We start from the raw sequence: 49684 nt of genomic DNA on the forward strand, positions 1-49684 counted from the left end.
AGATGGGCCATCCGGCAGATGGATGTGCATCGGGTGGCGATTATTTCAGGGGAAAACTTGGCAGCTAGTTAACCATAAGCTAAAGTGACTATAATAGTGACAATTAATTGAATTTTACCTATAACAGATGGCCTATGACACGATATGAACAGCTAGCACAGCAAATCCGGGCGCAAATACAATCGAAGGTCTGGCAGGCGGGCGATAAGCTCCCTTCGCTGCGAGAAAGTTGTAAGCAGTCAGGGCTAAGCCTGATGACGGTGGTGCAATCGTATCAGTTGTTGGAAAGCCAAGGGTGGATCGTCGCCCGTCCGCAATCGGGCTACTACGTGGCCTCACGGCCTACACAGTTACCGCAATCACAACGGGGTAATAAGCTCCATCTGGATGAACAGGTTGATATCAATACCTTTATTTTTAATGTGTTACAGGCAGGGAAAGATCCGGCAATTATGCCGTTCGGTTCAGCATTTCCTGATCCGAGCTTATTGTTACAACCGCGTTTGTCACGGGCGTTGGCCAGCGTCGCTCGTAAGATCTCGCCACAAAGTTCTGTAACGAATTTGCCTCCGGGTAATGAAAGTTTACGGCGTAATATTGCACAACGTTATGCTGCCTGCGGGATGAATGTATCACCTGAGGAAATTGTGATTACCGCGGGGGCGATGGAATCACTGAGCCTTAGCTTGCAAGCAGTGACACAGCCCGGTGATTGGGTTGTCATTGAATCGCCAGCATTTTATGGTGCATTACAAGCGATTGAGCGCCTACGGCTTAAGGCTATTGCCATTACGACGGATCCTCAGCAAGGTATGGATTTGGATGCCCTTGAGCAGGTTATCAGCGAGTATCCGATAAAAGCGTGCTGGTTAATGCCCCATTTTCAAAACCCATTGGGGGCTACCATGTCGTGGTCACAGAAACAGCGACTAGTCACCCTGCTACAGCAGAATGCTATTTCACTGATTGAAGATGATGTGTATGGCGAACTGTATTTTGGTGCTGAACGCTTACTACCGGCAAAAGCGCTTGACCAGCATCGGCAGATTTTACATTGCTCCTCTTTCTCTAAATGCCTGGCACCGGGGTTCCGTGTGGGGTGGGTAGCCGCAGGTGAACATGCTCAGCGTATCCAACATTTACAGCTGATGAGCACCGTTTCGGCCAGTGTCCCGACCCAACTGGCGATTGCGGATTATCTTAGCCAAGGGGGATACGATACTCATCTACGCCGCTTGCGCCGGGTAATGGAACAGCGGATGAATACGTTGCATCAGGCAGTTGCCGAACACTTCCCCAAAAACGTAAAAATCAGCCACCCCGCGGGCGGTTATTTCTTATGGTTAGAATTGGAGCCACCCTTTAATGCCAGTGAACTGTATCGGCGAGCACTGGAGCAGGGGGTCAGCATTGCTCCTGGGAGAATGTTCACCACAGGGAATCAGTTTGATCATTGCTTTCGCCTTAATGCCTCCTTTACCTGGTCAGAACAAAGCGCAAAAGCGATTCGTATTTTGGCGCAGTTAATCTGCCAATTGACGAACGAACGTCGATAGCCGTAAAGGCCATCAATAAGTATCAGCACCAGCATCTTTGAACTGTTGACCCGGATGGCCCTTGATAATCGAGGCCACATCTTTATACCCTCTGCCAACCCGCCGTTTTTTCGCCCCCTCCGGTGCTATTACATGAATGTTATTAGATAAACGTTATTGCATAAATAGCTGACATCCATTCTCTATTTTCATTTTTTAAGCAGAAGAAATGCACTTGATTGAGGCATTCTCTGTACATTTATAGTGCAACAAAAAAGGATCTCGTTATTTTTATGTTGCAAAAATGTGACCTGTAAGAGCAAAAGACAAAATTATTATTAGTTGCATATAATTTCGCTATAAATACGTTAGCTCGCTAATTTCATCCCCTAAAAGGCAGTGTTAATGCGAGTATTATGCATATCTATTCAATTTAAATGCCTGTTTTAATGGGAAAAATACAATTTATTCACATTGTGGGCGGTGTGGTACGAAAGCTGCTATACACTTTATATCAGGTGAATATATTTCACTCATTATGGTTAACAGAATAAGCGCTTTTTGTTGGGGAGCTGAGATTCACCCTGATAATGAGTCCCTAAACCTAATATTTACGCTGATTAAAGGGGGCAATATGGAGCAGCCAATTCCTGTCACTCGTCAGTCCTTTGATGAATGGATCGTACCCACCTATGCGCCAGCAGATTTTATCGTGGTACGGGGTGAAGGGGCGATGTTGTGGGATCAACAAGGTAAATCGTATATCGATTTTGCGGGCGGTATCGCGGTAAATGCCTTGGGGCATGGGCACCCGGCAGTAAAGGCCGCATTGATTGAGCAGGCTGATAAAGTCTGGCATTTGGGCAATGGCTACACTAATGAGCCAGTATTACGTCTGGCGAAGCAGTTGATCGATGCCACCTTCGCAGAAAAAGTGTTTTTCTGTAATTCCGGTGCTGAGGCCAATGAGGCTGCTCTGAAACTGGCGCGCAAATATGCGCTGGATAATTTTGCCAATAAACCAGGCCAACAAGGTGAGAAGAACCAAATCGTGGCGTTTAGAAATGCGTTTCATGGCCGCACGTTGTTTACGGTTTCTGCGGGTGGGCAGCCTAAATACTCGCAAGATTTTGCTCCTCTGCCAGGTGGTATCCGCCACGGTATTTTTAATGACCTCTCTTCAGCGGAACAACTAATTTCCGATCAAACCTGCGCGGTTATTGTGGAACCCATTCAGGGTGAGGGCGGCGTGCTACCCGCAGATAAAGAGTTCTTGCACGGTTTGCGGGCGCTGTGCGATCGCCATAATGCACTGCTGATTTTTGATGAAGTACAAACCGGGGTGGGGCGTACCGGAGAACTCTACGCCTATATGCACTATGGGGTGTCCCCAGATGTGCTGACCAGTGCCAAAGCGTTGGGAGGCGGTTTTCCCATTGGCGCAATGCTGACTACCACAAAATATGCCAGTGCGCTCAGTGTCGGTAGCCATGGCACGACCTTCGGGGGGAACCCGCTGGCCTGTGCCGTCGCGGGCACCGTTCTGTCATTGATTAATCAACCTACGCTATTAGCCGGTGTTAAAGCACGCCACCAGTGGTTTATCGATGAACTGGCTGAAATCAATGCCCGGCATAACGTTTTCGCTGAAATCCGCGGGCGTGGTCTGCTGATCGGGTGTGTGCTCAATGCCCAATATGCGGGCAAATCTAAAGAGATTGTTCAGGCCGCCGCTCAATACGGGCTTATTGCCCTGATTGCTGGCCCTGACGTTGTACGCTTTGCTCCATCACTGATTATTTCGCTGCAGGAGATTAAAGAAGGCTTAGCTCGACTCGCCATGGGGATTGAACAGGTTTGTCAAAAAGTTACGTCGTAACGTTTATGCAGTAAACAAGGGACCTGAATATGATGAAAGTGCGCCCGGTAGAGCGCCACGATCTGGCTGATATCTTTGAACTGGCCGGAAAAACAGGCGTAGGCATGACCTCCCTACCACAAAATGAGCAACATCTCGCCGCCCGGATAGAACGGGCATTAAATACCTGGCAAGGCTCTTTGGATCCAGGCGAACAGGGCTATCTGTTTGTATTGGAAGATAGCGAACAGCAGAAAGTTGTTGGTGTCAGTGCCATTGAAGTCGCTGTTGGTCTGAACGACCCTTGGTATAACTTCCGCGTAGGGACCCTGGTGCACGCCTCCAAAGCACTCAATGTGTATAAATCGGTGCCGACACTGTTTTTGAGCAATGATCACACGGGGTATAGCGAACTGTGTACGCTGTTTCTCGATCCTGATTATCGTAAGGACAAAAATGGCCCTTTTTTATCAAAAGTGCGTTTTTTGTTTATTGCTGCGTTTCGCCAACATTTCTCCCGCAAAGTGATTGCAGAGATGCGCGGTTATACCGATGAGCAAGGCCGTTCACCCTTTTGGGAGAGTGTCGGCCGTCATTTTTTTTCTATTGAGTTTGCGAAAGCAGATTATCTCAGTGGTACGGGGCAGAAAGCCTTCATTGCTGAGTTGATGCCCAAACACCCGTTGTATGTGGATTTTCTGGCGGAAGAAGCCCGCGCTGTCATCGGTCAGGTTCATCCTCACACCGCGCCTGCCCGTGCAGTGTTAGAAACCGAGGGGCTGCAATATCAGGGGTACGTGGATATCTTTGATGGTGGGCCAACATTGGAAGCCAACACGGATGATGTGCGTGCGGTACGCGATAGCAGCAAGCGTACTGTCGTTATCGAGGATTACGATATCAAGGATTACGATATCGATCCCAACGGTCGGCTTTATCTCGTGGCTAACGACCATTATCACCATTTCCGCGCCATATTAATTAATACTCATCTCTCCGACGAACGGCTGCGTTTAACCCCCGAGAGTGCCGAGGCACTGGGGGTTGCTGCCGGTGATTCAGTTCGAATAGTGAGCCTCTTTGCCCCGGAGACAAAAAGATGAGCCAGCACGTCATGTTTAACGCGGTATTGTCTAGCCATCCGGCCCTGTTTATACAAGGTGAATGGCGCATCGGTAACGGTGTGTCTTTCGAAAAACAGGATCCTATGAGTCAGCAGCGGCTATGGCAGGCGCGTGCAGCAGACCATGCGGATGTGACTCTGGCCTGCCATGCCGCAAGAGCGGCTTTTCCGGCATGGGCACGAATTTCTCTTGAACAGCGGGCCACGGTGATACAGCAGTTTGCGGCCTTACTCGAACAGCATAAACAATCATTAGCGCGAACTATCAGTCTGGAAACCAGCAAGCCATATTGGGAGACGCTAACCGAGGTGCAGGCGATGATCGGCAAGGTGGCTATCTCTTTGCAAGCCTATCAAATCCGCACCGGCCATAGCCAAACCCCAATGGGGGACAGTATGTCAGTGCTACGTCATCGGCCTCATGGCGTATTAGCTGTCTTTGGCCCCTATAATTTTCCAGGCCATTTGCCCAATGGTCATATTGTCCCGGCCTTGCTTGCGGGGAATACCGTGGTGTTCAAACCCAGCGAGTTGACCCCATGGACCGCAGAAGAAACCGTCAAATTGTGGCAACAGGCCGGTATTCCTGACGGCGTGCTTAATTTGGTGCAGGGCGGGCGTGAAACGGGCGAGGCATTGGCTACCCAGCATGATATTGATGGCCTGCTGTTTACCGGCAGCGCCCATACCGGTTACCACTTACATCGTCAACTGGCGGGTCAACCGGAAAAAATGCTGGCGCTGGAAATGGGCGGTAACAATGCTCTGATCGTTGAACAGGTGAAAGACCGGGATGCAGTTGTCAATCTTGCCATTCAATCCGCCTTTATTTCCGCCGGCCAGCGCTGTACCTGTTCCCGTCGTTTGCTGGTTAAAACTGGGGCCGAGGGCGATGCTTTTTTACTGCGCTTTATCGCCATTGCGCAAGCACTGAGAATCGGCCGTTGGGACGAGCAACCGGCCCCCTTTATGGGCGCAGTTATTTCATCTCAGGCGGCAGAACGTATGTTAGCGGCTCAACAACATTTGCTGGCGTTAGGGGGGGAATCATTATTAAGCATGACTCGGCCAGATAGCCAAAATGCACTACTGACACCAGGTATTATTGATATTACCAATGTCAGCGAAGTACCAGACGAGGAGTATTTTGGCCCACTGGTCAGTGTGATCCGCTACACAGACTTTGCCGAGGCGCTGAAAATAGCCAATCAGACCCGATTTGGTCTGGCCGTCGGCTTGGTCTCTGAAGATCGCCAGCAATTTGAACAATTATTATTGGAAGCCCGGGCGGGGATTGTTAACTGGAACAAACCATTGACGGGAGCTTCCAGTGCTGCCCCCTTTGGCGGTGTCGGGGCATCGGGTAACCATCGGCCCAGCGCGTTTTATGCCGCAGATTACTGTGCGTGGCCTATGGCATCGCTGGAATGTGAGCACCTGACGTTACCCGCAACATTATCCCCCGGTATCTCTTTTGATTTGCCCAAAGCGTACTGAACCGTGTGTGGAGAAAATAATGGCAGGATATGAAGTTAACTTTGATGGATTGGTTGGGCTAACGCATCATTATGCGGGGTTATCCTTTGGTAATAAGGCATCAACCATGCATCAAAACCGTATTTCCAACCCTCGTTTGGCGGCGAAACAAGGGTTATTGAAGATGAAAGCCTTGGCGGACTTAGGCTACAAACAAGGGGTTCTTCCCCCTCATGAGCGGCCGGCTATAGGTGTATTACGCAGGCTAGGGTTCAGTGGTTCAGATGAACAGGTCTTAAGCAATGTTGCACGTAACGCACCACGTTTACTCTCGGCGGTGAGTTCCGCATCTTCCATGTGGACGGCCAATGCTGCAACGGTTTCACCGTCAGCTGATAGTGCTGATGGGCGGGTCCATTTTACCGTCGCTAATTTGCATAATAAGTTTCATCGGGCAATTGAGGCAGAGACAACCGCAATATTGTTACCCGCGGTGTTCAATAACCACCGTCACTTTGTTCATCACGATGCTTTACCCTCCGTTACGTTATTCGGAGATGAAGGGGCGGCGAACCATAATCGGCTGGGGGGGGAGTACGATAGCCCAGCAATCCAGATGTTTGTTTATGGTTGCCAAGGCATGGTGAGCGGGGCGGCTCCTGGCCGTTATCCCGCAAGGCAAACACGTGAAGCCAGCCAGGCGGTGGCACGGTTGCATCAGTTGGACCCCAAACGCACCTTGTTTGTGCAACAAAATCCAGCCGTGATCGGTCAAGGCGTCTTCCACAACGATGTGATCGCAGTCAGTAACCGCAACGTATTATTCCATCATGAGTTGGCTTTTTTATCGAATACACAGGTCATGGACGATATTCGCCGCAAAATGGCATGCTTGGAACAACAATTAGTCAATATTGAAGTGCCTGAAACCGAAGTTTCTGTTGCTGATGCCGTGTCAACCTATCTGTTTAATAGCCAATTATTGCATAAGGCTAATGGCAAAATGTTGCTGGTTATTCCGCAGGAGTCACAAGATAACCCCAGCGTATGGCGGTATTTGTCTGAGTTGGTCAGCGGTGATGGGCCGATTGATGAACTCCGTGTTTTTTCTCTGAGAGAGAGTATGCGTAATGGCGGTGGCCCGGCCTGTTTACGGTTGCGGGTGGTCTTGAATGATGCTGAGTTACAGGCAGTTAACAGCCGGGCGATGCTGTCACCAGCACTGTTTGTCACGTTGAATAATTGGGTCGATCAACATTATCGGGATCACCTAGAGTTTAAAGATTTGGCAGATCCGCACTTGTTACAAGAAGGGCGACAAGCATTGGATGAACTGACGCGAATCCTCAATCTGGGATCGGTGTATCCGTTCCAGCGCGATTAGCCTTTGTTGCGATTACCCTTTGCAGCTATTAGCCTTTGTTGCTATTAGCGAATGACAGAACGGGTCAGTGACTGAGCTTATCAGCTATAAAGTTCATCAGTTATAAAGCTTGTCAGTTATCGAACAAATAGATAGGAACGATAATGCTGGATTTTTTGGCGGTAACACTATCGGGTAACCCCCCACAAGTCATGCAGGGTGAAACAGTTAATCTGAGATGGCAATGGCTGGGTGAGGGGGTCTTGACACTGGTTCCGCGCCGCAGTTACACACAATCGGTGGTGATCTCTGCCGGTATCCACGGCAATGAAACGGCACCCATTGAAATTTTGCATCAATTAGTTACCGATTTGTTAGCGGGTCAATTGCCGCTGGGCGTTCGTCTGTTAGTGTTATTGGGAAACCCACCGGCTATCCGCAAAGGGAAGCGGTACCTCAGCGATGACATTAACCGTATGTTTGGTGGACGTTATCAGCACTATACACCCAGTGATGAGACGCGACGGGCTAGTACTCTGGAGCAACTGGTGGTGGCATTTTTCCAGGCAAGTAGCACATCGGAGCGCTTGCATTATGATTTACACACCGCAATTCGGGGGGCCTATCATACTCGCTTTGGTTTGTTACCCTATCAGCACACCCCTTATTCCGCAGCTATGTTTCGTTGGTTGCGGGACATCGAACTGGAGGCTCTGGTTATGCACACCTCTGCAGGAGGGACATTCACCCACTTCAGCAGTGAGCGCTGTCAGGCAGCCAGTTGTACGTTGGAGTTAGGCAAAGCATTACCTTTTGGTGAGAATCAATTATCACAATTCAGTGCGATCACCCAAGGATTACGTTCCTTAGCCAGTGATGGTGCCTTGCCTGCACGTACGACAGAGAACATGAAGTTCTATCGGGTTATTAAATCACTGCTTAGGCAACACCCTGATTTTAAACTACGGGTGGATGAGGATACGGTAAATTTCACCCGCTTCGCACAAGGCACTCTACTTACAGAACAACCCAATGATAACTATCGGGTTGAACATCCCTATGAGTGGATCTTGTTTCCAAATCCACAGGTTTCATTGGGATTGCGGGCTGGGATGATGTTGGTAGAAATGTGTGAAAGTGAATTACCGATTGCATGAGCTTGTTGGGGCGGCCAATACATATGTGGACGGTTCCCTGAAACTATACCCATACAAATAGTAATAATTAATCTAATTTCAAATGAATTTCTTTTATAGTTCGAAAATAACGAATTGTTAGAAAAGGCTACTTGTTTTTTTATTCATTTGGCTAATGAGTTTCATTGTTGTTTTCATCTGAATTTATGTGACGCATGTGAATTATCTACTGTTGGATAAAATATCATCGGCAGTGGTAATTAATGTATAAAAAAAACTGATGTTTTGTTTTTATATTGACGTGAAACATGAGTAAATATTAATTGTCAGTCTTTATGAAAATACTAAAAATAAAAACTTTACTTAGGAAAAACAAATGAGTAAGCATTTTTTGTTGCTTGTTATTTTAATTTAATCATCTAATGTGACAAACTAAGTTAATGGCTTTAAATTATTACGTTATATTCATCGTTATAACGTAAAAAACCAGGAAAAATCAGTTAATCAATTAAATAACAATGTGTTATGTTGTTTGTAATTTTTTATTACAATTACTTTGTTGCGTGAGATAACACTTATTTCTATTCGGTTTTTAATTGCACACACCTTAATGGTAATGTTTTTTTGCTTTGCAGATAGTTCTATACACAACAAAACTAAAATTTCATCATGAGATTAAACATTAACGAACTCTGAGGTTAGTGTTATAAAAATTAAAAGGAAAATAATAATGAAAAACATCGCGATGGCTTTGGCAGTCATGCTGGGTATAATCCCAGGCCTTTCAAGTGCGGCAGAAATTTATAATAAAGATGGCAATAAGCTGGATTTTTATGGTCGGGTTGCCGCGAAGTACCTATTTAAAAAACAAAGTAATGAAGATGCAACTTATGTACGTATTGGTTTCAAGGGCGAGACAAAAATAAATAGCGAGTTAACCGGTTTCGGTCAGTGGGAATATAATATTGCAGCAAACAACACAGAATCTCAGGGTGACAAGGGCAATAAAACCCGCTTGGGCTTTGCGGGCCTGAGGTTAGCTGATTACGGCTCTTTCGATTATGGCCGTAACTATGGCGTTGTCTATGACGTGCTGTCTTATACCGATATGTTGCCTGAATTCGGTGGTGATTCCATGGCGGCTACGGATAACTATATGACGGCCCGCTCGACTGGTCTGGCAACATACCGTAACAATAACTTCTTCGGACTTGTGGAAGGCTTGAAAGTTGCAGCTCAGTATCAGGGCCGTAACGAAGACGGTGATGCTACTAAAAATGAGCGTTCTATCCAAAAGGCCAATGGTGATGGTTTCGGTTTGTCTTTTAATTATCAAAACATTCAGAGCAGCGGCGTCAGTTTTGCGGGCGCATACTCGTCGTCTAATCGTACCGAGGGCCAGAAAGAATTAGCGAACAGTGCCACTGGTGACAAAGCTCAAGCTTGGGCTACTGGGCTAAAATACGATGCCAATCAGGCATATATTGCAGCAATATATGGCGAAACACTGAATATGACGCCGTACAAAAAACTGATCGCGAACAAAACCCAAAACGTAGAGTTGGTCGCTCAATATCAGTTTGAGAATGGTATTCGCCCGTCTCTTGCCTATATACAATCTAAAGGCAAGGATCTAGCGGGGGTCGGGGATACTGATCTGGTGAAATATGCAGAAATCGGTGTGACTTACTATTTCAACAAGAACATGTTCACCTATGTTGATTATAAGATTAACTTATTGGATAACGATAAGAACCCATTAGGCTTGAATACAGATGATGTCGTCGCAGTAAACCTGACTTACCGGTTCTAAGCAGTAGAACTAAGTCGTTATGAATATTGGTGTTATTACCCTTTTCTGTGTCGGAAACAGGTGAAATAGAAAGATAGAAAGGCGGGGGAAACCCCGCCTTTGAGGTTATTGACAAAGTGCCCGCGACGGAGAGAACAGGCAGATCGTAAAGACGCCGTAAATACATCCATGTAGGCTCGAGCCGCGCCATCCTTGGCGCGGACGCTTTACTCCTCTGCCTATCCTCACCGTTCAAGATTGAGTCATCGGGGTTTGTCAGCAGTCTGAAAAGCGGGGGAAACCCCACCTTTTTACTGTGAACTTTAAACCACTTCATCGGGTGCTCATTGTTGGAGTGGTGTTGATCAGCATGAGAATCAGCCGTTCACACTTTGCCAAGTCAAGGCTGTAACATCTCTAACGTCAAGTAATCAAATAATAGGCGTGCTATCAACGGTAAGTTTGCTCACCCCACGTCAGCATGGTTGTGATGAACTGCTGGAGCAATTGCTGTAAATGAATGGCTCGATCAGGCCGATAAGCGTAAGGCTCACTCTCCGACATATAGTTTAACTGCGCTAATTCTAGTTGTACCGCATGGTGGTGGTTTTGTGGCAATCCATATGTGCGAGTGATATACCCGCCTTTAAAGCGGCCATTGAGTACGTGACTGAATGCCGTTTGACGCTGACAGCACGCAGTGAGCTGTTCAGTTAACGAAAGTGAGCAACTGGCATTGTCGTTAGTGCCTATGTTCAAATCAGGAAGTTGTCCATCAAACAACCGGGGAATAACGGAAGCAATAGAGTGTGCGTCTAGAAGCAGTGCATAGCCAAATTGCGCATTTAGTCTGGCAAGTTCCTGCTGAAGCCGCTGATGATAAGGCAGCCAGATATGCGTTAAGTAGGATTGCCGCTCATTCGGTGAAGGTATTTTACCTACTTCAAAACAAGCGCGCCCATCAAACAGTGTTTCGGGGAATAGCCCGGTGGTTGCAGTCGCATATAGTGGTTGATCATCTTGCGGGCGGTTAAGATCGACCACCAAGCGGGAATACTGGCCGATTAAGACACTGGCTCCCATCTCACGGGCAAAGTCATAGAGACGAGGAATATGCCAATCTGTATCGGATAAAGGGCGTGCTGCTGCCGTCAGGCCAGCTTCAACTGCGGGAGTAAGACGTGTACCTGCATGTGGAATGCTGATGAGTAAAGGCAGTTTTCCACCCTGAAAGTAGTAAGAGTTGGTTAAATTCATGGGCGTACTTCTCCTCGGAATACTACAGTGGCGGGTAATTGCCCCCCTAACCAATAAGCTAACTCGGCTGGGTGTGATAATGGCCAATGCACCCAGTTAGCCAGTTTCCCTGTCTCCAACGTGCCTTGAGTCTGTTGTACACCAAGAGCTTGAGCTGCGTGGCAAGTCACACCAGCCAATGCTTCTTCTGGTGTCATACGGAATAACGTGCAAGCCATATTGAGCATCAAGCGTAAAGAAAGTACCGGAGATGTTCCTGGGTTGGCATCACTGGCCAGTGCCATAGGGACCTTATACTGGCGGAACAGATCAACTGGGGGACATTGTGTTTCCCGCAATAGGTAATAGGCACCTGGTAGCAAGACTGCGACAGTGCTAGCATCTGCCATGGCTTGGACATCAGATTCGGTCGCGTACTCCAGATGGTCTGCCGATATCGCATGGAATTTAGCGGCCAGCGTCGCGCCACGGAGAGCAGAGAGCTGCTCTGCGTGTAGTTTGACAGGTAGTCCGGCTTTTTGTGCGGCTAAAAATACTCGCTCAACTTGAGCTGGTGAAAAAGCTAAATGTTCGCAAAATGCATCCACGGCATCGGCTAAGTTTTCATCTGCCACATGAGGGATAATGCTATTACATACGACATCAATATAATCATCAGGCTGCCCTATAAACTCTGGCGGTATTGCATGAGCGGCCAAACAAGTTGTTTTGACGTCAATAGGCAGTAACTCCCCCAATCGGCGGGCCACCCGCAACATTTTTATTTCACTTTCAAGATTAAGGCCATAGCCAGACTTAATCTCAACCGTGGTCACCCCTTCAGCAAGCAAGGGCTTCAGACGAAATAGGGCTTGTTCCAGTAGTTGCTGTTCGCTAGCTTGGCGTGTGGCTCTGACGGTTGAAATAATACCACCGCCATTAGCCGCGATTTCGGCATAGCTGACCCCGTTAAGGCGTTGCTCAAATTCATTACTACGATCACCGCCAAACACGAGGTGGGTGTGACAGTCAATCAATCCAGGGGTAATAATACCACCTTCAAATACGACCTGACGCGCAGCATGAATAGGCGGTAATTCGGCGTGTGGCCCAATCCAGACTATCTTATCGCCAGTGACAGCAATTGCCCCTTGTGGTATCAACTGATAGTTTCCCCCGCGCATCGTGACGATATCGGCCCCGTACCATAAGCTGTCACAGTGAGTTACTGATGCCATTTCGTTCCCCTTTCCCTTCTTAACTTGACGTTGCCGCGGTGTTAGCTGCACTCGTTACTCGGCCCATCCATGGGACTCACCTCTGCGAGGCCGCTGCAAGCAGCGTTCAAATCTGCTCCCGGTAGATTTGTCACCCGAATCATTTACTGGGTGAACGAAACCAACTTGTATATACAATCATGGACAACCTAGCCTATAAATTTACTATCAGCAAGATAGCGAATTCACAATTGCGTAACACTTCGCAGTTCTCGCAGAGAAATAAAATTGATCAGGACGTCACCGTACCTTGTGGGGTAAAACGACCATAGAGTTGATAACGAGGGCCTGGATAGAGCAATTGAGCGGCGGTGACGATGGCTTTTCCATACCAGGTTCTACGGCGGATCAACAAACAAGGTTCATGTTCACCCAGCGCCAGTAGTTGTCGCTCAATTGGGCTTGGCATTACGGCTTCGACGATGTGTTCACCTTCGGTGAGCGGGGCGGCTTGTGTCAGGTAGCTGTACGGAGTGATTTGGTTGAAATCCTGTTTCATATATTCGGGGGCGGTACTTGGGTTTACGCAACGGTTTTCAACCTGAACGGGGAAATCATTTTCATAGTGCACTATTTGTGAGTAGAACAGTTGTTGGCTAGGTTGGATGCCTAATGCGATGGCTTCTTCGGGGCTTGCAGGGCGAGCCTCCAGATGCAGAACTTTACTGCTATGACAGTGACCACGGGCGGCGATTTCATCGGCAATATTATGAACTTCAAGTAAGGCGCTGTGGGCTTTCGCTTCAGCAACGAAAGTACCGACACCTTGCATGCGGATAAGGAAACCTTCGTTGGTGAGTTCACGTAGAGCACGGTTGATCGTCATACGGCTGACCCCTAACGCGGTCACCAGTTCACTTTCTGATGGCACGCGCTGATGGGATTGCCAGGTCCCTGTTCTGATCTGGCGAATAATGGCCAATTTAACCCGCTGGTAAATTGGCGCAGGAATGTCGTCCATTGCTGCGCTCAATTGTAAAACCGTTGATTGTTCTGCCACGGCGTTAACCTCGTCAAATAAAATATTTATATGCTAAGTCTACGGTTGAATTTAGCGTATGTATATGTATATACAAGTAAGCGATTTAATTAATTGACGCAGCTGCTGAGTGCGTTTGACTCTGAACAAAAATATTGGGGTATCGCGATGCCAGTTTATTTTACCAAGCGTGCTTTTTTACCTGATGGATGGGCTACAGACGTGCAAATTGCGGTAGATGGGCAGGGGGATATACAGCGTATCAGCATTGGCAGTAGCAGCAGCGGTTGTCAGATTTTATCTGGGCCAATATTACCTGGTATGCCTAATCTGCACTCTCATGCTTTTCAGCGCATGATGTCGGGTCTGGCAGAAGTGGCCGGTGATCCACAAGATAGCTTTTGGACTTGGCGGGATCTCATGTATCGGCTGGTGCAACAACTGACACCGGAACAGGTTGGTATTATTGCCCGACAACTTTATATCGAAATGTTGAAAGGCGGGTATACCCAAGTCGCTGAATTTCACTATTTACATCATAGCCCTGATGGTTCCCCTTACAATGACCCTGGGGAAATGACGGCACAATTGAGTCAGGCGGCGCAAGACGCTGGGATCGGAATGACTTTATTGCCAGTGCTGTATAGCTACGCGGGATTTGGTGCTCAACCCGCACAGCAAGGTCAGAGCCGTTTTATTCAGGACACCGAGAGTTATCTTAGACAGCAGCAGGTTATCCGTCGGCAGTTGGCTAATCAGCCCTTACAAAATCAGGGTTTATGTTTCCACTCATTGCGTGCTGTTGAGTTAAGTCAAATGCAGCAGATTTTACACGCATCTGATAAACAGTTGCCGGTACATATTCATATAGCTGAACAGCAGAAAGAAGTTAACGATTGCTTGGCGTGGTGTGGCCAGCGTCCGGTTGCCTGGCTGTATGATCATTTACCGGTCGATAGCCGCTGGTGCCTTGTTCATGCGACACATTTAGATACGTCAGAATTGGTTATGTTAGCGGATAGTCAGGCTGTTGCCGGGTTGTGTCCAACGACAGAAGCTAATTTGGGCGATGGTATTTTTCCTGGTGTTGACTATATACATCATCAGGGCCGCTGGGGGATCGGTTCTGATAGCCACGTTTCGCTGGATGTTGTGGAAGAGCTACGTTGGTTGGAATATGGGCAACGCTTGCGTGATCAACGGCGTAACCGTTTGGCCTGCGAACAGCAACCCGCGGTGGCGGATCTATTGTACAGCCAAGCTTTAGCTGGAGGGCGTCAGGCTTGCGGGCGTCAAATTAGCCAGTTAGCCGTAGGTTACCGTGCTGATTGGTTAGTGCTCGATGGTGATGATCCTTATATTGCTGGGACAAGATCGGTATCTTTGTTGAATAGATGGTTATTTGCGGGGGGGAAATCGCAAATTCGAGATGTTTATGTGGCAGGCAGGGCGGTAATCGTGGATAGATATCATTCATTGCAACAGCAAAGTGCGCAAGCTTTTCTGAATGTACTAAAAGCCTGCCAATAGGAGGTCTGATGAGCTTTACCGTTTTTGATTTTGCCGGGCTGCCCATCAGCCGTTGGCGAAATGGTGGCGGCGAAACCCGTGAAATTGCGTGTTGGCCTGTCGGCGGTGATGACTTTGCATGGCGTGCCAGTATCGCAACGATTGAGCAGGATGGTCCGTTCTCACTTTACCCTGATATTGACCGTTCCATCACCTTACTTAACGGCGATGGCATCGTATTATCCAGCCCAGGATTAGGGGTACATAAACTCTCAAATCCTTTACAGACGTTTGCTTTCCCTGGAGACGTTCCCGTTAATGGCCGGTTATTGGGGGGGAGCAGTCAGGATTTCAATATTATGACGCGTCGTGGCTGCTGGCAGGCCATGGTCAGTTCTGTAAGCTCAGGTCAGCAATTACCCGCCTCCTACGGAGGATTGGTTTATGTCGTCAAAGGCGAGTGGCTTATCTGCCACACAGAAACACATCAGTTGAAGGCTCAACAAGGTTGCTGGTGGTTACCGACGATAAAAGCAGGGCAATTACAACCGCTTGCTGCCGATAGCTATTTGCTGTGGGTAACGTTAGTGCCAGGCCGCTAGAGCAGTAATTATCACAGTCGTTATAGCAACCTGGTATTTATTGTCAGTCATATTTTTATGATAAATCATGCTGTTATAGTTAACGCTGTGCTCACAAAGTGACATTGTGAGCATCAACCGAGTATGGGCTTCCTGTTTTATGATGGTTTGTAGTAATGGGCGGCTGCGGTGTTAATCGGTCACTACTGTTTGCAGCACCAGATAACGGGCAATAGCTATCAACTTCTCATGAGTCTCTTCTAGCTCGCGCAGTGGTTCAGCTTGGTGGGTGATTTCGGTTCCGGCTTGTAACCCAAATATTTTATTCTTACGGTACAGGCTCCCTAAAACCAGCATTGCATCCAATGCGCCATTGCTGTCAACCATTAGCACGTTGCTACTATAGGACCCCGATGATTCCGATTCATGCCCAAGAGTTGCTTGCATCAGATGATCTTTAGGAATACCGGCAGCTAGAGAATGCAGGGATTGAATAGCTTGCCAGTGGCTGACACCTTTTTGTAGCTGGCCTTGCAGACTGGAGGTGAGATATTGCACCTTACCGCGAGTAAGCACCTTCATATACGGAGCAATGGCAACCGAACCCGGTACACAGATTGATGTTAGCGTTGCAACAACAGCGTGGATTGAGCTGGTATGTTCAGCGATATCTTTAGTATTGACCCGTAATTCATGATGAAGCGGCACTGATTGAGTTTGGTCTGGCGACGGTGCATGTGTATCGGTTAAAAGTTGGGTGTTCAGACAGCCATTGGCTGAGACAGTCACGGCAGGCGCTGAGCTAAAGCCCATTAATTCAAATCCTTGCATCCGGAAAGCATAGGAGCGTGCCGATGTGTTATTTATGCGCCCACGTTGGTAGCTCGCGAGTAAATTAATGTTATCTGGCAGCGGTATCTGGCGCGATAAAAGGGCTTTCTGATATTTACCTTGTCTGATTTCATTAACGGTTTTTGTTACCCGATCACAGAAAATAGCAGGGTCAGTTTGCCGTATCTGCATTTCGATGGCGCTTCTTTCTATTTGCGGTTGCATCTGCCTATTTTGATGATGGTCACATTGAAGATTTTCATCATATTCACCGTTAGGTTGTCCATAACTATATGGTTTACAAATAGATGGTTCACAAACAGATGGTTCACAGGTCGATGGCTTATAGATAGAGGGGGCATTGTCATATTGGCCACTGTCACATTGATGCAGCATCGTAAGAAGTTGGGGTAAGTGGGAAGGAAGCAAACTGCGTATTATCACGCTGCCGTGATTGAGCCGATATTCATGCAGTGGAAGGAAAATTTGCAGTAGCTCAGTGCCGGGGGCAGTGTGGTACGTCGGGTTATGGAAGAGATGAGCCAGTTCCAATTGGCTGAGACCATAAGCTCGCCACTCTTTAATCGGGATACTCGCCAGTGCGGATGAGATATTACCGACGATGTCGGGGGATAACCAAACACGCTCTTGAAATTGTTCACCACTAAAACTATCGTCATGATCATTTTGCTGCTGGTAACGTATGTGAACATAATTAGGATAGACAGTTATCAGTGCCGCTAACCCAATACCGACCGAGAACTCGCCGTCTTTTTCATAGATAGCGTAGTGTTGGCATTCCTCATTATCAGTTAGTGATGAATATCCTTCTGAGCAGCTTCTACTGCGAGAGATATCGAGGGCACCCTCTTGATAACGCTGTACTAATTTTGTCGCCATTGTCAGGGGAGGAGTACTGAGCGTTTGTTGACACTGCGCATAGTAAAGTGGTTCTCCAGAGCAGGGCATGGGCGATGTTAATATCTCTGGAAGAGGAGCTCGGGCCCGAGCAGATAAATTTTGTCTATCTATTACATGTAACAACGGCCAACTGGATAGATGATTTTTATCCCACGACTGAGGCCCCATCATTTCGGTAGTTTCTATAGTTTGGGTAAATGAGAATGAGGAAGGTATAACCTGAGAGGTGTAGGTGTAGGTGTAGGTGTAGGTGAATGGGGAAGGGGGTCTGTTTTTTCTGTGGGTCAATTTTCGTGGTGTGGACTTAATTAAGACCATAACATCATCCTTGTGTAATAGTTATTTTGATTAATCAATTCTTTATAGATATTGTTTTTGCTATTCATCTGAATGATGTTCTCTATCATCAGTATTATTATGTTAATCCAATTATTTGTCATTAGCACACCCTTTAACAACCTTATTGCAATAGACCTGTTGGTGTAAATGCATTATATAACAATGATATGTGAATTATTAATAATTAAGTGGGTTGATTTTGTGGCTCCCCTCTATGATAGGGTTCCATGCTGGATTCCATTTTGATTTAATGATTGCCTTGATTTAATGAATTGCCCGCTTCATTACTTATATTTAACCGTTTTTCTTGCGTTGTATAATTTCACACTCTTTATTTCTGTGTTGTATCTATGCTTATTGATGCCATTGATGCCATTGATGCGTCAGGATAGGATAGTGACGGTAGGAGGGAGTTGGTGTTTGCCGAGAAAAGCTAGGTATATTCAGGTAGTCCCCATTCTAATAATAGGGGAATTATCTGAAATAGTGTTTTCCATCTGCACCTTTAAGCGCCAAACAGGTATTCTAGTCGCTCACTAGCAGGTTTGACCATTTCCGTTCCCCAATAAATTTAGGGGCAGTCAAAGGGAGATTTCTCCCCGGCCACTTACTGGCAATTCACTTCTCAAGCGTTAAAAAGGTATCTATCTTTCCATGTCGACATCATTAACTTCAGCACCTCATCTGGCGTTCAAAATTATCGCCACAGGGGTATCGTTACCCCCTGATAGGGTGGAATCCTCGACGTTGGATCGTAAACTCAATAAGCCTGTCGGTTATGTAGAACAACGTTCTGGCGTCCGACATCGCTATCATGCGACGTCAGATGCTAACCAGGCTGAGTTAGCAGCAGCAGCACTGCATGATGCCCTTGAGCGGCATGAGATCAATCCCTCCTCAATCGATTTATTAATATCAGCCTCGGCTATTGCCTACCAGGCCCTACCGTGCACAGCGGTACATATTCTCAAAATAGCGGGTTTGGCACCCGGCATTGCTGGGTTTGATATCAATAGCAGTTGCGTGAGTTTTATTTCCGCATTACAGGTGGCTGCGGGGCTACTGAATGCCGGAACTTATCAACGTATCGCTATTGTTTCAGCCGATCTAGCATCACGAGGTATTGATTGGAATGATGAGGAGTCTTCGCTGATCTTCGGTGATGGTGCTGCATGTGCCATTGTGGAACGAGGAGATGGCGGCAGTGGCATATTGGCTAGTTTGGTTGAAATGTATCCTACGGGCAGTGAGTTATGTGAGATTCGGGCGGGTGGCACACGATGCAACCCTCGCTCAGGTATGGATAACAACGATTTTTTATTTCATATGCAGGGGAAGAAGTTGTTTCGACAAGCCTCGGGCGTCATCGAAGATTATTTTCAGCGTCTATTGAAAAAAAGTGGGCTGACGTTGGCGGATATTGCCACTGTGGTTCCACATCAGGCGAGCCATTTATCGCTGGCACATATGCGCAAACGTTTACATGTGCCAACAGATGTGCTGGTGGATATCTATCGAGAGCATGGTAACCAGGTGGCGGCATCAATACCGACCGCATTACATGCCGCAGTGATGAGCGGGCGCTTTTTGCCGGGTAAACCGGTGATGCTTATTGGTACCGCAGCAGGATTGACGCTGGCGGGTATGGTTTTGCTGCCATGAGAGTCTTACGACCATGAAAGTTTTAGTGACGGGGGCAACCAGTGGGTTGGGGCGCAACGCAGCACAATGGCTGCTGGAGGCGGGGCATGAGGTTTATGCTATCGGGCGGGATGAACTGGCGGGGGAAGAACTGCGCAGGTTAGGGGCCACCTTTATCCCGCTGGATCTAACCATGACCACAATGGAGGTCTGCCAGCAATGGGTCAAAACGTGCGATGTGGTTTGGCACTGCGCCGCTAAATCGGCACCGTGGGGTAACCCGCAGGATTTTCACCAGACCAATGTGGTGGTGACGCATAAACTTGCTCAGGCCTCCGGGCGTGAGGGGGTTAAGCGGTTCATTCATATATCATCACCTGCCGTGTATTTCGATTTTTGTCATCATCATGATCTGCCTGAAACATACCGAGCCACCCGCTTTTCCAGCCACTATGCCAGCAGTAAATATGCGGCGGAGCAGGTGTTGCATGAATGTATCGCTCATTATCCGGACACCACTTATGTGATCCTGCGCCCACGTGGGTTATTTGGTCCCCATGATCGAGTGATTGTGCCGCGTTTGCTGCAACAACTGAGCAGAGATCGCAATGTGCTGCGTTTACCGGGAGGAGGGCAAGCTCAGCTTGATCTCACGTTTGTGCTGAATGTGGTGCATGCCATGATGTTAGCCACTGATAACGAAGAGCTACGCTCCGGTGCGATTTATAATATTACCAATCAGGAGCCGCAACGGCTGGTGACGATGCTGGATTCTCTGTTGAATCAGCAGCTTCACATTAACTATACCTTGCAGTCAGTGCCTTACTCGTTACTTTCTGTCGTGGCGGCAGGGATGGAGCTGGTCGCTAGTGTGACCCGGAAAGAACCGCTGTTAACCCGTTACAGTGTTGGCGCCGTCTATTTTGATATGACCCTTAATTCAGAACGTGCCATTAATGAACTTGGCTACCGGCCTCGCTACTCAATGGCGGAGGGGATTGTGTTGACCGGCGAGTGGCTTAGTGCGCAGAGGAGTGGCCTGCATGGCTAAGATCACCACGTTTGAAGTTGGCTATTGCACACACCTTGCCTGCATGGCGCTTAAAGGCGCTCCTTTTCGCGTTTGCAAGTTCCCGGCACGCGCCTGTTTGATTGAGGTAGACGACCGCCGTTGGCTGTGGGATACCGGCTACGCAACATGGTTTGAGCAGTACACCCGGTCAGGGGTTTTTCGCCTCTACCGGCAGGTGACACCAGTCTATTTCGATCCCGCTCAGTCTCTGGTGACACAATTACGTGAGCAAGGCTATGTTAATCGGGATATCCACGGGCTGATCTTGTCTCACTTTCATGCCGATCATATTGCCGGGCTGCGTGATTTTAGCGAGCTTACTTTTATTTGCTCTGGCAACGGCTGGCAAAAAACACGTGACCTGCGTGGCATTGCGGCCCTACGGCAGGCGTTTATTCCCGGCCTGATACCGGAGGGTTTTGAATCTTCCCTTCAGTTTATCGAAAGTTTCCCACTGCGGACGTTGCCGTCTGAACTCGCCCCCTTTGAGAGCGGTTTCGAATTGCCCGGCAGCAAAGGGCAGGTCATTCTGGTACCACTACCGGGCCATGCGGTGGGTCATATGGGGGCATTTATTCTTACGGATGAGGGGTGGGTCTTGCTGGCGAGTGACGCGGCTTGGTCACCGTTAAGTTACCAACAACTGCGTGGGCCATCACGTATCGCGAACTTATTGATGGCAGATTCACGCGCTTACTACCAAACGTTACAGCAGCTCAATCAGTTATGGCGTACGGGGAAAACAGACATTCGGTTATGCCATGAGGGGGATTTATGATCCCATTTATAACACTGTGGCACTATTTTCGTATCCGACGCTTGCGTTTTGCCAACCGTGAAATGCTTGAAGCTTATCAGGTCAAAAAACTCCAGCAGTTCTCGCAGCAGGTATTGGCTAACAGTCCTTGGTTCAAGCGTTATGCCTCACAGCCTATCACGACGTGGCCGTTGATGAATAAGCAACTGATGATGGAACATTTTGATGTAATGAATACGCAGGGCTTACACCGTGATGGGCTAATGGCATGTGCACTTGGCAGTGAGCAAGATCGCGATTTTTCACGTCAAACCGGGAAGTTCAGCGTTGGGTTATCATCTGGCACCTCGGGTCAGCGTGGCCTCTTTGTGGTCAGCCCACAAGAACAGCAGCTCTGGGCAGGGGGTATTTTGGCTAAAATGTTGCCCGATGGCTTATTTGCGGGTGAGCGTGTGGCGCTATTTCTGCGGGCGGATAATAACCTTTACCAAAGTGTTAACAACCGTTGGTTGAGTTTGGCGTTCTACGATCTTTTTCAGCCTTTTCAGTCTCACGCAGGTCTTCTGGAACAGCAGTCGCCGACGATTATCGTCGCACCGGCACAGGTGCTACGGGCGTTGGCGTTGGCGGTGATGCGCGGAGAACTGCACCTCACGGTTAAAAAGGTGATTTCTGTCGCTGAGGTGTTGGACGAACAGGATCGTCAGCTTCTACAACAGGTTTTTGGTCACGTTGGTGAAGTGTATCAGGCGACAGAAGGCTTCTTAGCCGCCAGCTGTTCCCACGGTACCTTGCACCTGAATGAAGAGTTTCTACACATTGAGCCGCAGTGGATAGATGAGCGGCGCTTTACCCCTGTCATCACCGATTTTACGCGGCGAACCCAACCCATTGTACGTTACAAACTGGATGATGTGCTGGTGGTGAGCGATAAGCCCTGTCCTTGTGGCAACCCCGCGCGGGCGATTAGCCACATTGAAGGGCGTTGGGATGACCAGCTACTGCTTCCTGACCGGCAAGGCACATTGCAGGTGATATTTGCTGATCTCTGTAGCCGGGTATTGGCCACTGCGTTACCGCTGACGGCGGATTACCGCCTGATTCAACATGGCGACCATCATCTACATTTGATGGCCGATTGCACAGCTAGCGAACTGGAGCGTTGCCGGGATGCGTTGGTATTGATGCTTCAGCAGCAGGGTATTGAGACCGAGAGGTTATGTTGGCAGTTGGATACAGTGGTCGTGGTCCCACAATTTGATCGCAAAAGGCGGCGTATTATTCGTCAAGGAGCCGCAGCGTGAAAACAGGGCTATTTCGCGCGGGGCAACTGCTATTGGGCTGGGGGTTTGTTGGCGTTGTTTATAACCTGGCCGACCGGTTTCAGGGCGTTGGCCATGTCATCACGCCTTCTTGGATTGACGACTTGATCCCATTCTCTACTTCCGCCGTCTGGCTGTACCTGTCGTTTTTTCTCATCATTCCAATGGGCTATTTTCTGGCACCCATCAAGGCGGTTAGTTGGTTGGCGCGGGCAATGCAGATCTCTGCCTTGGGGGCAGGGGCGATATACCTGCGGTGGCCAACTACGCTGAATTATCCGGTTGATGTAGGTCAGGGGGTAAGCTCTCAACTTTTAGCCACCTTAACTGTCGTTGATTCTGTGCAGAATTGTCTCCCCTCATTGCATATCGCTCTGACGATGCTGGCTGTGTGGGCGATTAGCAAAGGGAAGGTCCGGGTCAGAACACTCTTTTTTATTCTTTGGGGCGTGGCAATCGCTTTTTCTATCCTGCAATTAAAACGTCACTTATTGATTGATCTGGTCGGCGGTATTGCACTGGCATGGGTAGCAGGTGTTATCGCGCAGTGGGTAAATGGGTACCGTAACAAACAAAAGGATCTGTGCCATGAGTGAACTGATTATTCCCGTCATCCTGATGGTGGTTTTTGTGGTGGGAGAAGCGTGGTTACTGAAATTGAAAGACGGGTATTACGTTGATTGGCATGACGTGGTTTTCAACATCAATTCCGGGCATATTATGTTGTGGCTTTTCCGCGGGCTGGAAATTGTCTGCTACACCGCCGTATTGAATCATTTCAGTCTGAGTCTATTTACGGACGTTTCTCCATTTTGGGTCTGGTGTTTTGCATTATTCGCCTGGGACTTCGGTTTTTACTGGCTGCACCGCTTACATCATCAACTGCGTTTATTGTGGGCGGTACACGTCGTGCATCATCAAGGGGAGCATTACAACTTATCTCTTGGCGTGCGGAACTCTTGGTACTCTTCGCTCACCTCCATTCCTTTCTTTATTGTACTGGCCTGGCTTGGCGTTCCGCTGACAGTTTTCCTTGGTGTCTCCATCCTGCACTATTCTATTCAGTTTTTTAACCATAGTGCGATGACGCCAAGACTTGGTTTTCTGGAAAAGATATTTGTTACGCCATTCCACCATCGGATACACCATATCAACGATATGGCTTACGCTAACAGTAATTATGGCGGAAGCTTTATTTTCTGGGACAAGTTATTTGGCACCTTTTGCGCCGCTCCGCCAGCGCAGCTTTATCACTATGGTGTGAAAGGGAAGCGGCCATCCCATAATCCGTTTGTGGCAAGTAATTTACCCTTTGCCCGTTACTTGAAATTACCGTCAATGACTCAAGAGGCCGGGCGCAGTTTTGATGTGTCCCCTTGGGTCGTGTTTAGCGGCGCGATGCTGCTGTTCGCCTTGGTTCTGGGTTACATTCAATGGTATGGCTACGGTTATCAAAACGTGACCGCGTCACAGATTACCCTGTTTATTTTGCTGGCACTGGGAACCATCACCCTTGGGGGAATTTCTGAAGGGCAACGTTGGGGTATCGTTGGCTGGTTTAGTCTCACTCTGCTGTTGCCACTGATCTTTATTCTCTGGTTTGGCTGGTCGCATGGATTCTGGCTGATAACCATACTGATGTTGACGTTGCACGGGACTTGCGTGTTGTGTGGTTGGGGACGGAGGAAGGTTGCAGTGAATAAGACTGAAACAAAGAAGACGGAAGTGAAGAAAACTGATGTGGAGCCTCCTCATGCCTGAATGTTTAGCCCCTCTACATTATCCACAAACCGATGAGCAACCCTTTCATCAGCAGTTACAGCAGGCGGCACGGGATTATCTGGCCTCGCAGGGGGAGCACCACTATGCCGATGGCGGGCAATGGCTAAAAGCATTGGTCCTGTTAACGCTGTGCGTCTTGTTTTATGCTTTGAGTCTTACGGTGTCGCAGGCGTGGCTGTTCTTTCTGAGCTACTTCTTGTTTGTCACCATGGGGATGCTACTGAATGTTAATGTCAATCACGATGCATCACATAATACCTTCAGCCGTCACCCCCGGCTGAACCGCCTTATTGGGCGCTTGGTGACTCTCCCGCTTGGGGTTGATCCTGACTATTGGCGAGTCCGCCATGTGGTGTACCACCATCGTTACGCCAATGTAGAACAGTATGATCTGGATACGGAGGAGAACGGTTTCTTTCGCCAATCACCTTTCCAGCAGTGGCGACACCACATGCGTTATCAGCACCTTTATTGGCCACTGATTGCGGCGTTGTCATTACCTTGGATTGCATGGGTTTTTGATTGGTCGGATCGGCTGGATAAAACCCCGCTACGGCAAGAAAAATTGCTGCGTGGTTGGCAAGGCTGGGCGATGTTCATCTTGAGTAAAATAGGTCACCTGTTGCTGGTATTGGTTATTCCATTACTTGTTGGTCAGCAAAATGGCATTCCATGGTGGGTGGTGATACTTGCCTATTGGTTAAGCCAAATGTTCGCTTCTTTACTGGTGGTTTTTCTCTTATTAGGCACCCATTGGGCAGATGCCGAATTTTTCCAGGCACCGTCTGATCATGTTATGCCACATGGCTGGTATCACCATAATTTCGCTACCGCCTGTGACTGGGTGACCTCGCCCCGTGGCTTACACCACTTAACCGGTGGTTTGAATTACCACCTGACGCACCACCTATTTCCGCACTGGCACCACCGCCATTATCCCGCACTGGCGGAGATTATCGGTACGTTGGCCGCGAAACATGGCATGAATTACCGCTGTATTAGCTACCGTGAGTTGATGGCATGTCAGCGTCAATTTTTACGGGGCTTGGGTCAGGAACCAAAGCAGGTTCAGGGATGAAGGGCGGTACACCATTACGTCCATTGGCCTTCCAACGTAACGATATGGCGCTGCATAAGGCGCTTATGCAGGCCGCACAACATTATCTTGCCAGCCATCATGACCATCGTTTTGCCGACGGATGGTCGATCAGCAAAATGGTGTTTTTAGCCATACTCTGTCTGGGGTGTTACGGATTGAGTCTGCAGTCATTCGCTTTACCGTCAATCGTTCTACAACCACTTGCTCTACAACCATCTGTGCTACAACCCTCTATTCTACAACCACAAAATATACAGCAATCTGGCATATGGGACTTTTTCTTTAGCTATCTAGGGTTTATTTTCACTGGCATGTTGCTGACAGTAAACGTTGTCCACGATGCCTCGCATAACGCTTTTTTCCGCACTCGTTGGGCGAATGTACTGATTAATCGTCTCGTCGCTATTCCTGTAGGGTTAGACCCAGACTGTTGGCGTGTTCGGCACGTTATTTTTCATCATACGCATACTAATATTGAGCATTATGATCCAGATATTGATGAAAATGGTGTACTGCGCCAGACACCGTTTCAACGCTGGAAACCGTTTATGCGGGCACAGCATTTTTACTGGCCACTGGTCGCGGCGATGACCTTCCCTTGGTATATCTGGCTGGTGGACTGGTTGGATCGCGCTGGGAAAACACGAGTGACAACACGTATGGATCATCAGGGGGGCCGGGGTTGGGGGATATTTCTGTTCAGCAAAGGTGCGCATTTATTGCTGGCCTTGGTTATTCCGTCTGTGGTGTTGTCTGGACACATTAGCTTTATGACCATATTGGCGGTGTACTTACTGTGCCAAATGGTCTCCTCATGGTTGTTTGTGATGCTGATTGTGGGGACCCATTGGGCAAAAGCCAAATTTTTTCAGGCACCAGAACAAGGCAGTATGCCGCACAACGGGTATCAGCATATCTTTGCCACCACCTTTGATTGGCATACCCAACCTCGCTGGATAGGTTATTGGCTTGGTGGGGCAAATCTACACTTGACGCATCATCTGTTCCCTCATTGGCACCACCGGCATTACCCGGCGTTGAGTCAAATAATTAGCGTGGTTGCCGCACGTTTCGCGATGGATTACCAGAATCTAAGTTTGCGTGAGGTACTGTATTTACAACACTGTTTTCTGAGGGAAATGGGCATCAATCCACAGGTGTCGCCAGACAAAGGTGAGCGATGACGAATATATTGATAACGGGCGCATCGGGGTTTATTGGCGGGGCATTTATGCGCCGTTTTGCCCGTAATGACGGGATTAGACTCTGTGGTATTGGGCGGCGCTCGGTAGAGGATTTTCCCACCTCAGTGCATTATCAGTCGCTGGATTTAGCACGGCTTGCAACACTGGATTTTACGCCAGATGTGGTTATTCATGCCGCCGGGCGAGCCGGGCCATGGGGAACCCGCTGTGAGTACTACCGTGATAACGTGGTCACGACAGAGCAGGTGATTAAATTCTGTCAGTCCAGAGGAAACCCACGGCTAATTTATCTTTCGACCGCTGCGGTCTATTACCGTTACTGCCATCAACTGGCACTCACTGAACAGTCTGAGATCGGGCCTGAATTTGCCAATGATTATGCTCTTACTAAATATCAGGGGGAGGTGCTGATCGATGCTTATCAGGGAGAGAAAACCATTTTGCGGCCTTGTGCCGTCTTTGGCCCTGGAGACCAACTGCTTTTCCCTCCCTTATTAGACGCGGCCAGTCATCGCAGGCTTCCTTTCTTGATTTCTGAGGTGCCCGCACGCGGGGAATTAATGCATATCGATGTACTGTGTGATTACCTGTTAAAAGCCGCCATTACGCCTGAATTGCGCCCGTTCTATAATTTATCCAATGCAGAACCCATTGAAATTAAAGAATTTATTAGTGATATGTTGAGTAAGCTTGGCCTCCCAGCACCTAAAAGAGAGATTCGCGTAGCCACCGCAATGCTAATCGCCGGAATCATTGAAGGTACATATCGGTTATTGCGTATTAAAAGTGAACCGCCCATCACCCGATTTGGTGTTGGGGTATTGGGTTATTCGAAAACATTGGATGTGAGTGCGGCTACACACGACTTTGGCCCACCATCCAGCACCCTTTCTCAAGGGCTAGATGCCTTTATTTGCTGGTACAAGGAACAGAGATAATGATCTATCTCGCGGCCATCTGGCTGGGTATCTTGCTGTTTAAGCTGATTTTTACGCTACGAGTGATAAAGCGAGGAAAGTGGGCGGGGTATGGTGTACCACAAACCACGGCCACGATATTGCAACCCGTGTTGAGCGGTGATCCACAACTGGCAACCGTGCTGGAGGCAAACGTCGTTGCACTAAAACAGGCGCATTTTTTTTGGCTTATTGACGATGATGATACGGTGGCAAGAGAGATAGCCATCAGCATTCAGTCGCGTTATCCCGAGCGAGAAATTAAGGTAAGCTATTTCCCTCCAGCGCCTGAAGGGGTTAATCCTAAAGTTTTCAAGCTCGAACAGGCCTGGCAGGAGGTGGAGAGTGACATCTTATTGGTATTGGACGACGATGCGTTTTTGTCAGCAGAGTCTTTCGGGACGTTATTGAACCAGATTGAAGAGGGCGCATTAGTGACCGCGCTGCCTTATTATTGTGCCGATAGCAATGGGTACTCCCGGTTATTGGCGCAATTCGTTAATGATAATTCCGGTTTCACCTACCTGCCCTTGTTGCCGTTTTCACCCCCCTTAACCATCAATGGGATGTGTTATGCGATGTCCATCAATACGTTGGCTCGAGTGGGAGGCTTTGCCGCTATTTTACACGACCTGGCCGATGATCTGGCGTTGGCAACCCTGCTCAGACAACATCATATTCGTCTAATACAATCCACCGCCCCAGTGAGGGTTCAAACCAGTCTTTCTTCTGGCAAAAAGTATATGCAACAAATGCATCGTTGGTTTTTGTTTGCCACGCTACTGTTGCGTGAAAAAACAGTGCTGATAAAACTGATTATATTTCTGCTACAGGGGCTGCATCCTTTACTCATGTGGGCGATGTTACTCACTGTTGGATGGGAGTGGGTGACGGCGGCCCACGGCATCACAGGGATTAACCTGGGCATTATTGCGGCTTGTTTGCTGATACGCCATGCTGCCCTCCGTCACGTTCAGCAGGCCATTGCCCCTGATATCCGTTCAAATCCTATTTTTTCGCTGTTGTCTGAATTAATGCAACCGTTACATTTATTACATGCGTTGTGTAACCGAACGATTTACTGGCGTACGCGGCGCTATCGTGTTTTGAGTAATAAAAAGTTTAATTCACTATGAATAAGATAACCTTACAGATAGCGTATATTACCGGCCGTAGCTCGCCAGAAAGCGGCAGTTTAAGCCCGGTTCAATTAGCCTTTATCAAAAAATTAGCTCAACCGGGGCGCGAACTGGCTACCTTGAATTTTCCGTATCGTGCGGGTGAAAATGAGAAGAAAGGCTATTTAGCGCCAGGTTTAATTAAAGCTAGCTATCATAATTGCCGCGAATATCTTTCCTCCCGCCACCCTGAGTTTCAAACTCACTATCGGCCCGCTTTATTGGCTTTACTGGCACGAGCGCCGCATACGGTATTGCTCTCTGGCAGCTGTGGTTTGGAGTTATTTAATAACTTAAATCTACCGAAGGCCATGATGAGCCATGTCAGTATCTTTGCTTATGGGCCGGTGGCTCGGCAGCGGCCTTTGTGCCAGCACACACTGGTTCAAGGGCAGCGCGATTTGATCTCCAGATTTTGGTGTCGGCAAGTGGATAGCAAAGTCAGTGGTGGCCATTTGAATTATCTCTCTAACCCAGCATTACTGACGCTTTGTAAGTGTTTTATTGCGGCAGTTGAATCAACTCAGGGATTGCGATGAAGACGTTAGATGATTTGATCCCCCCGGCTACCCGCTGTATCGATCTGCTGGCCCCGCCTTTTTCTGGGCACTTACACCCGATACTGGCGTTGGGCCGCATGTTGGCTAAAAATTACGAGGTACGCATCATCAGCACGCAAGATGCGTTGGCGCGTATCACGGCGGCAGGGCTAAAGGGCATTGCGTTGCCGGGGGAATATGACCCGCTGTTACAGGCCATTGCCAACCCAGACTATGCGGTTAAAAGCAGTCCGCTGAAGCTTTATCGCCAATTTAAATCTGCGGTTGGGTTACTCGTTGAGTTTGCCTCGGCACTGGAAACACTTTACCAACGTGATGGTGTGCCAGACCTGGTTATTGCTGACTTTACTTTACCCGTGGTGGGAATAGTGAGTAAAAAATTGGGTATCCCTTGGTGGACGAGTTTACCCTCGCCCTGTGTGCTGGAGACGCTAGATGGCCCACCGGCCTATTGCGGTGGCCTTTATCCGGCAAAGACCGCTATGGACAACGTCAGTCAGTTTATCGCGCGGAAAAAAGTCCGTTGGTTTAAAAAAACGTTTTTTTGGTTATTCCGTAGAACAATCTCAACAACCGGGATCACGGCGTTATATCGTGCTGATGGTACAGAAAGTGCTTATTCAGCAGACTGTATTCTGGCTCTGGGTGATGTCGCATTTGAATTTACCCGAACCTGGCCGGAGAGCGTCCGTTTTATTGGGCCAGCGCTCTATACCCCGCCTAATTTGCAGCCTGCGCCGCACTTTGAATCAGGCCGCCGTCATGTACTGGTGACACTAGGGACGCATCTGGCCTGGCATAAAGATGAAGTGGTAAAGGCGGTTGAGAGACTTGCCCAAACCATGCCAGAGTCGGTTTTTCATTTCACAGAGGGGGATCCGAACGCGGCTTGCCATCAGCAGACCGATAATTTCATCCGCTTGCCGTGGATAGATTATGAAACCTGTCTTGGTCACTACGATGTGGTGATCCATCATGGTGGTGCAGGAATTCTGTATTACTGTCTGAAACATAATATACCGGCGTTGGTCTATCCAGTTGATTTCGATCAATTTGACCATGCTGCCCGTCTTGATGCGTCGGGGAAAGGTCTTTGGTTAAAAGGGGGGGTGAACGCGTTGGCGAATGCCAAAACTCAGATTGAGCAGTTAACTGCCCGTCAGGGGTAAAAATAACGTAAAGGGGGCAGATTGCTGACAAAGTCAAATGAAGGAGAAATGGTGTGAGGCTGGTAGATTTAACCAACATTCGGATGATCACGCAAACGCAATACGTGATCCACTGGATTTTTAGTAAGAAATAGCCAGGGTCGGTTCCCTGGCAGTGGTGTTTTAAAGGTTGCTGGCAAGGGTACATTCGGAAAAAAGCTGAAATAGCTTACTGTTCTCTTCTCTATTCATGACGCTAAAACTAATGCCACTATCTGATTTTTCAAATAGATTAAACGTCTTTTCCTCTGCATCCAGCAGTACGTCGCTTAAATCTTTTCTATCTTCATCGGTGAATTCAACGCCCGCCTTTCTGGCAAGGTTTTCCACTTCCGCTTCTGTGGCGCGATGTAACAGTGGTGAGATATAATTGCCCCCGGTCATGCCATATACCGTAAATCGGCTACCATCCCACTTTATTTTTGCCGTTTCAGTCTCTTCTGGGAAATGATTTCCACCCAAACTTTTGGAGGTTCTATCCAATTGCTTGCTCATATGACAAGTATAGTATTCATCGCTAGTGTTATTTTTATCTGCCGCTGAAACTGCAACTGCAACCATCGCGATAAGAAGAAAATATTTTTTCATGGTTCAATCCTTAACTTCCATTGTTATTTGAATGTATTTTTGTCTTTTAGACAGGAATATAACTTGTTACCTGGTGTCTCAAAATTTTCACTTATCATCTTTAAAAAAAGCAGACAATATTTAATTGTCTCAGACTGCTGACAAACCCCGATGACGCGATCTTGAACGGTGAGGATAGGCAGAGGAGTAAAGAGTCCGCGCCAAGGATGGCGCGGCTCGAGCCTACATGGATGTATTTACGGCGTCTTTACGATCTGCCTGTTCTCTCCGTCGCGGGCACTTTGTCAATAACCTCAGGCAATATTTAATTGTCTGCTCCTCAATAAGGTTATCTTTTAGGCCGCCGCGTTATCATATAATTTTTGAATGAGAAGCTGTTGTTCCTCGGTCGGCTTTATACCAAGAGAGTGGTAGATGATCCCCAACTGGTAGAGTTGTTGATTACCTGAAGCATCTTCTGCGGTAATAGATTCACGCGTCAACATTGATTTAAGCGTGAAAGTGATATGTTGCATGCATTCAGGTGTATTGGTAGCACAAATATTTTTCAATAACGTCAGGTTTTGTCCAGAAAGACCGGTATCTTTCACAACACGCGCTCTGGCTTCATCCCACTGTTTGTTTTTTATAAACAGATCGGTAATAAAGTAATTTTGGGCGGTGGTGACATGCTTATTTAGTATTCGTTCAGCACTGACGACATCGCCTGCAAAACCATACATTTCAGCAAGATCCCTATAATTTCTTTCGACTTCTTTGGGTGGATAGTCTTTTAGCTGTGAGAGATAAATAACCTCTGCATCTGTAGCCAACTTCTTAGCTTCCTCTATACGTCCAATATCAACTAATTTTTTAACGATGGACTTAGTTACCGTTTCCCATGGATTGAATGTTTGATTTTGTGATTCTTCAATAATAATGTTTAAATATTTATCAGCTAATGCATCATATTTGCTTAAATATAGAAAATTAAGCGACTCTATTTTATATTCGTAGCAATACCTATCGTCATAACAGGCGTATTCTGACGAGGTCATTAGCTTGTCAATACGTTCTTTAATTAGGCCAGTTTCGTTAGTGGCATTCAACAATCGGATAAGCTTTATTTCTTCTATAGGCTTGGGAGCAAAGCTAAAGGACTTATCTGTAGAGGCAATGCTGGTTGCAATTAATGCATTGTATTCTTCAGTGAAACCATTAGCATGGTAAAATGCCATAATCCCGGACAATGCCAAGTCATAATAGGTGCCTTTATCTCCGGCCGCCCTGAGTAGTTGTTCTGATAATATTAATGTTTGTTGCTTATTACCTGCAAATGAATATAGATTGATCAAATTCAAGTAATCTTGATAAAAATAAATTTCATTGTTCTGCTTCTTTTTGAGCACGTCGATAAACATTGCCTGTGCTTTATCGGTATAAATAAGGGTGTTTTTGGGGTCACCGTTGACACGATAATTTTCTGCAATAGCAAGCAGCATTCTTAATTGGTTGGTCGGTTCTACTATCTTGTCGCCATAGATATCTTTATAAATGGTCACCGCTTGATCTGGCGTATCTCGATAAGCTTCTAAAACAGAGGGAAGATAATAGCTCCTTGCATTGTTATCCAGCATTAGTAATTTTAACGCATATTCAGGCTGTTTCTTTTCAATCCAGGCATCTACATAACTCTTGTATGCTGAAAATGAACTCGGTTTCTCTAACCCAATCTGTGATAAGAATACCATTGCTTTATCTGGATTACCTGTTCCCGCAATCCAGTCAGCAGAAAGATTCAGTGATAACATCGCCTCTTTCGAACTGAAATCAAGTTTCTTTAATAGCGTATTGGCTCGTTCTGGCGAGCTAAACATCAGGATTTCTCGGTGCAGTTCGAAATAGGGGGCCTGAGCATCATAATGGGGATGTTCCGCCAGCGGTAGGGCATTTTCCAGTTTTCGTTCAACCACTGAATAGACATCGGGTAATGCCTGTGCATGGGCAAAGCTTAAGCCAGAGCAAAATGTTGCGGTATAGACTAAAGTTGAAAAAAAGTTTATTTTCAGTTTCATATAATCTTATCCATGATCAATTTTATGAGGTCTGATTAATCCAGACCCCATTATTAAAATTATTTACTTGTTGGATTCTAATTTTTTTAATTCTTCATAGGCTTCTCTCATCCCACTTTTAGCTGCAACGGTAAAGTGGAATTTTGCCTTATCCAAATTTTTCTCGGTGCCGTCTCCATTTTGATATATCCAACCAAGGTTATAATGGGCGTGCACGTTTCCTTGTTCGGCAGCTTTTATGTGCCACTGATAGGCTTCTGGTAAGTTCTTTTCTACCCCTTCACCGACGAGATACAGATAGCCAATTTCCACTTGAGCATCACTTAGCCCTAACTGCGCTGCTTTGAGTAAATAGGAGAAATATTTGGTTTGATCTTCTTTAACGCCGTCACCTTCATTATACATTTGAGCTAAAAGAAATAACGCCTTAATATTTTTATGGTCTGCTGATTTTTCTAGCCACTTAAGACCTCTATCATAGTCTTGACAAGTATAATGATACTTACCCAGTTCATACTGTGCATTATCATCACTCTGTGAGGCTTTTTCGCGTATTTCAATAGGATTGTATAGCGAGTCAATACTTTTATTATTGATATAGCAGTGAATAATACTAACACCATCGGCATTGTATGTTTCTCCGGTACCCTGCATTTCATCATTCACATAAGGGGTGGTTGTTAACAGTCTACCGGTACGATCATTAAACTCTTTTTTGATACCACTTCTTATGCCTTCAATATAGGGTACTTCTTCAATTAATTTCCCTGTATTGATACTCCAATGTCTATCCGGGCCATCTTTTTTATCGTTCTTATACATTCTGGTATACAGCAGTTTTCCTGAATCATAATATTTATATTCACCCTGAAGTTTGTCATCTTTATAAGGTGAGAGTGATACCATTTCACCCTGTTCGTTCCATTTCTGGCTATCTCCATCTAAGACGTCATTTTTATAGCTGGTTGATGTATTAAGTTGTCCATTATCAAACCACTCTCTTGATACGCCATTTTTGCGACCTTCGTTATCGTAGATTTCTTCCTGTCGCATTTTTCCATTTTTATACCAAGTCTGGTTAGAGAGTTGTTTTCCTTCTTTATACGTTGATTTAGACACCAGTTGGCCTTCGGTGCTGTACTCCTCGTTGGCTCCATGGTACTGGTCTTTATCATTTTTATTATAGATGGCTCGGACTTTACCTGATTCAAAATAGACTGTGTGTTTACCAACGACTTTGCCAGCATGGTAGGTTCTTTCGTCTTTAATTTTACCATCAGGAAAATACTCAAAGTGTTTTCCTTCGAGTTTATTATTCAAATAGCTATGGTTCTCTTTAATGTTCCCATTGTCGTAATAATGAGGGCACTCTCCGTCGGCTATTTTGCTGTCAATAAAATGTCGTTTGCTTTCAATAGCACCATTTTCATGGTAGATAATATACTCACCATTGACCAAGCCATTTTTAAATACCAACGTCTCAGCTAATTTCCCTTTTTCATCATAATATGAATCGTATTTTCCATCCTCTTTTCCCTCTTTATTATAAGTGAGAATATGTTGAATATTTCCACTGGAGTAATAGGATTTGAAGGTAGAGACGAATTTTTGCGTTTTGAATGTTTCATCGTCAGTATAACCTTCAAAGGCCAGCAGTTTGCTCGGTATAAGTTCTTCAGTTTCTTCTGATGACTCAATAAACCACCCGGCCACTTTCCACAGCTGCTTTTCTTTATCAAAGGTTAATGGCATTGGGATCACCGATGTCGCCTGGCGTTTCACCGTGGCCTTTAAGTCTTGATTTAACCAAAGATAAGATTCTTTTTTCATGAATTCAGCACCGCACAGTGCTTCAGTGCAAACTTCTATATTGGTGAGCATCGGTGTGCCACCGCTATCACATTGATCTATTGTCAGGAAAAGATAACGCTCACTTAAAATCTCAGCTAACAAACTCTTGATTTTTGCAGCATATACCTCTGACGTTAAACCAAATGATTTTGGACGACCTGAAAGCGTATTCTTATTGCAGGGGGTTTTGGTTTTAAAGTGGAACCGATCGGCCAGCAGTAGTTTCATATCACTATCAATGGCCGTTTTGTTAAAATCAATGTTATCAATTTTAGCAACAAAGGTAATGGGTTTAGGTACTGCCGGAGGGGGTTGCTTTAGATATGCAACCGACGGATAAGAGAGTATTAAGAGTGCCACCAGTTTTTTTTTCAATGTTAATCCTTAATTTAAACGTTCAATCCATTGCCATAATATGTTTTATAGTCAATTTCAGGGTGAAATGCCATTCTTCTAAGCAATATCGCTAATATATTACAAGTAAATTAATGAGTGTCAAAACGTAATTTTTCAGATGTTGTGGTAGTGATTGATAATATTAAAAATATTAATCTATCGGCGGTGATGAATTCTGGAGGTTACAGTGGGAATGACAGATTTCCAATTAAGTTACATTTCTCTCTATTGTTTTTTACATTTAACTTTTGAGTGCATTTTATTATTTTTAATTTGTGAAGTGGGTGCAATGTTAATTAAATGGGATTATGAATGTACGATGGTAACCCGTATAATAGAGACAGAAAATTGAGAAATATCTTATTTATCCTCGTGCTTCAATAAGAATAGATGACGTCGACTTGCCGATATCCAACACGTAATCATGAGATATATCCCACAGCGTTAACATCGATTTTTTAGGGGGATGTTTATCCCGAAGTATGGTTAATCTCACTGAAATATTGTCACCTGTTTTTTATACCTATTTCCCTATCACTGAAAGGAAACAGAACTATGCAAGGACGCGATTACATTCCCTGCGATATCGCAGAGTACCATCTGCTTGACGTTGCTGAATTACCCCCGAAGGACAAAAATAGGGCGTTATGCGACATGCGTTCCTTCCTTCGTGAAGGGCGTTATGGTGAGCTTGATAAACAACTGGAAAGTGCACTTACCGCATCATTCCTTAGCCGTGATGCCGAGCAGCGTTATTATCGTGGCTGGATGGATATGGAAAATACCCCCGATTTACATAGCATCATTTCAATGGGGCCGGAAGGTTTGGCACAGATCAAAGCCTGGCAACACGACTGCCCTGAATCGAACCATGCCTGGTTGGCTGAAACGTTGTACTGGCATCATTGTGCCTGGCTGTATCGCAGCTATGGCTGGGCGAAGAATACCACTACCGCGATGTGGGTGTGTGCAGCCGCCTGTAATGAAATGATGGTGCTGGCAGCCCTGCAAACGTTAACACTGGAGCCACGCCAGTGGATGGCCGCTGCGCTGATTATCCCGGCAATTACCGCGTTTGGCGTTCCGGACTGGCTGGCTGTCATTATTGCCAATGAGAAGGCGGATTCGTTGCCGGTTCTGGGCGAATTACGTGACTATCAACAGTGCTATCCTGAAGAGATGACAGCCCTGATGAGTTATTCAGGGCTTAATGCGTATGCTCAGATATCGGCTCCCGATGCGTTACCTCCAGGTTTACTGCGCAATCAAACGGGGAGGGGGCTTACTGGCCCGCATTATTGGCTGTTTGCCAGTTTGCATATCCATCCAACCCAATTCTATGTCTTCACCGATTACATCCCGTTCCAAATGCCTCGTTGGCGTGGTTTACCGCAGGAAATGCTGGACTTAATTGTTTCATCGGCTTGTGATCATTTAAGTGTTCAGGAAAAAGACCATTTACGCCATCTGATCTGGTGGGATGATTTTCGTGATGATCTCGGCCATAAAGTCGCCGATCTGGCTGAACGTGAGCGGCAGTTTACCGAGGTGAAACGCGAAGCTGAACAGGCGTTGAATGCAGATGATCGCGCTCAGGCACTACGCTGGCTGGCCGCGAGTTACTACGCGATGGAAGATGAGCCATCCGCCTGGCACTATTTACAGCAAGCTGTCGCACTAGAGCCTAGTCTTGGCGGGTATTTACATCATGCCGCGTTATGGCTTGCTGAAAAGTTTGCCCCTGAATCACGCTGGAGGCATAACCAGATTTGCCATAATGCGCAGCTTATGCACTCTCCCCAGGCAATGGTTTTGCAGGGCTACTGTTTGTTGACCGGGCTGTTTGGGTTTACACAAAACGAGGCGTTAGGTCGTGAATGGCTTGATTATGCTTTGCAGCACGATCCGAAAGATGCCTGGGATCAAACAGGCTTCATCCTAAATGAACTGAATTACCCTGACGATGCTATGCGTCTGTTCACTCTTGGGGCCGAATATGGTGCGTGTGGCACGGCGTCAAGTCTGGGTAGCTTTTATCTGTATGCGCCATCGGAGACACGAGACATACCACGCGCAATAAGCTATTACCGTCAGGTTGTTGAGCAAAACAGTGCACTTTTAAGCCAAAAAGTCATCGCCAAATATCCGCTAATCGATAACACCGATCCATTCTCGTATGAAGATGAACTAAAAAGAGCCTATTACTCACTGGCGCGCTGTTACCAACTGCTTTCATACGAGGAAACTGATGCGGTAAAAACCGCCGAACTTGAGGGGCAATTGGTTGCATCATTAAAAGCATCGGTTGACTGGGGAAACGACGTTGCTTTACCCGAGTTGTTAGCCCTGCTTTCAGAACTTCATACCTTGAGTGTGGCTCATCAGTATCTTGACTTTCTACTGGAGCATGGCAACAAAGGCAGCATATTGGCGATGACTTCACTGGCAAAAATTTACTTCAATCGAAAAGATAAACATATTTATAACTATAAGCTTAGCGCTCGCTGGATGTATTTCGCACTGGCGTTGGCACCTGATGATGAAAAAGTTAATGAAGTCTTTTTTTCCTGCCATGCCCGTAACCGTTGGGTTACTCACCGTTATGTTTGGTCGACATCACGCATTGCCGCACATGAAATTCCAGGTCAGAAGAGTCCAATATCCTAACCTTAATCATTATGAATCACAGGGTTCGGACCGGGTGTTTTTAATACGCAATCGGCCCATAAAATCGGTGTGTTCTGTGTGGACATCCACTCTAGTGAATGCTGATCCAATCGCGAAATGCGACTTATGTAAAACATATTTTCATTAAAATTGAAATGATGTTCACAAAATGCTATGTTCAGCGCAGTCATGTCAAACTATCACATTCAATGGGCTGATGCTCATTGACGAAGAGGAGATAACAAAATGAAAATCGCACTGATGATGGAAAACAGTCAGGCAGGTAAAAACGCGATAATCCTTAAAGAGCTGAATGCTGTTGCCTCGGAAAAAGCGTATCCGGTATTCAACGTTGGGATGAGCGATGAGCAAGATCATCACCTGACCTATATTCATCTGGGCATCATGGCCAGCATTTTATTGAATGCTAAAGCGGTTGATTTTGTGGTGACCGGATGTGGTACAGGGCAGGGTGCAATGATGTCATTAAATATACATCCAGGCGTTGTATGTGGTTATTGCATCGATCCAGCAGATGCTTTCCTGTTTGCTCAGATTAACAATGGGAATGCGTTGTCACTGCCGTTTGCTAAAGGCTTTGGCTGGGGCGCGGAGCTTAACGTACGCTATATCTTTGAGAAAGCGTTCACTGGTGTGAAGGGCGAAGGCTATCCACTTGATCGTAAAGAGCCACAGGTACGTAATGCCGGTATCTTGAATCAAGTGAAAGCGGCGGTCGTGAAAGAAAACTATCTGGATACACTGCGTGCTATCGACCCTGAATTGGTGAAAACCGCCGTTAGCGGTGCACGTTTCCAGCAGTGTTTCTTTGAAAACTGCCAGGACAAAGAGATTGAAGCGTTCGTGAAACAAATACTCGCGTAACGATAGAACCGAATAAAAGGTTTCTTATTGAACTGCACCCCAATTATTGGAGAACACCCTGATATTTGGTAGTGCAGTTTTTTTATGCTGTGTAACATTTAATGCACAGCTAAAATTTAATGCACGGCGAACGTATTACTCGCGGCGGCCTGTTGCGGTAAAAAGTACGACCATGCCTACACGGTTAACTGCAACATCATGGAACTGGAACGACAGCATGGCATGGAGCCCATCTTCTGTATCGTCTTTGTTAGAAAAAATACCTTTTGAGTTATACACCTTCATCAATTTCTTCCCAAGACGATTATGCCCTGCATCATTGCCTAATATCGTCGCGCCATAAAGTGTGCCCCCCGTTTTTAACCCCTTAGCGGTATTGGCTATCACTTGAACTTTATCCTTTAGCGTACCAGGGAGGCAATGCAGCAGATAGAACATTGAAATTGAGTCAAAATAGCCCTGGTATTGGGCTGGGAACGGTTCAAAAACATCATGCTGGATGCATTCCTTGATCCGTGTTGACCCAATGCGATTACGGGCAACAGCAAGGCTGTTGGTATTGATATCCATCAGAGAGATATGAGTAGTTTCAGGCAGATGTGTCAGATAAAAACCAGTCCCTACGCCTATGTCCAAATGTTCATTACCGGCATATTCAGTGAAATGAGGTACCAAAACGTCGTGAGTAGGGCATTTCCAAGCAAAGCGATTGGAAATTTTCAATACCCACCAGTCATATAACTTCAGTGTAAATGGAGTATATATTTGGGAACCTATTTTGGTTGATTTGCTCATAATAATATTCCGTTACTATTTCGTTACGGTGCTTATTAAATCAACCTATGGGGTAGAGATCAAATAGAAAAACCACATAACCATATGGATTACATGGGAAATGGCTACAGCACCACGTCAATTGAAGACGACGTTTTTTGCACATATGACAAAACTAAAATAACCGCATTAGCGATATTTTCCGGCGCTATCGTTCTAATTTTCGCATCAGACTGATGGGACAGTGTTTCAACCTGACAGGGCGATATATTACAGATGTGAATTGATTTTTTGCGTAATTCTTCTCGGATGCTGTGGATAAAGCCATTAAGCCCCCATTTAGATGCTGCGTAGCACGCGCCTTCAGGCAAACTGGAGAAGCCAGCAATTGAGGATATATTCACGATTATTGGGCAGGCACTGGTCTTAATATAAGGTAATACAAGATGTGTAAGATAAATAGTGGCGAGAAGGTTGGTACTGATGGTATCGGTAATTCTACTATAGGTCATCTCTTCGAGAGCAGAAAAATTAAAGACGCCGGCACAATTGATCAATACATCCACCCCCCCCATTTGCTGAACAGCATACTCCACTAATTCACGACAGGCTTTTTCGTTGGTAAGATCGCCATACCAAAAATAAGCTCTTTTGGACTTATCATCGCTAAGATATCTGTCTTGCAATTTTTGGGAACGTTTACAAGCAAGAACAAGATTTATACCTGATTTATACAGTGCATCAGTAATAGCAGAACCAATTAATCCTGATGCACCAGTGAGTATTATTTTCAAATTACAGGACATACTTCCTCAATTCATTTTTTGACTATTAGATAAAAGCCGGGTGTGAGAAGGCTACCACTCCCGGCTTGAGTCACTAAGTTATATGAAGATTATTGGAACAAATCATTCCAATATCTACTTCTGGGTCACGTCCAGTATTTTAAATGCTTCAATCAAGGATGATGACATCCAAACCCTAGCACACGGCCAGCTTCTTGGCCTGATAATGTTCTAGGCACTGCGCCCGCCAGAGCCGTATTTTTGCCAAAGGTTACGAGTTTGATGCTTTTTACTTTAGCCGAATTATTTTTAGTCATAATATGACTCCTATTTTATTGAGATAAAGTAATCCGCTAACTATATTATTAGCGGGGTTTTGGACTCATGCATAGCATGCTTCCAATACTGTGAGAAATCTTATTTCTGATATAGAGGCTTTGGTCTTTAAATGCTTGTTCATTAATGCTCTTTATATCACTTACATTACCTTTTTTTTGGGCGTGCTTAAGTAAAGCTTCATAAGCGATTAATCGTATCTCTTCTCGATGGTTACAAAGAGACACTTTGTGAACCAACTGACGGCTTTTTTCATTTTCAAGACTCAGTAGGCCGTTATATAATACATTTTGAAAAGCGTAGCGCTCATATCTTCCCTTTTTAATTCTTGCCTCTATCTTTCCTTCCAAGGCATCTGAATCTATCTGAAATTCGTATTGATGCTTTGATTTTATTGGTCGCACTATTAAATTGAGCGATACTGATAATTCATCAGGCGGATATTGAGTATGAACATCCTTACTACGAAAATAAAACATAACTGTATTCGGGGAAAGAATCTTATCTCCATAACAATTAAGTTCTACAAATTCGTTATTTACACCAGTAACTTTATCGTAATCATAGTCATAGAGCCGAGTTCTATATCCACCACCAAAGAAATTCACTGTCCAAAAGTCAAAATTATGATCATGTGCTTCTTCGTAGGAATAAGGTGTCCGATCTAATTCTCCCTGCAATGGGAGCCACATAACAAGACGAATAGTTATGCGTTCATTACTGTAAAGAATAAAACTCGGTGCCTGTATGTCATTCTCCAGCTGGAATTGATAAGGGTTCTCCAACTCGGTAATAATCTTCGAAAAAATTTCATCTTTATTAGCCGCGTAGGCTGAAAGCCATGAACCTACCTCAAGGATCTCGCTTTCCACATAAATCCCTTTTGCCACATGGGAAATTATTGATGAGTGACTCAAAAGCTCTAATAAATCTTGTAATGTCAGTGGTTTCTTCACTGGCGTAATATTATTTAGGAGCATTGCTAGCTTCTCCTTGCGCCATGTTCATTTCGGCAAGTGCACGCCTGACATAATGACTTTTCTCTAGTGCGAGCACATCGCTTAATACGGTATTATCAGTACGTAACATAGCTACCCAAGACAGGGCGCGAACTTCATCAGCTTTATGATTGTGTGCGATATTTTCGATGGCTTTTTTTGATCTCATATTCCCATGAGTTGATAGCGCTGAAAAAATTGAGCGCTGGGAAGTTATTTTTTCAATACTGTTAAAGTGAGGTTTTCCCCAACATAAATTACGGTCTTCATCTGTAGATTCAATATCGAAAACAGTTTGTCGGGCAGAAATATCTGCTTTATTAATAAGTAAATTTAATGAAACCGAAAGTGACTCGGGTTCGTATTGTATATGCACATCTTTATTAGCAAAATAATAGATGACTTCATTTTCTCGCAGAGACATTTCCCCTTTATAACTGAGTTGGGTAAGTCCATCAGTACGTTGAATGGGCTCATTGTAATCAAATTCGTACAGTGACGTGCGATAACCTGGGCCGAAAAAGCCTACTGTCATCAGGTCAAAAGCATGGTCATGTGCGATCTTGTAAGAAAAGGGAATAGCGCTGGCCTGATGTCCGGGAGGGATCCACAGCATTAGCCGGATTGTATACAACGGTGTTGTATAAAGAACAAACCCTTGCACTTGTCCGTAATTTTGTGATTGAAAGTGGTCTGTTTTCTCTAACTCTTCAATGATGATAGAGAGGATATGCGCCTTATTGGCCGCTAATGCACGCAACTGAGTGGCAGCACAACTCATTACTTCGGATGAGTAGATTGAATTTCTAAGCTTTTCAACAGTTCCACTTGTTTCAAGAAATGACACAAATTCATTCAGTGTTATGAGTGTATTTTCTTTCGCGTCCACTTTGACAGCCATAATATTTACACCTCTGACTCTTCTGATTTATTTATTGCAAGGCTCTGTTCTGCAGCCTCAATTATTTGAGCATCAGAGTCATTCTTCACCAAATAGTCGAGTAACTCTAGAGTAGATTGAGGATCAATAAGTGAGAGGCTCTCGACCGCTTCCCAACGAACAAAGTTTGCATATGTAGACTTTGCCAGTTTTTCCAAAACAAGCACAGCTTGAGTCGCGTTCATGGCACCGAGCATTCTCACGTACATCTGTATCCTTGATGCCTGGAGGCTTGTACAAATAGATTCAATAGGTTCGAGTGAGTTCTTGTCATAGACCCATGACAACCAACCTTTGGGCTCGGAGTGAGCGATAAGGATAAAAGTGTCCTGTGCGGCTTCAGTATCAAAATCGAGAATGTATTTATAGGCTTCAAAGCCATAGACTTTACCCGGCATTAATACGGTATCTTCGAGCCTTATCAGTGCCGATGGCCTTTGAGAGAGATCTTCGCAAACTTGGCACTGGTATAAAGGAATACTGACTGGCGTATTCATGGGGTTGATCACCAGAATATCAAATTCGTTTGCATACAAAGTCGTTGACGGACTTCTACCAATAAGCCGCATAAGTAGATGAAAATTATGTTGCCTACTCAAGTAAACATGATCTTCTGATAGCAATTGATAATTTGAAGTAATGTCTTTTCTTTCCAGTAGATCATTTAATATTTCAATAATATCATCTTTTTTCAGGCTTTCCAGAATAGGCAAAATATCAAAAAACTGCGCATTCTCTTTTTCTAATATTTCAGAGGCCTTTTCCTTAAGCACGGACAGGCTGCGAATGCTTTCTTCAGAGTTTGGAGATGCTGCAATAGCTTCCGTATGTTTTATTCTATTGATAGAATCAGGACTAGTAACTTTCGACATGATTTTCTCCTTAGCATAAATACATTGTTTCTGAGAAACTTAACGTATCTGCTACTCATAATATACTCAGATTATTTGTCTTCTAACAGAACCCCTTTGGCGTTGTGATGACATACGTATTATGACTTTACTCTGGGAAGCTTGACATGACACTTTATTATACATTTTGGTTTTTAGAGTCAATATTAAAGCGGTTATTTTTTTATAGCTATCGTAAAAATATTGCTAATTTGTTAAGGGAATATTCATTTATGCATTAAATTGTGATATTTATTTTAATATTATGAATATTACAGGCGTCGTTGAATGAATCAAGCATCGGAGTTTGAGCGAGAACGTATTCTGGAATGGCCGAATGATGGTAGCGTTGCCGCAATGGTTGCAGATGTTAGGTTTGCTATATGACCCCATTCAGGGATAACTGTTGCGCTTCTCTGGTACGCAGGGAGGACGAGTTAAAGTGGTAGCAGAGAAAGCGGAATTTCCCGTGCTACCTATTTTGGCTTAAAGAAGGTCCCAATATTATCGTCTAAAAAAAGCGGATGAGTTAAAAATACAATTTCCTCATATTTATAAATACTAGCGTGCACTGAGTAATAAGTGACTCAAAACTCGTCATTATCGAAATCAAGAGGATTATTTTCATCACACTGAATATCCGTCTTTCATCATTTCAATATGAACAAAAAAATAGCAGTGAGAGCCAGTAGAACTGAAATGAATTTTCTAACATTATTTTTTTCGGAAATAAAAGAAAAAATCTGAATGCCAATTAGCACACACAAAATAAAAAAGGAAACTACATTGCGATTACTGGAGTTGTTTTGTATTGAACCTACCGTTATCGATGGATCCATGTCATACATCCATGAATATTTATCGACAGAGAAAAATAACAAAAAAGCCAGTCCAATGAAATAAATTAGCAACAAAGGGTTCCTGATTTTATTGCTCATATTATCCCCAAATAAGTTTATTAAATCGTTGCCAATGGTTAACAATAAACTTACCGTAGCTAGTATTTCTTTTTATTTCTTCTAGCGTTGGTATAATACCTCTGTTATAGCGAGCTCCAATGATTTTAATATCGTCCATCCTTAATTTTGATGGTAAGTTGTCATAATCTGCTAATTGTCTGAGATGTTTGGCAACCAAGTCTATGTTATAAATATCTTTCTCAATACAATTAGCTAGTGCCCTCAATTGCGACGAATTCATTTTTATAGGGTCAAGGCCAATAGTTTTTGCCGCAGTGCGTAACTGTATACTAACAAATCCAAACGAGGTTTTTTCTGGTGGGCTGGTAATAGTTAAATTTTTGTCTACATAATCTGGGCCACTCCAATCAAATGATCTAACTTCAAATGCGACTCTATCAATGAAATTCGGATCACCTCCAACCTCTATCCAGCAAACTCCAGCAAGTAATTCTACTGGCAATCGATACGTTTCAGCAGCGATACGTATCGAAGTTTTGTTGTGAATAACCCAAGCATCCTTAAATCGTTGAATATAATTTTTTCCACCACCAAACTTATTTGGAATAACCTTCCACATGAATATATCTAACATTCCCCACGTGGGTGATTTATTTGAAATGTTACATTTTAAAAAACTACGTCCATTGATTTGTAAAGCCTCCATTTTATAAAAAATAAACACTATGATTCATAGCAGAGCAGGAGCAGAATAATAGTAATGCTTTTTAACTTTCTCTGGCTATTTCTGCTGAAATTATCACCATGTGATTGTTGTAATATAAAAATATTTTCATGGTTTAGCAAATAAAGCTACAGACTACCCCTTAATTATAGACTATTCCTTAATGTAGGTTTTAGCCCCGCAGGCTCTTAAGTTCCAATAAATTCATTATTATCTTGTTTATGAAATTAATCTATAAAGTTTTATCTTTTAGGATAAATGCCCGATATGCTCAAAATAATTGGCGTTGTAGGAAGGCGGCAACGAAGTAAGTCCCCAGGCGCTTACATAAATAAGTACCTGGGGTTGTTGAGCGTAGCCAACACACATGCAGCTTGAAGTATGACGAGTATATAAGCAGTAGTGGAGCCGCCGACGACCCCACTAATTTTTTATTACTGAAGATTTTTATCTTTCAGGAATTTTGATACCTGATCGGCGATTTCAACGTTATTCAGATCAGAGAAAGGGAAGTGAGTATTGCCTTTTATACCAATTTCCGGCAAATGGATTACTGTCACGTCTCCGCCATGTTTATTCACCACATCCCGCCATTGACGCGCAACAGCCAGCCGGGCACGCCAACTATCCTGTGCAGGCAAGGCCGTTGGTTTGTCAGGGATATTGTCGCCGTAGATAATCAGGACAGGGATTTTAGTTAGTGCCATAAACTTCTCCAGAGGCACCGATTCCCCTTTTACGGTATCAAAAGCATTCTTTGTTGGGGGAGGGACGTCGCCTTCCGGAAAGACAAAGCTGCTGCCAGGTTCAAACGCGACTATCCCTTTTACATTGGCGTTCTTCATCGCGGTAAACCAGCCTGGGCCGCCACCCTGAGAGTGTGTAAACAAAATAGCCGGGCCAGATTTATCCACTACGGCCGACATGGCATCTGAAATCACATCGATATCAAAGGGCCCGGTGTTAGGGGTCATCTGACGGTAATACTGATTTAATGTCTCTTTATCATGGGAGAACTGTACGCCATCAAAGAAATTGGGCCATATACCCAGACGGAACTGGTTAAACCATAATTGCTCATCAGCAAGTGGTTTGACAGTTCCTTCCACCATACTGCGTCCGGCATTACCCCGACGCGGTTGATCGACCAGATAGGTCGAAAAGCCACGGCGCAAGAAGATGTTCTGAAAACCCTCGCGGCCATCCGGTGTGCTTTCCCATGTCCGGGAAGACTGCCCGGCACCGTGCAACATCACAATGGGATATTTGTGTGGGTTCTCAGGGATCTGGTAAAACACAGAGGCGTGATCACCATGATATGTCTGACCTGTTGGGTCCAATGGTTTTTTCGGTTCGAACTGCCCTGGTGTCGTAATGACGGTCCCACCGGCGGCAAAACTTCCTTGAGACTGGATAATCAAGGGTTTTATTGGTTCAGCAAACGCAGATTGAGAGATTAATCCACCAACCAACATACAAGTGGTGAGTGTTTTCAGTAAGGCTTTCAAGGTCTTTTCCTTATGTGATAGCGGACAACTGAATCATAGCGAGATTTTCACGAGTGACCATGCTGTTAAAATGAATGCGTTCACAGGCAGAACTCATGAACGGATATCTAATATCAATAAAATGTTTGAGCTCAATGTATTTCGCTAAACTGCCATTCATGAACATCTCTGTGCCATTCTGTTTCAAAGAGAATGCAAAAGTGGCATTTTATTATTGTGGATACTGGCCGTCTGTGACTTTTTCCATCCACGTGACAGTGTTACCGTCCAGTGATTCTGAAACAGCAATATGCACCATTGACTCTTTTGCGGATGCGCCATGCCAGTGTTTGACACCCGGTGGGATCCACACGACATCTCCGGTTTTGATTTGCTGAGCTGCGCCCTCCCATTCTTGTACCCAGCCGGTACCAGAAGAAACAATAAGTGTCTGTCCAAGAGGATGCGTGTGCCATGCTGTTCGTGCTCCGGCTTCAAATGAGACGGTACCGCCGGAAATTCGGGCTGGGGCGGTACCTTTAAACCGTGAATCAACTTTTGCTGTACCGGTAAAAAATTCCGGTGCACCAATAGTCGTAGGTTGTGAACCCGCAGAGCTGACGGTCACTGCCGCTTGCGCAGCAGCAATCGCATGCGTACCGGGCAGTAAAAGGGCAGCCAGAGTGATCAGGAAAATTTTCATATCGATTCAATCCTTTAACGTGAGATATTCTAATTAATCCATTGAAGATAAAAACTATTTCCCTTCTTTAAATACCTCTTGTGCAATGGATATCGCCGTTACTGCCGTTGGCCATCCAGAATAGAAGGCGAGTTGGGTAATGGTCTCAACCAACTCTTCTTCAGTGACACCGTTCTGGCGAGCCAGACGCAGATGAGAACGCAATTGGTCAGGGCGATCCATCGCCACCAGAGCACTGACCGTCACCAGGCTCCTGTCACGTTTTGAGAGTTGCGGCCGTTCCCAGATATCGGCATACAGGACATCGTCAGTAAGTTGCGCCATCTTGGGGGCGATATCCCCCATCAATTGTTGCGCCCGAGACGGTTGCTTTGTGTTATTTTTCGCCGCATCCTGCGCGTGAGCAACGCTGGCCATTGAGCCGGTAAATGTAAGAGCAGTACAAAGCAGATACTGTTGAATCTTCTTTTTCATCATCCATTTCCTTTGTTATCGGCACGATTAAAGAGGGGGAATTATGTCGGTGACGATAATGTGATTTTACCGGATGCTTCATGTCACCAGGCTGACGGTTGCCTGACATGTTTGTCAGAATTGCGATGATTGATCAGTAGCGTAAACAAGAAAAAGGAAGAGGAAGGGAGGGAGAGCCTCCTCTTCTTCAAAACCTGTATGCAAAAATACACTGTCATAGACTTTAACCTAGCTCAGCCAGGCCAGACTTCACATAACGACTCATTTCTTTTTCAATGGACTCACTGTTTATTATTAGGGGCGGTTATTACGAGGGTCAGTTATTGCAAGGGTCAGACCAAAGGTATTAATCCCATTCTGGCTACTGGCAAACACATCTCCACGATGCATTATCGCCACCGCCCTGACGATGGAGAGCCCGAGTCCATGGTGTGTGTCACTGCGTACACGGGAAGAATCAGCACGATAAAAGCGCTCAAACAAACGGTTTAGATGTTCCGCCGCAATGGGATCTCCAATGTTGGCTACCGCGATGGATGCCAGATTATTTTCTCTGGAGATCGTCACTTTCACGGTAGTACCAGTAACAGCATGGCGGGCGCTGTTTTCTAGCAGATTCGCCAGTGAGCGGTGGAAAAGCCGCCGATCAATGCGTGCGGTGATATCCCCCTCAACATGAATAGACAAATTTTTTTCGGCAAATGAAGGCTCTACATACTCCGTGGTCTTATAGGTCTCTTCCCGAAGAGACACATTGGTTAACTGGGTTGCGTGCTCTCCAGCTTGAGCATGGGAGAGGAACAGCATATCGTTAACGATAGAGGTCATTCTCTCGAGTTCTTCTAGGTTAGACTCCAGTAAATCTTCGAGCTCATATGTTTCACGTTTGCGTGACAGACCAAGTTGCGTTTGCCCCATCAGATTGGTCAACGGGGTTCTCAGTTCATGTGCGACATCAGCATTAAAACTTTCAAGTTGCCGCCAGGCGATTTCCTGTCGTTCGAGTACGCCGTTGAATGCGACGGCCAGTTTTTGCAGTTCATCTGGCAGAGTTAAGGTATCCAGACGCTGCCCTTGATTTCCTGGCGCAAGGTGCTGGGCCTGTTCGCTGAGTTTATTAACAGGGCGCATACCTATTCTGGCAATCACGAACCCTAGCAGTGCCACGAATAAGACGCCAATCGCGGTAATGACGATCAGCGTGCGGGTAAATTCATTCAGAGTACCCATATACGGCGTGGAATCGATAGCGACCACATAGCGCAGAGCGGGGCGCTCACCTTGGGCAGGAATTTCCGACATCAGTAGAAATAGAGAGCATGACTCGTCTGTCGCACCGGGCACTTTGCTGAATCCTTTGCTCAACGAAGCCCAGGTTACACCACGAGGTGCCGGGCCGCCTACCTGAAGCTGGGTGTAATGGTCTAATCATTCCGGACACTTTGTTAGAGATATAATGAGCAACACTAACGAGGT

General features: G+C 45.8%; 40 protein-coding genes and 2 pseudogenes. 24 read left to right on the forward strand and 18 right to left on the reverse strand.

The features are described from left to right. Positions 1–134 precede the first annotated feature (134 nt). The 7 genes from AC971_RS12565 to AC971_RS12595 all read left to right on the forward strand — a co-directional run bounded on the left by AC971_RS12565 (position 135) and on the right by AC971_RS12595 (position 10304). Positions 135–1556, forward strand: a complete 1422-nt coding sequence (locus tag AC971_RS12565) for an aminotransferase-like domain-containing protein (protein WP_025383704.1) — start codon at positions 135–137, stop codon at positions 1554–1556. 613 nt (positions 1557–2169) lie between these two features. After that, positions 2170–3414, forward strand: coding sequence for an aspartate aminotransferase family protein (locus AC971_RS12570; RefSeq protein WP_025383705.1), 1245 nt, complete (start codon positions 2170–2172; stop codon positions 3412–3414). Positions 3415–3443: 29 nt separating this feature from the next. Continuing rightward, positions 3444–4496 (forward strand): arginine N-succinyltransferase, encoded by a 1053-nt coding sequence (astA, locus tag AC971_RS12575; protein WP_025383706.1) that lies wholly within the window; start codon positions 3444–3446, stop codon positions 4494–4496. Further along, positions 4493–6013, forward strand: coding sequence for a succinylglutamate-semialdehyde dehydrogenase (gene astD / locus AC971_RS12580; RefSeq protein ID WP_025383707.1), 1521 nt, complete (start codon positions 4493–4495; stop codon positions 6011–6013). The genes astA and astD overlap by 4 nt, the downstream gene beginning before the upstream one ends. Before the next feature lie 19 nt (positions 6014–6032). After that, entirely contained in the window at positions 6033–7376 is a 1344-nt protein-coding gene (gene astB / locus AC971_RS12585; protein WP_025383708.1) for an N-succinylarginine dihydrolase, read from the forward strand. A 143-nt stretch (positions 7377–7519) separates the two neighbouring features. Next, positions 7520–8512, forward strand: a complete 993-nt coding sequence (gene astE / locus AC971_RS12590) for a succinylglutamate desuccinylase (RefSeq protein WP_025383709.1) — start codon at positions 7520–7522, stop codon at positions 8510–8512. Between the two features lie 709 nt (positions 8513–9221). After that, positions 9222–10304, forward strand: a complete 1083-nt coding sequence (locus AC971_RS12595) for a porin (RefSeq protein WP_025383710.1) — start codon at positions 9222–9224, stop codon at positions 10302–10304. 429 nt (positions 10305–10733) lie between these two features. Here the strand turns inward: AC971_RS12595 and hutG are convergent, their stop codons facing one another. The 3 genes from hutG to hutC form a co-directional block, all read right to left on the reverse strand. Further along, complete coding sequence (hutG, locus tag AC971_RS12600) at positions 10734–11540, reverse strand: N-formylglutamate deformylase (RefSeq protein ID WP_025383711.1); 807 nt, start codon at positions 11538–11540, stop codon at positions 10734–10736. Next, the gene (hutI, locus tag AC971_RS12605) at positions 11537–12757 is read right to left on the reverse strand and encodes an imidazolonepropionase (protein ID WP_025383712.1); all 1221 of its coding nucleotides are present in this window, start codon (positions 12755–12757) and stop codon (positions 11537–11539) included. The genes hutG and hutI overlap by 4 nt, the downstream gene beginning before the upstream one ends. A 271-nt stretch (positions 12758–13028) precedes the next feature. Next, on the reverse strand, positions 13029–13796 hold the full coding sequence (hutC, locus tag AC971_RS12610; protein WP_025383713.1) for a histidine utilization repressor: 768 nt from the start codon (positions 13794–13796) through the stop codon (positions 13029–13031). 147 nt (positions 13797–13943) lie between these two features. Here hutC and AC971_RS12615 point away from each other — a divergent pair, with 147 nt between their 5' ends. After that, positions 13944–15305, forward strand: coding sequence for a formimidoylglutamate deiminase (locus tag AC971_RS12615; RefSeq protein WP_038402680.1), 1362 nt, complete (start codon positions 13944–13946; stop codon positions 15303–15305). A gap of 8 nt (positions 15306–15313) precedes the next feature. Beyond that, positions 15314–15886, forward strand: coding sequence for a HutD/Ves family protein (locus AC971_RS12620; RefSeq protein ID WP_025383714.1), 573 nt, complete (start codon positions 15314–15316; stop codon positions 15884–15886). Between the two features lie 171 nt (positions 15887–16057). Here AC971_RS12620 and AC971_RS12625 read toward each other — a convergent pair whose 3' ends face one another. Beyond that, positions 16058–17665: a chorismate-binding protein gene (locus AC971_RS12625; RefSeq protein ID WP_025383715.1), complete on the reverse strand. Its 1608-nt coding sequence runs from the start codon at positions 17663–17665 to the stop codon at positions 16058–16060. A 945-nt stretch (positions 17666–18610) separates the two neighbouring features. Here AC971_RS12625 and AC971_RS12630 point away from each other — a divergent pair. Genes AC971_RS12630 through AC971_RS12685 form a run of 12 tightly spaced genes read left to right on the forward strand, consistent with a single transcriptional unit; the run spans position 18611 to position 30697 of the window. Continuing rightward, on the forward strand, positions 18611–19618 hold the full coding sequence (locus AC971_RS12630) for a 3-oxoacyl-[acyl-carrier-protein] synthase III C-terminal domain-containing protein (protein ID WP_025383716.1): 1008 nt from the start codon (positions 18611–18613) through the stop codon (positions 19616–19618). Positions 19619–19631: 13 nt separating this feature from the next. Further along, positions 19632–20648, forward strand: coding sequence for an NAD-dependent epimerase/dehydratase family protein (locus AC971_RS12635; protein ID WP_025383717.1), 1017 nt, complete (start codon positions 19632–19634; stop codon positions 20646–20648). After that, positions 20641–21447 carry an MBL fold metallo-hydrolase gene (locus tag AC971_RS12640; protein WP_025383718.1) on the forward strand — a complete coding sequence of 269 codons (807 nt, stop codon included), beginning with the start codon at positions 20641–20643 and terminating at the stop codon, positions 21445–21447. The genes AC971_RS12635 and AC971_RS12640 overlap by 8 nt, the downstream gene beginning before the upstream one ends. Continuing rightward, positions 21444–22730 (forward strand): F390 synthetase-related protein, encoded by a 1287-nt coding sequence (locus tag AC971_RS12645; protein WP_025383719.1) that lies wholly within the window; start codon positions 21444–21446, stop codon positions 22728–22730. Before AC971_RS12640 ends, AC971_RS12645 begins: the two co-directional genes overlap by 4 nt. Continuing rightward, positions 22727–23344: a phosphatase PAP2 family protein gene (locus AC971_RS12650; protein WP_025383720.1), complete on the forward strand. Its 618-nt coding sequence runs from the start codon at positions 22727–22729 to the stop codon at positions 23342–23344. The genes AC971_RS12645 and AC971_RS12650 overlap by 4 nt, the downstream gene beginning before the upstream one ends. Further along, the gene (locus AC971_RS12655) at positions 23337–24509 is read left to right on the forward strand and encodes a sterol desaturase family protein (protein WP_025383721.1); all 1173 of its coding nucleotides are present in this window, start codon (positions 23337–23339) and stop codon (positions 24507–24509) included. Before AC971_RS12650 ends, AC971_RS12655 begins: the two co-directional genes overlap by 8 nt. Continuing rightward, positions 24502–25608, forward strand: a complete 1107-nt coding sequence (locus tag AC971_RS12660; protein ID WP_025383722.1) for a fatty acid desaturase family protein — start codon at positions 24502–24504, stop codon at positions 25606–25608. Before AC971_RS12655 ends, AC971_RS12660 begins: the two co-directional genes overlap by 8 nt. Continuing rightward, positions 25605–26813 (forward strand): fatty acid desaturase family protein, encoded by a 1209-nt coding sequence (locus tag AC971_RS12665; protein WP_025383723.1) that lies wholly within the window; start codon positions 25605–25607, stop codon positions 26811–26813. Before AC971_RS12660 ends, AC971_RS12665 begins: the two co-directional genes overlap by 4 nt. After that, positions 26810–27772: an NAD-dependent epimerase/dehydratase family protein gene (locus AC971_RS12670; RefSeq protein WP_025383724.1), complete on the forward strand. Its 963-nt coding sequence runs from the start codon at positions 26810–26812 to the stop codon at positions 27770–27772. Before AC971_RS12665 ends, AC971_RS12670 begins: the two co-directional genes overlap by 4 nt. After that, on the forward strand, positions 27772–28926 hold the full coding sequence (locus AC971_RS12675; RefSeq protein ID WP_025383725.1) for a glycosyltransferase: 1155 nt from the start codon (positions 27772–27774) through the stop codon (positions 28924–28926). Before AC971_RS12670 ends, AC971_RS12675 begins: the two co-directional genes overlap by 1 nt. Then, a complete protein-coding gene (locus AC971_RS12680; RefSeq protein WP_025383726.1) occupies positions 28923–29507 on the forward strand; it encodes a hypothetical protein in 585 nt (194 codons plus the stop codon). The genes AC971_RS12675 and AC971_RS12680 overlap by 4 nt, the downstream gene beginning before the upstream one ends. Continuing rightward, on the forward strand, positions 29504–30697 hold the full coding sequence (locus AC971_RS12685) for a glycosyltransferase (protein WP_025383727.1): 1194 nt from the start codon (positions 29504–29506) through the stop codon (positions 30695–30697). The genes AC971_RS12680 and AC971_RS12685 overlap by 4 nt, the downstream gene beginning before the upstream one ends. A gap of 162 nt (positions 30698–30859) precedes the next feature. Here the strand turns inward: AC971_RS12685 and AC971_RS12690 are convergent, their stop codons facing one another. Next, positions 30860–31324, reverse strand: coding sequence for a hypothetical protein (locus tag AC971_RS12690; RefSeq protein ID WP_025383728.1), 465 nt, complete (start codon positions 31322–31324; stop codon positions 30860–30862). A gap of 226 nt (positions 31325–31550) precedes the next feature. Between AC971_RS12690 and AC971_RS24700 the strand changes: the two are divergent. Next, positions 31551–31619, forward strand: a pseudogene (locus AC971_RS24700) (gluconate 5-dehydrogenase); the annotation flags it as partial. Positions 31620–31659: 40 nt separating this feature from the next. Here AC971_RS24700 and AC971_RS12695 read toward each other — a convergent pair. Continuing rightward, a complete protein-coding gene (locus AC971_RS12695; RefSeq protein WP_025383729.1) occupies positions 31660–33378 on the reverse strand; it encodes a hypothetical protein in 1719 nt (572 codons plus the stop codon). A gap of 63 nt (positions 33379–33441) precedes the next feature. Further along, positions 33442–35604 carry an SEL1-like repeat protein gene (locus AC971_RS12700; protein WP_025383730.1) on the reverse strand — a complete coding sequence of 721 codons (2163 nt, stop codon included), beginning with the start codon at positions 35602–35604 and terminating at the stop codon, positions 33442–33444. Between the two features lie 576 nt (positions 35605–36180). On the opposite strand from AC971_RS12700, the gene AC971_RS12705 reads away from it, so the two are divergent. After that, complete coding sequence (locus AC971_RS12705) at positions 36181–38292, forward strand: DUF4034 domain-containing protein (protein ID WP_025383731.1); 2112 nt, start codon at positions 36181–36183, stop codon at positions 38290–38292. Between the two features lie 246 nt (positions 38293–38538). Further along, on the forward strand, positions 38539–39177 hold the full coding sequence (locus tag AC971_RS12710; protein WP_002211263.1) for an RpiB/LacA/LacB family sugar-phosphate isomerase: 639 nt from the start codon (positions 38539–38541) through the stop codon (positions 39175–39177). Between the two features lie 135 nt (positions 39178–39312). Here the strand turns inward: AC971_RS12710 and AC971_RS12715 are convergent, their stop codons facing one another. The 11 genes and pseudogenes from AC971_RS12715 to AC971_RS12765 form a co-directional block, all read right to left on the reverse strand. Continuing rightward, on the reverse strand, positions 39313–39972 hold the full coding sequence (locus AC971_RS12715) for a class I SAM-dependent methyltransferase (RefSeq protein WP_025383732.1): 660 nt from the start codon (positions 39970–39972) through the stop codon (positions 39313–39315). Between the two features lie 104 nt (positions 39973–40076). After that, positions 40077–40757 carry an SDR family oxidoreductase gene (locus AC971_RS12720; protein ID WP_025383733.1) on the reverse strand — a complete coding sequence of 227 codons (681 nt, stop codon included), beginning with the start codon at positions 40755–40757 and terminating at the stop codon, positions 40077–40079. 152 nt (positions 40758–40909) lie between these two features. Next, positions 40910–41053 (reverse strand): hypothetical protein, encoded by a 144-nt coding sequence (locus tag AC971_RS24705; RefSeq protein WP_167330754.1) that lies wholly within the window; start codon positions 41051–41053, stop codon positions 40910–40912. A gap of 48 nt (positions 41054–41101) precedes the next feature. Further along, entirely contained in the window at positions 41102–42052 is a 951-nt protein-coding gene (locus tag AC971_RS12725; RefSeq protein WP_025383734.1) for a hypothetical protein, read from the reverse strand. Further along, positions 42039–42971, reverse strand: coding sequence for a hypothetical protein (locus AC971_RS12730; RefSeq protein ID WP_025383735.1), 933 nt, complete (start codon positions 42969–42971; stop codon positions 42039–42041). The genes AC971_RS12725 and AC971_RS12730 overlap by 14 nt, the downstream gene beginning before the upstream one ends. Positions 42972–42976: 5 nt before the next feature. Then, the gene (locus AC971_RS12735; RefSeq protein ID WP_025383736.1) at positions 42977–43882 is read right to left on the reverse strand and encodes a HEAT repeat domain-containing protein; all 906 of its coding nucleotides are present in this window, start codon (positions 43880–43882) and stop codon (positions 42977–42979) included. A 957-nt stretch (positions 43883–44839) separates the two neighbouring features. Then, a complete protein-coding gene (locus AC971_RS12745; protein WP_048677662.1) occupies positions 44840–45526 on the reverse strand; it encodes a hypothetical protein in 687 nt (228 codons plus the stop codon). 452 nt (positions 45527–45978) lie between these two features. Further along, the gene (locus AC971_RS12750) at positions 45979–47052 is read right to left on the reverse strand and encodes an alpha/beta hydrolase (RefSeq protein ID WP_025383739.1); all 1074 of its coding nucleotides are present in this window, start codon (positions 47050–47052) and stop codon (positions 45979–45981) included. Between the two features lie 211 nt (positions 47053–47263). Then, entirely contained in the window at positions 47264–47734 is a 471-nt protein-coding gene (locus AC971_RS12755; protein WP_025383740.1) for a (R)-mandelonitrile lyase, read from the reverse strand. Between the two features lie 54 nt (positions 47735–47788). After that, positions 47789–48211, reverse strand: coding sequence for a carboxymuconolactone decarboxylase family protein (locus AC971_RS12760; protein WP_025383741.1), 423 nt, complete (start codon positions 48209–48211; stop codon positions 47789–47791). Between the two features lie 291 nt (positions 48212–48502). Further along, a pseudogene (locus AC971_RS12765) lies at positions 48503–49621 on the reverse strand (heavy metal sensor histidine kinase); the annotation flags it as partial. Between the last annotated feature and the right edge of the window lie 63 nt (positions 49622–49684).

Origin of the sequence: Yersinia similis, assembly GCF_001053095.1 — a bacterium.
Lineage (GTDB): Bacteria > Pseudomonadota > Gammaproteobacteria > Enterobacterales > Enterobacteriaceae > Yersinia > Yersinia similis.

Bases quoted from the DNA above. Each gene is read 5' to 3' on its own strand.
- AC971_RS12660 (WP_025383722.1), top strand. From the start codon at position 24,502: ATGCCTGAATGTTTAGCCCCTCTACATTATCCACAAACCGATGAGCAA.
- hutI (WP_025383712.1), bottom strand. From the start codon at position 12,757: ATGGCATCAGTAACTCACTGTGACAGCTTATGGTACGGGGCCGATATC.
- astA (WP_025383706.1), top strand. From the start codon at position 3,444: ATGATGAAAGTGCGCCCGGTAGAGCGCCACGATCTGGCTGATATCTTT.
- AC971_RS12760 (WP_025383741.1), bottom strand. From the start codon at position 48,211: ATGATGAAAAAGAAGATTCAACAGTATCTGCTTTGTACTGCTCTTACA.
- AC971_RS12670 (WP_025383724.1), top strand. From the start codon at position 26,810: ATGACGAATATATTGATAACGGGCGCATCGGGGTTTATTGGCGGGGCA.
- AC971_RS12685 (WP_025383727.1), top strand. From the start codon at position 29,504: ATGAAGACGTTAGATGATTTGATCCCCCCGGCTACCCGCTGTATCGAT.
- AC971_RS12645 (WP_025383719.1), top strand. From the start codon at position 21,444: ATGATCCCATTTATAACACTGTGGCACTATTTTCGTATCCGACGCTTG.
- AC971_RS12720 (WP_025383733.1), bottom strand. From the start codon at position 40,757: ATGTCCTGTAATTTGAAAATAATACTCACTGGTGCATCAGGATTAATT.
- AC971_RS12625 (WP_025383715.1), bottom strand. From the start codon at position 17,665: ATGCCCTGCTCTGGAGAACCACTTTACTATGCGCAGTGTCAACAAACG.
- AC971_RS12735 (WP_025383736.1), bottom strand. From the start codon at position 43,882: ATGTCGAAAGTTACTAGTCCTGATTCTATCAATAGAATAAAACATACG.
- AC971_RS12705 (WP_025383731.1), top strand. From the start codon at position 36,181: ATGCAAGGACGCGATTACATTCCCTGCGATATCGCAGAGTACCATCTG.
- AC971_RS12675 (WP_025383725.1), top strand. From the start codon at position 27,772: ATGATCTATCTCGCGGCCATCTGGCTGGGTATCTTGCTGTTTAAGCTG.
- AC971_RS12725 (WP_025383734.1), bottom strand. From the start codon at position 42,052: ATGCTCCTAAATAATATTACGCCAGTGAAGAAACCACTGACATTACAA.
- AC971_RS12570 (WP_025383705.1), top strand. From the start codon at position 2,170: ATGGAGCAGCCAATTCCTGTCACTCGTCAGTCCTTTGATGAATGGATC.
- astB (WP_025383708.1), top strand. From the start codon at position 6,033: ATGGCAGGATATGAAGTTAACTTTGATGGATTGGTTGGGCTAACGCAT.
- astE (WP_025383709.1), top strand. From the start codon at position 7,520: ATGCTGGATTTTTTGGCGGTAACACTATCGGGTAACCCCCCACAAGTC.
- AC971_RS12755 (WP_025383740.1), bottom strand. From the start codon at position 47,734: ATGAAAATTTTCCTGATCACTCTGGCTGCCCTTTTACTGCCCGGTACG.
- AC971_RS12730 (WP_025383735.1), bottom strand. From the start codon at position 42,971: ATGGCTGTCAAAGTGGACGCGAAAGAAAATACACTCATAACACTGAAT.
- AC971_RS12690 (WP_025383728.1), bottom strand. From the start codon at position 31,324: ATGAAAAAATATTTTCTTCTTATCGCGATGGTTGCAGTTGCAGTTTCA.
- AC971_RS12620 (WP_025383714.1), top strand. From the start codon at position 15,314: ATGAGCTTTACCGTTTTTGATTTTGCCGGGCTGCCCATCAGCCGTTGG.
- AC971_RS12680 (WP_025383726.1), top strand. From the start codon at position 28,923: ATGAATAAGATAACCTTACAGATAGCGTATATTACCGGCCGTAGCTCG.
- AC971_RS12635 (WP_025383717.1), top strand. From the start codon at position 19,632: ATGAAAGTTTTAGTGACGGGGGCAACCAGTGGGTTGGGGCGCAACGCA.
- AC971_RS12630 (WP_025383716.1), top strand. From the start codon at position 18,611: ATGTCGACATCATTAACTTCAGCACCTCATCTGGCGTTCAAAATTATC.
- AC971_RS12615 (WP_038402680.1), top strand. From the start codon at position 13,944: ATGCCAGTTTATTTTACCAAGCGTGCTTTTTTACCTGATGGATGGGCT.
- AC971_RS12710 (WP_002211263.1), top strand. From the start codon at position 38,539: ATGAAAATCGCACTGATGATGGAAAACAGTCAGGCAGGTAAAAACGCG.
- astD (WP_025383707.1), top strand. From the start codon at position 4,493: ATGAGCCAGCACGTCATGTTTAACGCGGTATTGTCTAGCCATCCGGCC.
- AC971_RS12655 (WP_025383721.1), top strand. From the start codon at position 23,337: ATGAGTGAACTGATTATTCCCGTCATCCTGATGGTGGTTTTTGTGGTG.
- AC971_RS24705 (WP_167330754.1), bottom strand. From the start codon at position 41,053: ATGACTAAAAATAATTCGGCTAAAGTAAAAAGCATCAAACTCGTAACC.
- AC971_RS12715 (WP_025383732.1), bottom strand. From the start codon at position 39,972: ATGAGCAAATCAACCAAAATAGGTTCCCAAATATATACTCCATTTACA.
- AC971_RS12565 (WP_025383704.1), top strand. From the start codon at position 135: ATGACACGATATGAACAGCTAGCACAGCAAATCCGGGCGCAAATACAA.
- AC971_RS12640 (WP_025383718.1), top strand. From the start codon at position 20,641: ATGGCTAAGATCACCACGTTTGAAGTTGGCTATTGCACACACCTTGCC.
- hutG (WP_025383711.1), bottom strand. From the start codon at position 11,540: ATGAATTTAACCAACTCTTACTACTTTCAGGGTGGAAAACTGCCTTTA.
- AC971_RS12695 (WP_025383729.1), bottom strand. From the start codon at position 33,378: ATGAAACTGAAAATAAACTTTTTTTCAACTTTAGTCTATACCGCAACA.
- AC971_RS12745 (WP_048677662.1), bottom strand. From the start codon at position 45,526: ATGGAGGCTTTACAAATCAATGGACGTAGTTTTTTAAAATGTAACATT.
- AC971_RS12595 (WP_025383710.1), top strand. From the start codon at position 9,222: ATGAAAAACATCGCGATGGCTTTGGCAGTCATGCTGGGTATAATCCCA.
- AC971_RS12665 (WP_025383723.1), top strand. From the start codon at position 25,605: ATGAAGGGCGGTACACCATTACGTCCATTGGCCTTCCAACGTAACGAT.